General features: G+C 35.3%; 42 protein-coding genes and 1 tRNA gene (2 of these 43 only partly in view). 30 read left to right on the forward strand and 13 right to left on the reverse strand.

Features of this window, described 5'->3' with window-relative positions; genetic code table 11:
* The 13 genes from EYD45_RS03950 to EYD45_RS04010 form a co-directional block, all read left to right on the forward strand.
* On the forward strand, window positions 1-233 hold the final stretch of the coding sequence (locus EYD45_RS03950; RefSeq protein WP_130963286.1) for a penicillin-binding protein. It extends 1,726 nt beyond the left edge of the window; only the last 233 of its 1,959 coding nucleotides appear in the window; its start codon lies beyond the left edge, outside the window; its stop codon occupies window positions 231-233.
* Complete coding sequence (locus tag EYD45_RS03955) at window positions 230-1,693, forward strand: UDP-N-acetylmuramoyl-L-alanyl-D-glutamate--2,6-diaminopimelate ligase (protein ID WP_130963057.1); 1,464 nt, start codon at window positions 230-232, stop codon at window positions 1,691-1,693. Before EYD45_RS03950 ends, EYD45_RS03955 begins: the two co-directional genes overlap by 4 nt.
* Window positions 1,694-1,737: 44 nt before the next feature.
* Entirely contained in the window at window positions 1,738-2,979 is a 1,242-nt protein-coding gene (mraY, locus tag EYD45_RS03960; RefSeq protein ID WP_130963058.1) for a phospho-N-acetylmuramoyl-pentapeptide-transferase, read from the forward strand.
* Window positions 2,980-4,311 (forward strand): UDP-N-acetylmuramoyl-L-alanine--D-glutamate ligase, encoded by a 1,332-nt coding sequence (gene murD / locus EYD45_RS03965; RefSeq protein WP_130963059.1) that lies wholly within the window; start codon window positions 2,980-2,982, stop codon window positions 4,309-4,311.
* 7 nt (window positions 4,312-4,318) lie between these two features.
* Window positions 4,319-5,506, forward strand: coding sequence for an FtsW/RodA/SpoVE family cell cycle protein (locus EYD45_RS03970; RefSeq protein WP_130963060.1), 1,188 nt, complete (start codon window positions 4,319-4,321; stop codon window positions 5,504-5,506).
* A 34-nt stretch (window positions 5,507-5,540) separates the two neighbouring features.
* Window positions 5,541-5,894, forward strand: coding sequence for a four helix bundle protein (locus EYD45_RS03975; protein ID WP_130963061.1), 354 nt, complete (start codon window positions 5,541-5,543; stop codon window positions 5,892-5,894).
* A 3-nt stretch (window positions 5,895-5,897) separates the two neighbouring features.
* Window positions 5,898-7,004 (forward strand): undecaprenyldiphospho-muramoylpentapeptide beta-N-acetylglucosaminyltransferase, encoded by a 1,107-nt coding sequence (gene murG / locus EYD45_RS03980; RefSeq protein WP_130963062.1) that lies wholly within the window; start codon window positions 5,898-5,900, stop codon window positions 7,002-7,004.
* The gene (murC, locus tag EYD45_RS03985) at window positions 7,001-8,353 is read left to right on the forward strand and encodes a UDP-N-acetylmuramate--L-alanine ligase (protein WP_130963063.1); all 1,353 of its coding nucleotides are present in this window, start codon (window positions 7,001-7,003) and stop codon (window positions 8,351-8,353) included. The genes murG and murC overlap by 4 nt, the downstream gene beginning before the upstream one ends.
* A gap of 16 nt (window positions 8,354-8,369) precedes the next feature.
* Window positions 8,370-9,062 carry a cell division protein FtsQ/DivIB gene (locus tag EYD45_RS03990; RefSeq protein WP_233702516.1) on the forward strand — a complete coding sequence of 231 codons (693 nt, stop codon included), beginning with the start codon at window positions 8,370-8,372 and terminating at the stop codon, window positions 9,060-9,062.
* A gap of 3 nt (window positions 9,063-9,065) precedes the next feature.
* Window positions 9,066-10,385, forward strand: coding sequence for a cell division protein FtsA (gene ftsA / locus EYD45_RS03995; RefSeq protein ID WP_130963065.1), 1,320 nt, complete (start codon window positions 9,066-9,068; stop codon window positions 10,383-10,385).
* Window positions 10,386-10,442: 57 nt separating this feature from the next.
* Window positions 10,443-12,413, forward strand: coding sequence for a cell division protein FtsZ (ftsZ, locus tag EYD45_RS04000; RefSeq protein WP_130963066.1), 1,971 nt, complete (start codon window positions 10,443-10,445; stop codon window positions 12,411-12,413).
* Between the two features lie 120 nt (window positions 12,414-12,533).
* A complete protein-coding gene (locus EYD45_RS04005; RefSeq protein ID WP_130963067.1) occupies window positions 12,534-12,983 on the forward strand; it encodes a GatB/YqeY domain-containing protein in 450 nt (149 codons plus the stop codon).
* A 9-nt stretch (window positions 12,984-12,992) separates the two neighbouring features.
* A tRNA-Arg gene (locus EYD45_RS04010) sits at window positions 12,993-13,066 on the forward strand.
* Between the two features lie 81 nt (window positions 13,067-13,147).
* Here the strand turns inward: EYD45_RS04010 and EYD45_RS04015 are convergent.
* Both EYD45_RS04015 and EYD45_RS04020 read right to left on the reverse strand, forming a co-directional pair.
* Window positions 13,148-15,802: a glycoside hydrolase family 3 C-terminal domain-containing protein gene (locus EYD45_RS04015; RefSeq protein ID WP_130963068.1), complete on the reverse strand. Its 2,655-nt coding sequence runs from the start codon at window positions 15,800-15,802 to the stop codon at window positions 13,148-13,150.
* Window positions 15,803-15,837: 35 nt separating this feature from the next.
* Complete coding sequence (locus EYD45_RS04020; protein WP_130963069.1) at window positions 15,838-16,734, reverse strand: hypothetical protein; 897 nt, start codon at window positions 16,732-16,734, stop codon at window positions 15,838-15,840.
* Between the two features lie 195 nt (window positions 16,735-16,929).
* Between EYD45_RS04020 and EYD45_RS04025 the strand changes: the two genes are divergently transcribed.
* The 4 genes from EYD45_RS04025 (at window position 16,930) to EYD45_RS04040 (ending at window position 29,325) form a co-directional block, all read left to right on the forward strand.
* Window positions 16,930-21,027 carry a hybrid sensor histidine kinase/response regulator transcription factor gene (locus EYD45_RS04025; protein ID WP_165453884.1) on the forward strand — a complete coding sequence of 1,366 codons (4,098 nt, stop codon included), beginning with the start codon at window positions 16,930-16,932 and terminating at the stop codon, window positions 21,025-21,027.
* A gap of 244 nt (window positions 21,028-21,271) precedes the next feature.
* A complete protein-coding gene (locus tag EYD45_RS04030) occupies window positions 21,272-24,331 on the forward strand; it encodes a SusC/RagA family TonB-linked outer membrane protein (protein WP_130963071.1) in 3,060 nt (1,019 codons plus the stop codon).
* 18 nt (window positions 24,332-24,349) lie between these two features.
* On the forward strand, window positions 24,350-25,894 hold the full coding sequence (locus EYD45_RS04035) for a RagB/SusD family nutrient uptake outer membrane protein (protein WP_130963072.1): 1,545 nt from the start codon (window positions 24,350-24,352) through the stop codon (window positions 25,892-25,894).
* Window positions 25,895-25,998: 104 nt separating this feature from the next.
* Window positions 25,999-29,325, forward strand: coding sequence for an FG-GAP-like repeat-containing protein (locus tag EYD45_RS04040; protein ID WP_130963073.1), 3,327 nt, complete (start codon window positions 25,999-26,001; stop codon window positions 29,323-29,325).
* 218 nt (window positions 29,326-29,543) lie between these two features.
* Here the strand turns inward: EYD45_RS04040 and EYD45_RS04045 are convergent, their stop codons facing one another.
* A complete protein-coding gene (locus tag EYD45_RS04045) occupies window positions 29,544-30,632 on the reverse strand; it encodes a glycoside hydrolase family 5 protein (protein ID WP_165453885.1) in 1,089 nt (362 codons plus the stop codon).
* A 440-nt stretch (window positions 30,633-31,072) separates the two neighbouring features.
* On the opposite strand from EYD45_RS04045, the gene EYD45_RS04050 reads away from it, so the two are divergent.
* The 6 genes from EYD45_RS04050 to EYD45_RS04075 all read left to right on the forward strand — a co-directional run bounded on the left by EYD45_RS04050 (window position 31,073) and on the right by EYD45_RS04075 (window position 37,582).
* The gene (locus EYD45_RS04050; protein WP_130963075.1) at window positions 31,073-31,723 is read left to right on the forward strand and encodes a T9SS type A sorting domain-containing protein; all 651 of its coding nucleotides are present in this window, start codon (window positions 31,073-31,075) and stop codon (window positions 31,721-31,723) included.
* 165 nt (window positions 31,724-31,888) lie between these two features.
* Window positions 31,889-34,189, forward strand: a complete 2,301-nt coding sequence (bglX, locus tag EYD45_RS04055; RefSeq protein ID WP_394343478.1) for a beta-glucosidase BglX — start codon at window positions 31,889-31,891, stop codon at window positions 34,187-34,189.
* 18 nt (window positions 34,190-34,207) lie between these two features.
* Complete coding sequence (locus EYD45_RS04060) at window positions 34,208-35,536, forward strand: endo-1,4-beta-xylanase (RefSeq protein WP_130963077.1); 1,329 nt, start codon at window positions 34,208-34,210, stop codon at window positions 35,534-35,536.
* Between the two features lie 168 nt (window positions 35,537-35,704).
* Window positions 35,705-36,574 (forward strand): zinc-dependent peptidase, encoded by an 870-nt coding sequence (locus EYD45_RS04065; RefSeq protein ID WP_130963078.1) that lies wholly within the window; start codon window positions 35,705-35,707, stop codon window positions 36,572-36,574.
* 81 nt (window positions 36,575-36,655) lie between these two features.
* On the forward strand, window positions 36,656-37,075 hold the full coding sequence (locus tag EYD45_RS04070; protein WP_130963079.1) for a CBS domain-containing protein: 420 nt from the start codon (window positions 36,656-36,658) through the stop codon (window positions 37,073-37,075).
* A gap of 87 nt (window positions 37,076-37,162) precedes the next feature.
* Window positions 37,163-37,582: a CBS domain-containing protein gene (locus EYD45_RS04075; RefSeq protein WP_130963080.1), complete on the forward strand. Its 420-nt coding sequence runs from the start codon at window positions 37,163-37,165 to the stop codon at window positions 37,580-37,582.
* On the opposite strand, the gene rpe is transcribed toward EYD45_RS04075, so the two are convergent.
* A complete protein-coding gene (gene rpe, locus EYD45_RS04080) occupies window positions 37,579-38,241 on the reverse strand; it encodes a ribulose-phosphate 3-epimerase (protein WP_130963081.1) in 663 nt (220 codons plus the stop codon). The two genes, EYD45_RS04075 and rpe, sit on opposite strands and share 4 nt — an antisense overlap.
* Before the next feature lie 142 nt (window positions 38,242-38,383).
* Window positions 38,384-39,247: a sigma-70 family RNA polymerase sigma factor gene (locus tag EYD45_RS04085; protein ID WP_019387909.1), complete on the reverse strand. Its 864-nt coding sequence runs from the start codon at window positions 39,245-39,247 to the stop codon at window positions 38,384-38,386.
* 348 nt (window positions 39,248-39,595) lie between these two features.
* On the opposite strand from EYD45_RS04085, the gene EYD45_RS04090 reads away from it, so the two are divergent.
* The gene (locus EYD45_RS04090) at window positions 39,596-40,738 is read left to right on the forward strand and encodes a glycoside hydrolase family 26 protein (protein WP_130963082.1); all 1,143 of its coding nucleotides are present in this window, start codon (window positions 39,596-39,598) and stop codon (window positions 40,736-40,738) included.
* Window positions 40,739-40,818: 80 nt separating this feature from the next.
* Here the strand turns inward: EYD45_RS04090 and EYD45_RS04095 are convergent, their stop codons facing one another.
* Window positions 40,819-43,077, reverse strand: a complete 2,259-nt coding sequence (locus tag EYD45_RS04095; RefSeq protein ID WP_130963083.1) for a polyribonucleotide nucleotidyltransferase — start codon at window positions 43,075-43,077, stop codon at window positions 40,819-40,821.
* Between the two features lie 297 nt (window positions 43,078-43,374).
* A complete protein-coding gene (rpsO, locus tag EYD45_RS04100) occupies window positions 43,375-43,644 on the reverse strand; it encodes a 30S ribosomal protein S15 (protein WP_130963084.1) in 270 nt (89 codons plus the stop codon).
* A gap of 181 nt (window positions 43,645-43,825) precedes the next feature.
* On the opposite strand from rpsO, the gene EYD45_RS04105 reads away from it, so the two are divergent.
* Entirely contained in the window at window positions 43,826-44,986 is a 1,161-nt protein-coding gene (locus tag EYD45_RS04105) for a sensor histidine kinase (protein WP_130963085.1), read from the forward strand.
* 14 nt (window positions 44,987-45,000) lie between these two features.
* On the opposite strand, the gene accD is transcribed toward EYD45_RS04105, so the two are convergent.
* The 3 genes from accD to tamL form a co-directional block, all read right to left on the reverse strand.
* Window positions 45,001-45,858 (reverse strand): acetyl-CoA carboxylase, carboxyltransferase subunit beta, encoded by an 858-nt coding sequence (gene accD / locus EYD45_RS04110; protein ID WP_130963086.1) that lies wholly within the window; start codon window positions 45,856-45,858, stop codon window positions 45,001-45,003.
* Window positions 45,859-46,119: 261 nt separating this feature from the next.
* A complete protein-coding gene (fbaA, locus tag EYD45_RS04115; protein WP_130963087.1) occupies window positions 46,120-47,187 on the reverse strand; it encodes a class II fructose-bisphosphate aldolase in 1,068 nt (355 codons plus the stop codon).
* A gap of 133 nt (window positions 47,188-47,320) precedes the next feature.
* Complete coding sequence (gene tamL, locus EYD45_RS04120) at window positions 47,321-49,837, reverse strand: translocation and assembly module lipoprotein TamL (RefSeq protein ID WP_449404363.1); 2,517 nt, start codon at window positions 49,835-49,837, stop codon at window positions 47,321-47,323.
* Between the two features lie 168 nt (window positions 49,838-50,005).
* On the opposite strand from tamL, the gene EYD45_RS04125 reads away from it, so the two are divergent.
* Together EYD45_RS04125 and EYD45_RS04130 are read left to right on the forward strand one after the other, a co-directional pair.
* Window positions 50,006-50,728: a TrmH family RNA methyltransferase gene (locus EYD45_RS04125; protein ID WP_130963088.1), complete on the forward strand. Its 723-nt coding sequence runs from the start codon at window positions 50,006-50,008 to the stop codon at window positions 50,726-50,728.
* A gap of 108 nt (window positions 50,729-50,836) precedes the next feature.
* Complete coding sequence (locus EYD45_RS04130) at window positions 50,837-51,382, forward strand: hypothetical protein (protein WP_130963089.1); 546 nt, start codon at window positions 50,837-50,839, stop codon at window positions 51,380-51,382.
* Between the two features lie 9 nt (window positions 51,383-51,391).
* Here the strand turns inward: EYD45_RS04130 and porT are convergent, their stop codons facing one another.
* Together porT and ubiE are read right to left on the reverse strand one after the other, a co-directional pair.
* Window positions 51,392-52,120 carry a type IX secretion/gliding motility protein PorT/SprT gene (porT, locus tag EYD45_RS04135; protein ID WP_130963090.1) on the reverse strand — a complete coding sequence of 243 codons (729 nt, stop codon included), beginning with the start codon at window positions 52,118-52,120 and terminating at the stop codon, window positions 51,392-51,394.
* A gap of 2 nt (window positions 52,121-52,122) precedes the next feature.
* Complete coding sequence (ubiE, locus tag EYD45_RS04140) at window positions 52,123-52,848, reverse strand: bifunctional demethylmenaquinone methyltransferase/2-methoxy-6-polyprenyl-1,4-benzoquinol methylase UbiE (protein ID WP_130963091.1); 726 nt, start codon at window positions 52,846-52,848, stop codon at window positions 52,123-52,125.
* Between the two features lie 148 nt (window positions 52,849-52,996).
* Between ubiE and trkA the strand changes: the two genes are divergently transcribed.
* The 3 genes from trkA (at window position 52,997) to EYD45_RS04155 (ending at window position 56,456) form a co-directional block, all read left to right on the forward strand.
* Complete coding sequence (gene trkA, locus EYD45_RS04145; protein WP_130963092.1) at window positions 52,997-54,346, forward strand: Trk system potassium transporter TrkA; 1,350 nt, start codon at window positions 52,997-52,999, stop codon at window positions 54,344-54,346.
* Window positions 54,347-54,361: 15 nt separating this feature from the next.
* Entirely contained in the window at window positions 54,362-55,855 is a 1,494-nt protein-coding gene (locus tag EYD45_RS04150; RefSeq protein ID WP_130963093.1) for a TrkH family potassium uptake protein, read from the forward strand.
* Window positions 55,856-56,204: 349 nt separating this feature from the next.
* A complete protein-coding gene (locus EYD45_RS04155; protein ID WP_130963094.1) occupies window positions 56,205-56,456 on the forward strand; it encodes a hypothetical protein in 252 nt (83 codons plus the stop codon).
* A 13-nt stretch (window positions 56,457-56,469) separates the two neighbouring features.
* Here EYD45_RS04155 and EYD45_RS04160 read toward each other — a convergent pair whose 3' ends face one another.
* A protein-coding gene (locus tag EYD45_RS04160; protein WP_165453886.1) for a T9SS type B sorting domain-containing protein crosses the window boundary here: on the reverse strand, window positions 56,470-57,671 show its end. Its footprint extends 1,474 nt past the window's final position; the window shows 1,202 of its 2,676 coding nt (coding positions 1,475-2,676); its start codon lies off the right edge, out of view — the gene reads right to left on this strand; the stop codon is at window positions 56,470-56,472.

A 57,671-nucleotide genomic window follows, 5' to 3' on the forward strand; every position in this document is an offset into this window, starting at 1 on the left:
ATGTAAAACGTGCTTCGGTAGAGCAACAGTTTGAAGCGTATTACGCCACCGCCCAAAAGTATAAAACCATTATGCCAAATGTAGTTGGGCTTCCTGCAATGGATGCTGTAGCGCTTTTGGAAAACATGGGTTTACAAGTGAATTTCAAGGGTTCGGGTGTGGTAAAACGACAATCAGTGGCTAAAGGTCAAAAAGTAAAGAAGAATCAAAGAATCGATTTAGAAATATCTTGAAAATATTAAAGGACATACTATACAAGGTTAACATCGATGCCGTTGTTGGAAGTACGAATATAGCCGTAAATGCGATCAATTTCGACTCCAGAGCGGTTGGTGCCAAAGACGTGTTTGTCGCTATTCGAGGAACGGTAGCCGATGGACACAACTATATAGATGTCGCGATAAAACAAGGCGCATTAGCGATTATATGCGAAGCTTTGCCTACTAATTTGGTTGATGGTATCACTTATGTAGAAACACTAAACTCAAACAAAGCACTGGCAATCATGGCTTCAAATTATTACGATTCCCCATCGGATAATTTGAAGCTTGTTGGTGTGACAGGTACCAACGGAAAAACTACGGTTACAACATTGTTATATCAGTTATTTAAAAATGCTGGTTATAAAGTGGGCTTGCTTTCTACAGTGAAAATCTTAGTAGATGATGTGGAGTATAAAGCGACACACACAACACCCGATTCTTTGACAATAAATAAGTATTTGATGATGATGAATGATGCTGGGGTGGAATTTTGCTTTATGGAGGTAAGTTCTCACGGGATTCATCAAAGTAGGGCTGAAGGGTTACGTTTTGAAGGGGGTGTATTTACCAATCTGTCTCATGATCATTTGGATTACCATAAAACATTTGCTGAATATCGCGATGTTAAAAAGTCATTTTTTGATGGTTTGGGAAAACACGCATTTACCTTATCGAATACCGATGATAAAAACGGTTTAGTCATGCTCCAAAATACCATGGCAAAAAAATATACTTATGCGCTTAAAGGTTATGCCGATTACAAAGCGCAAATTCTGGAAAATGAGTTTAGTGGATTGCTGTTATCTATTGACGGGAGTGAGGTTTGGACGCGATTGATTGGAAATTTCAATGCTTATAACGTACTGGCAATTTACGCTACTGCGGAATTATTAGGGTTGGAAAAAGTTGAGGTTCTACGGCTGATAAGTGAGTTGCAAAGTGTGAGCGGAAGGTTTCAGTACTTGGTGTCGGACGAAAAAATTACAGCCATTGTGGATTATGCGCATACGCCTGATGCATTAAAAAATGTATTGCAAACAATAAATAGCATTCGCACAAAAAATGAATCATTGATTACAGTTGTGGGTTGTGGCGGAGATAGAGATAAAACGAAGCGCCCCAAGATGGCAAACATAGCTTCTGAGTTAAGCACTAAAGTCATTTTTACTAGTGATAACCCTAGGAGTGAAGTTCCTGAGTCTATTATAGAAGACATGGAAAAGGGTGTTGCTCCTCAGAATTTCAAAAAGACATTATCCATAATTGATAGAAAACAAGCTATTAAAACAGCTTGTCAACTCGCTGAAGCGAAAGACATCATTTTAATCGCAGGAAAAGGGCATGAAACCTACCAAGAGATAAATGGCGAGCGATTCGATTTTGATGATTATAAAGTGGTTCAAGAATTTTTAAAACAGTTACAGAAATAACAAATGTCATTCAGAGCGTAAGCTATGAATCCTAAGCAGAATATATGTTATATTATTTGTTTGATTATTTAGAGAAAGAATTTCAGTTGCCTGGTGCATCTCTCTTTGGCTTTTTAACCTTTCGGGCGGCTTTGGCTATGATTCTGTCGCTATTGATTTCAACGATTTATGGAAAACGCATCATCCGTTTTCTTCAAAGAAAACAAATGGGCGAGACCATTAGAGATCTTGGTTTAGACGGGCAAGCAGAAAAAGCAGGTACACCAACTATGGGTGGTATCATCATTATTCTAGCTACGCTAATACCTGTTTTTTTACTGGCAAAATTAGAGAACGTTTATATTATTCTCCTAGTTGTTACAACGATTTGGATGGGTGTTATTGGGTTTATTGATGACTACATTAAAAAATTCAAAAATGATAAAGATGGCCTAAAGGGGCGATTTAAAGTGTTAGGGCAAATCGGTCTTGGTCTTATTGTGGGGTTAACCTTGTTTTTTAACCCTAATGTCACCATAAAGGAAAAATTACCAGAGGCACAACAACAAGTGTTATTGGCTGAAAATCCTGATTTACCGGTTACTCAACTTTTTGAAAAAGAGGAGAGATCCACTAAAACGACAATTCCATTTGTTAAGAATAATGAATTTGATTATGCCAATTTAATTACATGGATTAGTCCAGAATTAAAGAATTACGCTTGGATAATATTTGTACTGGCAGCAATTTTTATAATAACAGCCGTTTCCAATGGAGCTAATCTTACAGATGGCATTGATGGACTGGCGGCAGGTTCTTCGGCAATAATAGTATTAACACTGGGCATTTTTGCATGGGTATCAGGTAACATTATTTTTTCAGATTACTTGAACATCATGTACATACCAAGGGTAGAAGAAATTACCATATACATTGCAGCTTTTGTAGGCGCCTTAATAGGGTTCTTATGGTACAACACCTTTCCAGCTCAAGTATTTATGGGCGATACGGGAAGTTTAACAATTGGAGGGATTATAGCGGTCATCGCTATTGCAGTTCGAAAAGAGTGGTTAATTCCTCTGTTATGTGGCATTTTTCTAGCTGAAAACTTATCGGTGGTGATGCAAGTAAGTTGGTTTAAGTATACCAAGAAAAAATATGGTGAAGGGCGTCGAATTTTTAAGATGTCGCCGCTTCATCACCATTATCAAAAATTAGGATACCATGAGAGTAAAATTGTGACACGATTTTGGATTGTGGGTATTCTACTGGCTATCATTTCAATAGTAACATTGAAAATTAGATAGATGAAAAGGCTTGTGATTTTGGGTGGAGGAGAAAGTGGTGTTGGTACAGCACTTTTAGGGAAGGCCAAAGCGTACGAGGTATTTGTTTCAGATAGAGGAAAGATAAAACCAGAGTACAAAAAAGTTCTTATACATAATGAGATTGAATGGGAAGAGGAGCAGCATACGGAATCAAAAATTCTTAATGCTGATTTGGTGATGAAAAGCCCTGGAATTCCAGATAAGGTATCCCTAGTTCAAAAATTGAAAAAAAATGGGATTACTATAGTTTCTGAAATTGAGTTTGCTTCAAAATTCACAACGGCAACAATTGTTGGAATAACAGGTAGTAATGGAAAAACAACAACGGCAACATTAACGCATCATTTGTTGAAGGACGAGTTGAACGTTGGTTTAGCAGGAAACATAGGAGATAGTTTTGCGCAACAATTGTTAGTAAAAAACTATGAAAACTATGTATTGGAAATCAGCAGTTTTCAGTTGGACGATGTAATTGATTTCAAGCCTAAAATTGCAGTCATTACTAATATCACACCCGATCATTTAGACAGATATGATTATCAATTTGAGAAGTATGTGAAAGCAAAATTCAGAATTGCAATGAATCAAACTTCAGATGATTATTTGATTTATGATGCTGACGACGAGGTTATAACGAATCATTTAAAAACTAATCCAGTTCAATCCATATTATTGCCTTTTTCACTTAAAGAAGAAATTGAAAACGGTGCATATTTTAAAGATAACAAACTAATAATAACGATAGATAACAACCAAATAATTATGCCAACAACTAGCTTAACTCTCGAAGGTAAACACAACATTAAAAATGCAATGGCTGCCTCAACTGTAGCGCATTTATTGAGAATTAGAAAACAAACCATCAGGGAGAGTTTAGAAAATTTTCAAGGAGTAGAACATAGATTAGAGCAGGTTCTAAAAATCAATAAAGTGCAATACATTAATGATTCAAAAGCTACAAATGTAAATGCCACATATTTTGCTTTAGAAAGTATGGATGCGCCTATAGTTTGGATTGTTGGAGGAGTGGATAAAGGTAATGACTACAGGGAGCTATTTCCATTTGTGAATGAAAAGGTGAAAGCTATTATTTGTTTAGGTGTTGATAATGAAAAATTGATGGATACGTTTGGGAATATGGTAGACATCATTATTGAAACTCAATTTATGAGTGAAGCAGTTAAGATTGCCTATAAGGTGGCAGAATCAGGCGATAATGTCTTATTGTCACCAGCTTGTGCGAGTTTTGATTTGTTTGAAAATTATGAAGATAGAGGGCGTCAGTTTAAGGATGCAGTAAGAAATTTATAAAAATAACGTGCAGCAAATTTTTAAAAATATAAAAGGAGATCGGTTAATTTGGGCAATAGTAGCGCTATTGGCTATTCTATCATTTTTGCCGGTTTATAGTGCTGCGAGTAATTTAGCTTACAGGGGCGGTGGTACTAATACCTTTATTTTTTTCGTAAAGCATTTTGTGTATTTGTTTTCGGGTTTCTTAATTATTTATGGCGCCCATAAAATCCCGTATCGTTATTTCAAGGGTTTATCACTAGTTATGATTCCAATTGTATTGGTGCTTTTAACTATCACTATTTTACAGGGCACAACAGTTGAAGGTGCTACGGCTAGTAGATGGATAAAAATTGGGGGTATGTCGTTCCAAACATCAGCTTTTGCTGCTGTAGTATTGATGGTATATGTAGCTAGGTACTTGTCAAAAATGAAGGATAAAGTAATAACCTTTAAAGCGTCTATTTTACCTTTATGGATGCCTGTGTTTTTGATTTTGGCATTAATTCTGCCTTCAAATTTTTCAACTGCAGCCATAATTTTCACCATGGTATTGGTATTGGTTTTTATGGGAGGGTATCCTGTAAAATACTTAGCGTTTATTTTGGGTTGTGGATTGGTCGCTTTAACACTTTTTGTGTTGGTAGCTAGAATGACCGAGGGTCCTTTAAAGGTTAAGGTGAACACTTGGGAAAATAGAATTAAGAACTATTGGAATGGTGAAGATACAGAAGCGGATTATCAAATTAATAAGGCTAAAATAGCAATTGCATCAGGAGAAATATATGGTGTAGGTCCAGGTAAGAGCATTCAAAAAAACTTTTTGCCCCAATCGTCATCCGATTTCATTTTCGCAATAATAATTGAGGAATATGGATTAATAGGTGGCTTTTTAATTATGCTTTTGTATTTATGGTTGCTATTCCGGGTTGTTATTGTGGCGCAAAAAGCAGATAGTATTTTTGGAAAATTATTGGTCTTGGGCGTTGGTTTGCCTATTATATTTCAGGCATTGATAAATATGGCCGTAGCAGTGGAGTTGTTTCCAGTAACGGGTCAGACTTTGCCATTAATTAGTAGTGGAGGAACATCAATTTGGATGACATGTCTTGCTATAGGTATCATCTTGAGTGTAAGCGCAAGAAGAGAGGAGATTAAGCAGCAAGAAATAAAGGAAGACAATCCGTTGGAAATTTTATCGGAAACTATTTAATAATTACGATATACGATTTTTTGAATTACGATTAATGAAAGAAATACTTAAAAATAGAACAAGAAAATATGCTTCAGATTGTTGGAGGTTATGTTCAAAATTCCCTGTTTCTAGAGAGTATAATGCGTATTGTAATCAATTAATTAGGTGCTCTAGTTCTGTAGGTGCTAATTACAGAGCTGCTTTTAGAGCTAAATCGGACGCAGACTTCATAAATAAATTGAAAATTGTTGAAGAAGAAGCTGATGAAAGCATGTATTTTTTAGAATTACTTTCAGAAGTTAGTAATAAAGAACATCAAGAAATAGAAAGACTTCACAAAGAAGGGAATGAATTATTAGCAATAGTTGTAGCATCAATAAAAACCATGAGAAAGCGTAAATCGTAAATCATGAATCGTAAATCTAAAATCTATAGAATCATTTTATCAGGAGGTGGCACAGGAGGGCACATTTATCCTGCTATTGCTATTGCCAACGAATTAAAATTAAGATATCCAGACTCTAAGTTTTTATTTGTAGGTGCTAAAGATAGAATGGAAATGGAAAAAGTGCCTCAGGCTGGATATGACATAAAAGGGCTTTGGGTTTCTGGTATACAAAGAAGATTTACATTAAAAAATTTGATGTTTCCGTTTAAGTTAATCAGTGGTTTATGGAAAGCCAGAAAAATTATCAAATCTTTTAGGCCTGATGTCGCCATTGGAACTGGCGGTTTTGCAAGTGGTCCATTATTGCACGTTGCAGTATCAAATAAAATTCCGGCACTAATTCAAGAGCAGAATTCATATCCTGGGATAACCAATAAAATTCTATCAAAAAAGGCACAAAAAATTTGTGTTGCGTATGAAGGTTTAGAGCGGTTTTTTCCAAAAGAAAAAATTAAGATTACAGGAAACCCTGTAAGACAAGGTTTGCTAAATATTGAAGGTAAAACTGTTGAAGCAAAAAACCACTTTAACTTAAAACATGGTAAATATACCTTATTGATTTTAGGCGGAAGTTTAGGGTCCAGACGTATTAATGAATTAATTGAACAAGAACTTGATTTTCTTGACACACAAAATGTTGAGATTATCTGGCAATGTGGAAAGTTATATTATCAGCAGTATAAGCTGTATGGTAACGCAAAGGATGTACAGGTTTATGAGTTTTTAAACGAAATGGATATGGCTTATGCAGCTGCAGATATTATCATTTCAAGAGCAGGAGCAAGTTCCGTTTCTGAATTATGTATCGTTGGAAAGCCTGTAATTTTCATACCCTCTCCAAATGTAGCTGAGGATCATCAAACCAAAAATGCCATGGCAATTGTAAATCAAAAAGCGGCATTAATGATAAAGGAGAGTGATCTAGAGGTAGACTTTGAAAATAAGTTTTCGCAGTTAATTGCTTCACAGGATAAGCAAAAGGAATTGGGAGCGAATATTAAAAAATTGGCACTGGTTAATGCCACTAAAGATATAGTTGACGAAGTTGAGATATTGTTAAAAAAGTGAATTTAAATAGCGCACATAACATTTATTTTATAGGTATCGGTGGAATCGGTATGAGTGCATTAGCGCGCTATTTTAAATCTATAGGGAAGCATGTTTCTGGCTATGATAAAACACCTTCTGAAATTACAAAAGATCTTGAAGCCCTAGGGATTTCAATTCATTTTGAAGATCACGTTAGTCACATTGAAAAGCCATTTCAGAATAAAGAAAAAACACTTGTTGTCTATACGCCTGCTGTTCCTCGATTTCATTCCGAGTTAAACTATTTTATAGATAATGGATTTACAGTGCTGAAACGCTCACAAGTTTTAGGGCTGATAACGGAAAACACCTTTTGTTTGGCGGTAGCTGGAACCCATGGAAAAACTACCACTACAAGTATTTTGGGGCATTTATTGTATCAAAGTGGTGTAAAATTAACAGCGTTTTTAGGAGGCATTAGTGAGAATTACAATTCTAATTTAATTCTCAACGGGAATGAGGTTTCGGTTGTGGAAGCCGATGAGTTTGATAGGTCGTTTTTAACGCTATCCCCAAATTTGGCCTGCATTACATCAATGGATGCAGATCATTTGGATATTTACGGTGATGCTTCAGAATTAAAGAAATCTTTTGGAGATTTTTCAAAACGTATTAAGCCTAATGGAAAATTGTTTGTTAGAAATGGGCTGCCTATTGAGGGGATTACATATGGTATTGAAGACGACGCCGATTATTCAATTCAAAATATAAAAATTGAAGATGGCACTTATGTTTTCGATATAAAAACCCCTGAAACAGATATAAATAGTTTGAGATTTAATCTTCCAGGAAGACATAATTTATTAAATGCACTGATAGCAATGGCAATGGCTGCCGAATACGGCGTCTCTCACCGGCGGCTTGCCAATGCGTTGGAATCTTATAAAGGTGTAAAGCGTAGGTTTACCTATCATATCAAAACAGATAATTTGGTGTTTATTGATGATTATGCACATCATCCGGAGGAAATTAACGCGGTTCATCAAGCTGTTAGGGAGATGTATCCCAATCAAGAGGTATTGGCTATTTTTCAACCGCATTTATATACCAGGACCAGAGATTTTATAAATGAATTTGCTGAGAGTTTATCTCAATTTGATGAGTTATTGCTATTGGACATCTATCCAGCAAGAGAATTGCCTATAGAAGGGGTAAACTCCAAATGGCTACTTGATAAAATAGACACCTCTAGTAAAAAATTGGTAAACAAGTCAGATTTAATTTCAGAAATCTTGAAAAGTTCCGCCCGCGTTATTTTAACCATTGGTGCTGGAGACATTGGAGAAGAAGTGAAACACATTAAAAGAGAATTAAGCGTTGCGAGTTAATTGGAATTACATAAAAATGTTGGTGCTATTTATTTCGGTAGGGCTTCTGTACGCTTTTGCTTCAGTAAAAAATAATGTTAGGAAAATATCCAAAACCAACATATCATTTTTAGGAGAAAACAGTCTTTTTATTACGCATGAGGCTGTTAGTAAATTGTTAATACAAAATCAAGGAGGCCTTAAAAATAAGCCTAAAGAAACTTTAGATTTGAATACGTTAGAAAAGACCCTGAATTCTAATCCTATGATTAAATCAGCTGAAGTGTATGTTGCTGTAAATGGTACACTTAACGCTGAAATTGAACAAAAACGACCTGTTGCGAGAGTAAGCACAAATGCATCATATTATATAGATGATGAGGGTAAATACATGCCTTTGTCATCTAATTATACAGCAAGGGTGCCGCTAGTTACAGGTTATGTTGAAAAAAATAATTTGAAGAATGTTTTTGAAATAGCCAAAAAAGTAGAAGCAGACGCCTTTTTAAAACAACATGTAGTAGAGATTCATCAAAGTGTAAATGGTGCTATTGCCCTTAAATTAAGACAATGCAAGTTTACTGTGAATCTAGGAAGTTTAAAGCTTTTAGATAAGAAGATCAACAACTTAAAAGCGTTTTATAAAAAAAGTTTAAAAGAAAAAACGCTGGATAAGTACAGTAAAGTGAATTTGCAATTTGATAATCAAGTGGTGTGTACCAAAACGTAAGATATGGAGCATAATTTATCAGTAGGTTTAGATATAGGGACCACAAAAATTGTGGCGATGATTGGCCGTAAGAACGAGTACGGCAAACTTGAAATTTTAGGTATTGGTAAATCTAAAAGTTTAGGCGTGCACCGTGGTGTGGTAAACAATATTACCCAAACTATTCAGTCGATACAGCAAGCAGTTCAGGAAGCAGAAGCCACAGCCGAGTTAAAGATTGAAGAAGTTACGGTTGGTATTGCGGGGCAACATATACGCAGTTTGCAGCATAGTGACTATATTACAAGGCCAAATTCTGAAACTGTAATTGATGAAGATGATATTGATAGATTGATTAACCAAGTTCACAAATTGGTAATGCTTCCAGGTGAAGAAATTATCCATGTGTTGCCACAAGAATACAAGGTGGATGGACAAGCCGAAATTAAAGAACCCATTGGGATGTATGGCGGAAGATTAGAGGCCAATTTTCACGTGGTTGTTGGGCAGGTGTCCTCCATAAGAAATATTGGACGATGTGTGCAAAGTTCAGGGCTAAACCTTGAAGGTATTACGCTTGAACCATTAGCTTCTGCAAATGCAGTGTTAAGTCAAGAAGAAAAAGAGGCGGGAGTTGCATTGATTGATATAGGAGGAGGAACAACAGATTTAGCCATTTTTAGGGATGGTATCATTCGGCATACCGCGGTAATTCCTTTTGGAGGTAATGTGATTACCGAAGATATCAAGGAAGGTTGTTCAATTATCGAAAAGCAGGCTGAGCTTCTTAAAATAAAGTTTGGTTCAGCATGGCCTGGTGAAAATAAAGATAACGAGATTGTTTCCATTCCTGGATTACGGGGGAGAGAACCCAAAGAGATTACCCTCAAGAATCTTTCCAGAATTATCCATGCACGCGTAGTTGAGATTGTAGAGCAAGTTTTTGCAGAAATTAAAAACTACGGTCATGAAGAGCAAAAGAAAAAACTAATCGCAGGTATTGTGCTTACTGGTGGTGGTAGCCAATTAAAACATCTAAAACAACTTGTAGAATATATCACAGGGATGGATACGAGAATCGGGTACCCTAATGAGCATTTGGCAGGCGATAGTGATGCAGATGTTACAAGCCCGTTGTATGCTACAGCTGTTGGTTTAGTTTTGGATGGACTAAAGCGCAAAGAGCGCATAAAGGTAGAAGAGCAAGAGCAGGAGGAATATGAAGAACAAATTAAAGACGAAACCATCAACGAAGAGGAAATTGAAAAACCAGTGAAAGAGCGCAAATCTTTCTTGGATAAATTAACCGAACGCGTTAAGGATTTTTTAGATAACGCAGAGTAGAACACTAATTAACCATTGAATTAAAATAATATTTAGAACCCCAGAAAAAAAGAATTTATGAGCAGCAAGAACGAATTCGAAAGCATTTCATTTGATCTACCTAAAAATCAATCAAATGTGATAAAAGTTATTGGTGTTGGCGGTGGCGGTAGCAATGCTATCAACCACATGTTCCAGCAAGGTATAAAAGGTGTAGACTTTTATATCTGTAATACCGATGCGCAAGCACTACAAAGCAGTGGTGTTCCCAATAAAATTCAATTGGGTGTAAACTTAACCGAAGGATTAGGTGCTGGTGCAAACCCCGATATAGGTGAGCAATCAGCAGTTGAGAGTTTTGATGAAATTTCCCAGATGTTAGATACCAATACCAAAATGGTGTTTATTACTGCAGGAATGGGTGGTGGTACAGGTACTGGTGCTGCACCAATCATTGCAAAAATGGCAAAGGATAAAGATATTCTTACCGTTGGAATTGTTACAATGCCATTTCAGTTTGAGGGGAAAATGCGTTTGGAACAATCCCAAAAAGGTATTGAAAAATTAAGAAGTGTAGTAGATTCTTTAATCGTAATTAACAATAACAAACTTCGTGAAGTTTACGGAAATCTAGGCTTTAAAGCAGGATTTTCAAAAGCTGATGAAGTGCTGTCTACCGCTGCTCGTGGAATAGCAGAAGTAATTACACACCATTACACACAAAATATCGATTTACGTGATGCTAAAACTGTTTTAAGCAATAGCGGAACCGCAATTATGGGATCTTCAATAGCATCAGGTCAAAACAGGGCTCAGGATGCTATTCGTAAAGCATTAGATTCCCCATTATTAAACGACAACAAAATTACAGGAGCTAAAAATGTACTGTTACTTATAGTTTCTGGTTCACAAGAAATTACTATTGATGAGATTGGAGAGATCAATGATCATATCCAGAACGAAGCGGGGCATGGTGCCAATATCATTATGGGTGTTGGTGAAGATGAATCTCTAGAGGAATCTATCTCTGTAACTATTATAGCAACAGGATTCAATATCGATCAACAGAACGAGATTTCAAATACTGAAACCCAAAAAGTGGTTCATGCTTTAGAAGATGATTCAGATACAAAAGATAAGGAACCCGTTATTATTGCTCCAATTGTAGAGCTAGAGAAGAAAGAGCCTAACCCGATAGTTAGGCATACTTTAGATTTAGATGAGGTTGAAGAGGAAATTAATTCATCTGAAAAAGTTGTTGTAGATAAACCCAGAGTAGCTGATGAACCTAAGGATATTACTTTGATTCCGACATCCGAATTGATAAAAAACATGGATGTGGTTTATGAAGAAGTGAACGCCAATATGGAAGATGACGACTTTATTATCAAGCCAGTTACTACCATGGAAGTGAATGAAGAAGAAGTTGTTATGCCTGAAGATGACGAAGAACAACAAATTACTTTGACTTTTGATTTGCCTTTACCAACTGAAAAAAAGGAGGAGCCAGAAGCTGAAGAAAAAGTAATGTTTAGTCTGGATGAGGAAGAAGTAAAAGATATTCCTGTAAATGATTATGTTGAGCTTATAACAGTTACTGAAACTAACGAAGAAGGCAGTGATGTGCGTTATGCTTTAGACGATTATGTTGAAGCTGAATCGTCTATGAATGTACCGCAACCTGTAGTGGATAAAGTGGCTGAAGACCTTCAAGAAGATGAAGTGTTTGAAAGAAGAGTGATGGAAGAAGAAGCTGTTGAACCGGAAATTGAAGATGATGTGGAAGCAACAGAATTGCCTATATCTGAAATACTAAAACAACGCACTGCTGAGCGTAGACGTAAGATGAAGGACTTTAATTATAAGTTCAATAATGCAAAAATTGATGATATAGAAAAAGTACCAGCTTATAAAAGGCAAGGTGTAAGTTTAGAAGAGAACAAGCATTCTTCAGAATCTGATATTTCCAGAACCAGTGTTGGTTTGGATGATAATGATGAAATACAAATAAGAACAAATAATTCTTTTTTGCACGATAATGTAGATTAGGAATGATACTTCTGTGTTTAACCTCACTTTAGTTATGACCTCGAAAAGTATCCCTCAATCTTTTCGGGGTTTTTTGTATCCTTTTTTCTATCTTCGCAACACTTTTCAATTTTACCTATTATGAGTTTACAACAAGATATAATGTCTGCTTTAAAAGATGCTATGAAAGCCAAAGATCAAACTGCATTGACGGCTTTAAGAGCAGTTAAATCGGCAATTTTACTAGCTAAAACAGAAAGTGGAGCGGGAGATGACTTAAGTGAGGAGCAAGAACTGAAAATACTTCAAAAGCAAGTAAAGCAGAGAAAAGATAGTGCTGCAGTTTATATTGAACAAGGGAGAGAAGATTTGGCTGCACCTGAATTAGCTGAAGCTGAAATTATAAGTCAGTTTTTACCAGAAGCATTAAGTGAAGCTGAAATTGAAAAAGTAGTTGTTGCAACTATTGATCAGGTTGGTGCAGAGGGTATGAAAGATATGGGGAAAGTTATGGGTATTGTAAGCAAGGAACTAGCTGGACAAGCCGATGGCAAAACCATATCTACTATTGTAAAGGCAAAACTAGCTTAAAATAATAAAGGCTGCGTAGTTCAACTGGATAGAATATCAGATTTCGGCTCTGAGGGTTGGGGGTTCGAATCCCTCCGCGGTCACTAATAAATCACAATCCCCCTTTAAAGTATTTAAAGGGGTTTTATGTTATCAATTAGGAAGATTGTCCTAATATTACGGATTTAATTATTGGACAATCTAAATGTCTTTCCAGTAATATTTAGCCTCTTAGAAAGTACAGCCCCATTTTTTACTCTTGCTTTAGAAGGTTGAGCCCCACCAATAGATAATTGATATACTCCTGGTTCAATAATTTTTTCCCCATTATTATTTACAATAGATAGTTGCTCCTTTTTAACTTGGAATTTAATGGTTTTCTTTTCGTTAGGCTCAAATACAACTCTATCAAAAGCTACAAGCGTTTTATGCGGGTTAAATTCATCAGCATTAGGATTTTCAAAATACAATTGTATAACTTCCTCGCCTTTTAAAGATCCAACATTTTCAACTTCAACTTCAACAGTAAAATCATTGCCAGCTTCAAGATTTTTAGGAGCTTTAAAATTATCATATTTAAATTTGGTATAGCTCAGCCCATAACCGAACTCATATAACGGATCACCTTTAAAATAACGATACGTTTTACCTTTCATATCATAATCACTAAATGCTGGTATGTCATTGATACTTTTATAAAACGTTACGGGCAATCTTCCAGCAGGGTTGTAATCTCCAAAAATAACATCAGCTATCGCAGTACCACCGGCTTGTCCAGGATACCATGCTTCTATTATTGCTGGAACATTTTCATTTTCCCAGTTTATTGAGAGTGCACTGCCATTTAGTAAGACTAGTATTGTTGGTTTTCCGAGTGATTGAATCTTTTTGATTAGGTCTGTTTGCGTCTTAGGAAGTTTTGTGTTGACACGATCGCCTCCTGAAAACCCATCAACTTTTACTTTCATTTCTTCGCCCTCCAGCAACGGACTAATACCCATACATAAAACAATAGCATCTGCATCTTTCGCTATATTTAGTGCCTCTTGTTCTAAATTGTCTTTAGGCGACTCCCAAAGCAAACGCATTATGGAATGTTCTGTATTGTCTTGAATACATTCAAAACGAATGTTATACTGTTTTCCAGCTTGAAGTTTTACGTATTCATATATCTTTTTTGGATGATGTACATCTTTTCTTTGCATTAAAAGTTTATCATCTAAAAATAGTTGCATTGATGAGAATGCTTCACCTCCTAATGCATAATTACCTGTTTTATCGACGGAAAGTATGCCAGACCATCTCACAGAATAGGCATCATAAGCTATGTCTGGAAATGGAGACGTATTTCTCCAAGTAAAATCTACAGTTTTATCAACTCTAGTATGCTTTGGCGTCCCTGAAAAAGTAATATTATCATAATATTCGGCTTTTAGGCCTGTTGTACTTTTGGTTTGATCTGTAAATAGTACTGTGTTTGGAATAGCTTCAAAAACAGGTAATCCTTCGGCTAATTTGCACCCAGTAGCATAAACTACCTCTGCATTTGGTAATTTATTTTGTAAGCCCTTTAGAGGTGTTATTGGTTCCTCTGGATACCCATTGTAATTACCTAGTAATACCTCTAAGTCGTCTGCATTAGATCCAATTACGGCAACTTTTTTAACCTTATTTTTGTCAAGCGGAAGTACGTTGTTATCGTTTTTTAATAACACCATAGATTTACGAGCAGTTTCAAGAGCTGCAAGCCTATGTTTTTCAGAATCTACAACATCGTAAGGGATAGTTTCATATTTAACAGCGCCTTTAGGTGCAAACAAGCCAAGTTTTAGACGTGCTACCATTAACCTTTCTAGAGAAACATCAAGTTCAGATTCTGTAATTAACCCATCTTTTACGGCTTGCACTAAAGCAGGGTATGAATTTCCGCAGTTTAAATCTGTCCCAGCTTTTACTGCCATAGCAGAAGCTTCTTTTGCATTGGCACTTATTTCGTGTGCTCCTTTATCATAAAAATCTCTAATGGCCCAACAATCGGAAACAATGTAACCATCAAAGCCCCAGTCATCACGTAATAAGCTACTTAATTTTTTGCTTCCGCAGCAAGGTTCTCCAAAGTAGCTATTGTAAGCACACATTATTGAGTATACTTTGGCTTCTTTAACCACTTTTTCAAAATGAGGACTATACGTATTTAAAAAATCCTGAGCACTAGGTTCCGCATTGAATCTATGACGATCAATTTCAGGGCCACTGTGTACCGCAAAGTGTTTTGCAGTTGCCACAAGTTTTAAATAATTAGGGTCGTCTCCTTGGAGTCCTTTTATAAATCTTACTGCCAATTCTCCGGCGAGATAGGGATCTTCTCCATAGGTTTCCATACCTCGACCCCATCGCGGATCTCTAAAAATGTTGATATTGGGTGTCCAGTATGTAAGGCCTTGATAGATTCCTCTTTTGCCTCGTGAAGCAAATTCATGGTGTTTTGCACGAGCTTCATCCGATATTATTTCAGATATTTTGCTCATTTGATTTTTATCAAACATGGCTGAAAGTCCTATTGCTTGCGGAAACACAGTAGCTTTTCCCGCACGACCAACACCATGTAAACATTCGTTCCACCAATTGTATTCAGGGATCCCAAGTCTCTCTATGGCAGGAGATTCGTAGTTCATTTGCCCTACTTTTTCTTCTAGCGTCATTTGAGCTACAAGTTCTTTTGCCTTTTTTTCAAAGTTTGGAGCTTCTTTATTTTCTTTTGTATTGTGAGGCTTGTCGCTAGAGCATGCTGCTACAATGCTCAAAACAAAAAGGAGCATAATGCGTATGTGAAAATTCATTAATTAATTCCTATTTTAGTTAGAGATGTACTTAATTATGGGCAAACACCTACGTCGTCTAAGTAGAATGTACCAGATACATCGTCTCCTGGACTAATAAACATTTGAAATCTTATGTACTGTCCTGTAGGCTCAAAAGGTGTAAAGTCAGGAATTCCTAAAGCGCCAGATCCTGTAAATCCAGCAGTGGCTGTTGTAAAATCAAACCTTAGTTCCTCCCAGCCTGTTCCAGTATGTATAAGATTAACTTCAGCTTCACGTTCTGTGTCGTTGTTAGGGTCTTGTTGCACAGTTAATCTTACAGGTATTTGTGTGTCTGACCAAAACTTGAGTCTTACAATCTTATCATCATTTTCACCATTACTACTAAAATCTATTGGGCTATTCATTTGAACACCAAAACCATCAAAGTTTCCTCCACCATCTTGTGTAATTTGCAAAACATTTGAAACCTCAGGATTCGCTCCTGATGGATCTGGGTTTTCAACTGTTGCAAGATCTACCCCATTAAATCCAAAAGAAAATGCTATGTTGCCATCATCCCAAGTAGCTGGTGCACTGAAAATCTGTGTACAAGGATCAGCAGGAGGTATTACTTCAAAAAGTTGTTCTGTTACTTTACCATTTGGTGCAATGGCCTTGATTGTAACGAAAAAGGTCTCATCAGATTCTGGGTATATATACATAACTTCTTGTTGAATACCAATAAGAGTAGGGGTGTCACCTGGAAGTCCCGATAATACTTCAAAAGCTGTTGCTCCAATTGCAGTAGGACTTACTGTTACCTCGAATGGAGGTTCTGAATTATTAAAAGCTATGTTAGCTTGAACACTTTCAGGAGCAGGTCCTTCTATAAGTATGGCGTCAAACCCAGCTTCTCTGTTACAGGAAACAAATAAAAGAATTACGATTAACGATAAAAAAGGTCGCATAGTTTTAAGTTATTTTAAATTTATTGAACAATATAGCCTTTTACTGGTTTTTAAAAGCACGTGAGCATTTGTGAATTTTGTATTTGCAACATTTGAGGTCTAAAATGCTACATATTTTATTGTTATTAGTTTCAAATTGCATTTATTTGGTGTCTAAATGCAACATAATTTATGATAATTATAAAACGCTATGTTTTGAAATTTTACAGATATTTATTGTTAGCTATGTTTTTCCTAAGCATGGTGAACGGTTATTCTCAAATTGATTTTACTGCTTTAAAGTTCAACACGGTTGAAAATAATATATTTCAACGCCCCATCACATCTATAGTTCGTGATAGAAATGGTTTTTTGTGGATAGGCACCGATGGTGCTGGCTTGTATAAATACAATGGCTTTTCTTATAATTACTATGGGCATAATATAGAAGATGTTAAAAGTGTTAACAGTAATTCAATAACTGCTCTTTTTTTAGATGGTTCTGGGCAATTATGGATTGGAACAGATGCAGGATTATGTGCATATAACGAAAAGCAAAATTCATTTAATCGTTATAATCACTCATACTTTAGCGGCTTGGAAAACGGCTATATTAGTATCTTAAGCTTTGCTGAATACGAAGAAAGGTTGCTGGTGGGAACTTATGATGGAATTATGGTATTAGATGTGGAGAGTGGCATGTTAAAAGATTATGGACTAGAAGGTCAGGGGATTTTAGATATGAAGTTTTCTGCGAAAGGGAATTTATACGCAGCTACAAATTATGGATTGAATGTAGAACGATATCATCAGTTAGGAGAGTTTGAAGAGATAAGTTTGGGAGCCGATGTTTTAGGGGAGCATATAACAAGTTTACATATTGATAAACAAGAAATTCTATGGATAGGCACGCTTAAAAACGGAACCTATAAGGGTGATTTAAAAAAGTCGCTAGTTACTTTCGATAAGTTAGATATCGTTGATAGTGCTACAATGGCTATCACCAGCGGTTTAGATCATACTTTTATATCCGTTGAAAACGAAGGTCTTTTTGTTTTAGATCAGACGGGAGAAATAGTAAAGCACTATTTGTATAGTGTGACTAATCTCAACGGAGTGGGTTCAGATTCTGTTTGGTCTATGTATTTAGATGATGAAAAAAGGTTGTGGTTGGGGTATTATGAAAATGGGTTAGGCTTTTTTGATGAGCACTATAGTAAGTTTGAATCTATTGATAGAAAAGAGGATGGAAATAGCATTCATACCAATGAGATAAAAGCTTTTGCGAAAACAGGAGATGGTAATATATGGATAGCTCAAATAAATGGAATAGACGTTTTAAATACAAATAATGGTTTTTTAACCAATATTTATGGGAAACAAAGCTCGGAATATAAAGGCTTGAAAAGGGGACTATACATTGAAGATGTTTTTATCGATAGTAAAGGTAATGCTTGGGTTGCTACATGGGGAGAGGGACTTTTCTTTCTAAAAAAAGGGAGTAAAACCTTTGTCAATTTCAATAAGGTTAATACCTACGGAGCTCTAAAAACTAATAAAGTTAAATGTTTCGCCGAAGATAGTACTGGGAAGGTATGGATAGGTTCTTTTTTAGAAGGTATTTTTTATTTTGATTATAGTACAGGAAAAATTCACTCGCCGAGTGGGGAGTTTTATGCCAGTTCAGAGCTTGTAGATAAGGATGTTAAGGTGATACACAACGATAGTTCTGGTCATATTTGGATAGGAACGTCGTCTGGTTTGTATCAAATCGAGAATAGAGATAATGAGTATGTGGTTACAGCACATAATGACTCTATTTCGTCTAAATTTGCTGGTCACCCCAGTTCTAATAGGATTTTAGACATCTATGAGACGCAGGACGGAACAGTATGGTGTGGGACGAATGGCGGTGGGTTGTTTGAATACAAAAGGGATAAGAAGTCCTTTGAGTCTTTTGAGTTAGAAGGTTTTGATCTATCATTTGTAAACACCATTTATGAGCCTGTAAAAAATGAGCTTTGGGTTAGTAGTAAACAGGGAATTCTTAAAATTAATAGAGAAACCAAGGATGTTGTCCAATTTACTATTTATGATGGTTTGCTTGAAAACTTTTTGGCCGATGGCGCAGCAATATTAGATAATAATAACAATTTATATTTAGGCACTAAAAGTGGTGTTAATATTATAAATCCACAAAATATATCCTATAACCCTTATTTAGCAAAACCCTATCTTAAAGATGTAAAATTATTTAATAAAAAAGTAAATAAACGTGATAAGGATAGTCCTTTGGCTATTAAAAGCGATACTAACGTAATATCGCTAAGGCATGATCAACGCGTTATTACTATAGATTATGGTGCTGTTAGTTTTACAAGACCAGAAAAAAATCAGTATGCCTATCTTTTGGAGGGTTTTGAGCATGAATGGAACTATGTGGGGTCAAAAATGAATGCAACTTATACCAATCTTGAGCCAGGAGATTACACGTTTAAATTGAAGGCTTCAAATAATGATAATATATGGAATGATGCATCTGCTATTCTCAAGATACAGGTGCAATCTCCGTGGTGGAAAACTATTTGGGCGTACATTGCTTACATTATTTGTTTTGGTGTATTAGTAATAGTTGGAATGCATTCTTATCGCAAGTATGTGAATGAACGAAATACCTTTAGACTTGAAAGAGAACGAAGAAAGCAAAAAGTGGAGCTACAACAGCAAAAACTTCAATTTTTCACTAATATTTCACATGAGTTTAGAACACCACTTACCTTAATAATAAACCCAATAAAAGAGCTTATAGAGAAGCATAATTCAGAAGCATCAAAATCTGTACAACAAAAATATCATATCATTTATAAAAATGCTGAACGTCTATCTAGATTGATAAACGAACTTATGGATTTTAGAAAGCTACAATCCAATAAGCTTCAATTAAGAGTGAGTGAGTTTAATATTGTTAAAAGTACAAAGAGCATTCTTAGTTTTTTTAATGAAGAGTCTAAAAGAAGGTCAATACAACTGGATTTAAAATATGAAAGCATAGATTTTGCTATATGGGCAGATAAAGGAATACTTGATAAGGTATTGTTTAATTTGTTGTCCAACGCTTTTAAGGTAACCCCAAACAAAGGAAAAATACGAGTAAAGATTTCTTCTAAAAACAAAAAGATATTGCCCTTGATAGATAAAGACACTCCTATTCCTGTTATAGAAATTAGTGTTAAGGACAATGGACCAGGTATAGACCAAAAAGATTATAACAGAATTTTTGAACGATTTTATCAAGTAGGGCAGTTAAACAAATCTTACTACGGTAGTACTGGAGTGGGTTTAGATATGGTTAAAAACTTTATTAAACTCCATAAAGGGCTGATAGAGGTGGAGAGTGAATTAGGCAAGGGTTCAAGCTTTAAGGTGTTTTTGCCTTACGAAAGAGAGTATTTTAAAGACGAGGAATTTTCATCGAAATTGTCTGATAAAATTGAGCAGCTACCTGTAGCCTCTAAATCTAAAGTTTATGACATTGAAGATATTCTCTCGAAAAAAGAATTAAAGAAAAAGTTACTTATTGTAGAGGATAACGTAGATCTTCAAGATTATCTGGTATCCGTCTTAAAAGAAGAATACGATTTGGTTTTGGCGTCCGACGGGCAAGAAGGATGGTTGAAAACTATGGAGCATAGTCCGGATATAATTATTTCAGACTTAATAATGCCAATTATGGATGGTATAGAGTTTTGCAAAAAAGTTAAAAATGATCCTAATCTAAGCAGAATACCTTTAGTAATGCTTACAGCAAAAAACCTAAGCGAAGATAGAATAAAGGCGATAAAGGGAGGTGCTGACGCATATATCGTGAAGCCTTTTGATAATGATGAATTAATGGTTGTTCTGGAGGAACTTCTTGCAAAAAGTGAAAAGTTATCTGAGAAATACGCTAATACAGCAGCATCTTTGATTGAAGAGAAAAGGGAAACGGATTTGGACAATGATTTTATTCAAAAAGTACTAGGGTTTATTTATGAAAATATTGAAAACCCTGATTTGAATGTAGAAAAGCTGTCTTCTCATCTTTGTCTAAGTAGAAGTCAGGTTTATAGAAAGATAAAAACGTTAACAGGGTTGTCTCCTATACAGTTTATAAGAAGAGTAAGATTAGAAAGGTCTAAGGTGATTTTTCAAAATGATAAAAATTTAAATGTAAGTGAAGTAGCCCATAAAGTTGGTTTCCTGTCTGCATCATATTTTACAGTATGTTATAAGAAACAGTTTGGAGAATTGCCTAAAAGCAGAAAAAGTGATTAAATAATAGTTCTTATGGATGTTTTGTTTTTAGACTGTAACGGCGTTTAAAAAACCATATAAAACAAAGGTATTTGTGGATAATGTCCAAATGCAACATATGAAATATTTATTGCATCAAATAAATTGCTCCCGTTGCAATTACTAGATATAAATTGCAATCAGTAAAGCAGTTGTTAGTCTCACTTATAACAATTTGTGACACAAACAAGAAACTAAAACTATTTAATCAAAACTAAATTCTAACATGAAATTAAAGAACTTATGTATTGTTTTCTTTTTGACCATTGTAGGTCAAATCATAGGACAAACAGTCACTGGTACAGTTACTTCTAACTCAGGACCACTACCAGGAGCTAACGTTACTGTAAAAAACCAAACTAAAGGCGTGGTTACAAATTTTGATGGAAAGTACACCTTGGACAATCTCAGTAATGGCGACGTTATAGTATATTCTTTTGTAGGTTTTATAACTAAAGAAGTTACATACTCAGGGCAAAAAGAGATAAACGTTTTTCTAGACGAGGACTTAGTCGGTCTGGATGAAGTGGTTATTGTAACTTACGGAACGCAAAGAAATACGCCAATTTCTGTTGTGAAATCTGAGGATCTTAGTGAGTTTCCAACAGCGGATTTAGGTCAAGCGCTTCAAGGAAGAGCCGCTGGTGTAACTATTACTAATGGTGGTTCTCCGGGGTCTCAAACTCTGGTGCAAATACGAGGTGTCAATACATTTGGAGATGGTACGCCACTTTACGTGGTTGATGGTGTTTTTACTAACAGTATTAATAGTCTCGACTTATCAAGTGTAGAAAAAGTTGACATATTAAAAGATGCCGCTTCACTTGCAGTATATGGTTCAAGAGGAACCAATGGTGTGGTTTTAATAACAACTAAAAAAGGAAAGGCTGGAAAAGCTTCCTTTACAGTTCAAGCTTCTGCAGGGATTCAGGAGTTTAACAGAAGGTATGACATTATGAATACTACACAGTATATTCAATTCTTGAGAGAAATAAATGCACTGGTAGGGCAAAATGGAGGGCCAGATGATCCAATAGGAAGAATAAATGATGATCCCTTATTTGATGGTAATGGTGTAGATACTGACTGGCAAGATGCTTATTTTAGACAAGCGCCCTTATACAATGTTAACGGTAATATAAACGGAGGTAGTGAAAAAGCTAGGTTTAATATTGGTTTTTCTAGGCTTAGTCAAGATGGTGTATATATAGACACTGGTTTTAACCGATCAACGTTGAATATAAATGCAGATGCGAGTATAGCTGATTGGGTAGATATAGGACAAACTCTCGCTTTAGCGCATAGCGAAACCGTTCTTCCAGAACGATTTGAGGGTAGAGACCCTTTGTGGAATATTATTGGGCAAGCACCCTATGTACCAATTGTCGACCAAAATGGTCTTTTTGGTGGAACTGCCTCAGGCGATCTTAATGACGCAAGAAATCAAATAAGAATACAAGATACCAACGATAACTTATCAAGATTTTCATCTGTTATAGGTAGTTTGTATGCTACTTTTAAATTGGCTAAAGGACTTACTTTTAGAACACAATTTGGTTTAAATGCCAATTTGAATTTATTTGATGCGCAAAATAGAGCTTTCGAAGAGGGTGGTGGTAGATTTGAAAACCCTATAAATTTTGTAACCAAAAATAGGCAGACAGTTTCTCAAACCATATTTACAAATACATTGGGTTTTGATAGGGATTATGGCAAACATTCTGTTAATGCCTCCGCCGTTTTAGAACAAACGAAAATTAAATTAGAGTCATCTTCCATATCTGATAATAACACGGTTTCTTCAAGTATTCCTGAGGTATTTTCGCCAAATGCCAGAGCCACATCTTTTTCTGTTCCAGAAAACTTAAATTCTATTTTGTTTCTTGGAGGGTATGAATTTGATAAAAGATATTCGGTGAGTGCTTCTGGGCGTAGAGACACGTCCTCAAGATTTGCTCCTGAAAATGCTTCAGAATGGTTTTTCTCTGGGGCATTAGGTTGGAACGTAACTAACGAATCTTTCTTTGATGTTGATTGGATTAATAACCTGAAACTAAGAGCAAGTTATGGAGAGACCGGAAATAATAGAACTGGTAATACCGTTAACCAATTCCTGCCAACATTAGGTTTAAATTTACCTTCTTCCATTAATAATGAAACAGCAACTGGTATTAGTCCTAATAATGCAGCTAATCCTGACATAAGATGGGAAACGCAAATTAAGCAAAACTATGGTTTTAATTTAGGAATTTTGAACGATCAGATACAGGTTACTGTTGATTATTTCAAAAACAGAAGTGAGGATTTATTAATACCGGTAGAATTGGCGGCATCCGCTGGTATTCCTGGGAATGCGCAAACAGGACCGTCAGTTATAAGAAATGTAGGTATTGTAGATGTAGAAGGTTTTGAGTTCACCTTAGGATACAATGATTACACAGGAGATTTTAAATGGAATTTTTGGGCCAATTTAACAACTGCTCAAAATGTTGTTGAGAGTTTAGGTGTTAGCGGTGAACCTATAGAACGTGCCAGACTGAATCCACCATTTGCTGCTCCTTTAAATAGGTTAGCTGTAGGTGAAGCACCATTTCATTTTTTTGGTTTAGTAGCTGATGGCGTTTATTCTACTCAAGAGCAAATAGATGCGGAGTTACCGAATAATGGTAATGCTGCTGTACCAGTGCAACCTGGTGACGTAAGGTATCTCGATATCGACGGTGATGGATTAGTCACTTTAGGTGATAGGGCGGTTATAGGTGATCCTAATCCAGACTTTACATATTCTGTAAACTTGAGAGCTGAATATAAAGGCTGGGATTTTAATGTTCTATTCAATGGCGTACAAGGTGTTGATGCTTTTAATAGTAACATTTACTATTTAGAAGGTTTAGATAACGGGTTGAATTACGGCACTCGCGTAATACGTAGATGGCAAAATCCAGGCGATATTACAGATATACCAAGATTTAGGTTTGGATCAAACATTAATAATGAAATTTCTTCTCGTTACGTTGAAGATGCCTCTTATCTTAGGTTAAGAAACGTTACTGTTGGTTATAATCTTCCAAGTAATTGGATTAATAAATCAGGCAATGGATTAATTAAAAAGCTTAGGATTTATGTTCAGGGTCAAAATTTGTTAACTTTAACTAATTACACAGGGCTCGATCCAGAAATAGCACCATTTTACAATGCGCTAGGACTTGTAGATGGACTAGGAATTGATAGAAGTGCCCAACCAAGACCAGTTACCGTATTGAGCGGAATTCAAATAGAGTTTTAAAATAATAGAATTGTTAAAATGAAAAAAATTAGTAATTATTTAATTGGGTTTGCAGCGTTATTTGCGTTATTCATTGTAGCTGCTTGTGACGAAGATGTACCTGTTGAAAATACAAACGCATTAAACCCTGAGATTTTCTTTGAATCTCGAAGTCAAGTAGAGGCGGCTGTTAATTCGGCTTATAATCAATTTCAAACATTATATCAGCGTGTAGGTTATGTTTTTCCGGATGCAATATCAGATGAAGTGGTCGCTAGTGGAGACCCAAACTTTGCACCCTATAATAGGTTTGAGTTTAACGCCACTCTTGATAATATTGCATTGTATTGGACTGCTTGTTTTAACGGTGTAGGAGCATGTAACTTTGTTATAGGGAACGAAGATAGGATGAGGACTAATGCCGAAGGATCTGATTTCTCTGATGAGGATATTGATAATGCATTAGGACAAGCCTATTACTTAAGAGCACTTTACTATTATCACTTAGTAAAACGTTTTGGTGGTGTACCCCTAAAAATAGATGTTTTGACGGCTACTGAAGATCAACCAAGGGCAACTGCAGATCAAGTCTACAATCAAATAATAGCAGACTTACAATTATCAACCAGATTAACTTTACCAAAAGGAGCAACAGAAAAAGGACGCGTTACAAAAGAGGCTGCCTATGCAATGCTTGGTAAGGTGTATTTACACAGGGAGTTATATCCAGAAGCCAAAGAAGCCTTTAACAATGTTACAAATCATAGGTTGCTTCCGATAGAAGAATATCGTGATAACTTTAGTGAAACAGGAGAACATAATGATGAGTCTATGTTTGAGATAGGTTATAATGGTGAAGTTGGTACTGAAGCAGAGCGATGGGCACAAACAGGTATAGGAACATCTGAGGTAACATTTCGCTCTCAAGACTACACCGGATGGGCTAATGCAAGACCATCTACTAAAGTTATAGAAGAGTTTGAGGAGGACGACCCAAGGTTAGATATTGCTATTCTACAAGATGAGGATAATACGTATGGCCCTGGAGATTCCTTTCAATTTCCTTGCCCTGGATGTGTTGGGGGACCAGTTTGGTATAAGTTTTCACAATTGTATGATGAGCAAAATGTATCACAAAATAGTGGGGTTAATGTTAGAGTAATGCGATATGCCGATGTGGTACTAATGCAAGCAGAAGTAGAAATGAACCTTAATAATTTAGCACCAGCAGTTGATTTCCTAAACGAGATAAGAGATAGGGCTGGTATGCCAAGATACGGTACAGCAACTATGGATGCTCGAGGTTTCCCTGTAAACACAAAAGAACAAATATTTGATGCTATTGTTCATGAAAGATTTGTAGAGCTTTGTGGAGAGCAAGTAAGATTTGACGATTTGGTAAGATGGAATTTAGACGATCAGGAACTATCAATTTTTCCAGATGCTAATTTTAACAATCCAGATCCATCATTGAGAGTCACCAGGAATTATGATCCATCTGTTCATCGTGTAATGCCAATACCGCAGAATGAAATAGATGCGAACACGCAAATAAACGGTGGGGATCAGAACCCCGGATACTAATTGAGTTATTTGTTTAGTTTAGTTGATAAATGGGCGAAAGTTTTTCTTTTCGCTCATTTGTTTTTAATTTAAGTTTGTAAAATAAAGTTATTAAAGTGAAGATTATGTTGCGAGTAATATTGATACTACTTTTTGTATCAACGGCACTAAGTTGTAGAGAAAATGATAATAAAGAGCACAACTTTGATAATGCTGTTAAAGAAAAAGTTTTTGCTAAAGTTTTGCCTGAGGATACAGGTATAGCTTTTAAAAATATGTTAGTTGAAAATGATACGTTAAACTACTTCACTTATCCATACATATACATGGGCGGCGGTATTGCAGCTGGCGATGTAAATAATGATGGTCTTACCGATTTATTCTTTTCGGGTAATATGGTAGACAATAAACTCTACATTAATCAGGGCGACCTAAAGTTTAAGGATATTACAGAGGAATCTGGACTTTCTGGAGATAGACGATGGTATACAGGTACAACCATGGCAGATATAAATGGAGATGGTTTTATCGATATTTATTGCTTAGTTGCTGGACAGTCTGGAAATAAAAAAAATCAGCTTTTCATCAATCAAGGTGATAATACGTTCAAAGAGCAGGCATCTAATTTTGGTTTAGATGATGCCGGTAATAGTGTTGATGCTACATTTTTTGATTTCGATAATGATGGTGATCTTGATGTGTATGTTGCTAACTACCCCATTACCCCATTTGAATACAATAGCTATCATTATAAGATGCGTATGGATAGGGTGACAGATATAGAAACCGATAATTTGTATAGAAATGATGGTGGAAAATTTACTAAAATAACAAACAATGCGGGTGTTAGATTATATAGTCTTTCTTTAAGTGTAACAGCATCTGATATAAATAATGATGGCTGGATTGATCTTTATGTTTCTAACGATTTTGGGACACCAGATTGTTTATATATCAACCAAAAGGATGGTACGTTTAGGGATGAGGTTAAAAGCGCAACTGCTCACACTTCGTTCTATGGAATGGGTGTAGATATTGCAGATTTTAATAACGATGGTCATCTGGACATTATCCAAATGGATATGGATGCTTCGTCAAACAGACGCTCAAAAGCTAATATGGCAAGCATGAACCCTGAGCTTTTTGCAAATATAGAGCGTGTAGGGTTTCAATACCAATATATGCAGAATACGCTTCAGCTCAATACAGGGTTTAATCATCAAGGTATTCCAAAATTTAAGGATATTTCGCGTTTAGCTGGGGTGTCTTCTACAGATTGGAGTTGGGCACCGCTCTTAGCTGATTTTGACAACGACGGATACAAAGACCTGTTTGTTTCTAACGGTACACGAAGAGAGATAAACAATAAAGACTATTTTGAGAGCCTTCGTGGTGAAAAAAAACATGAGGATAGTTTGTTGATTAAAAGCCTAAACATCCCAACGGAACCTATCGATAATTATGTTTTTAAGAATAATGGAGACCTTACCTTTTCAAAAAATAACAAAGTATGGGGTATTGAAGATAAGGGCTTTTCTAATGGTGCTGTTTATGTAGATTTGGATAACGATGGCGATTTAGAATTGGTTACAAATAATATAGATAATTATGCGTCTTTGTTTGAAAATCATAGTGCAGAGATTAATAACCATTTAACGGTAGCCTTTAAAGGAAGCCCTAAAAATATTCATGGCCTAGGAGCAAAAATATACTTGTATCATAACAATAGATATCAAGTTCAAGAGCTGTCTTTAAGTCGTGGATTTCAATCATCAGTAGCACCTAAGCTCCATTTCGGGCTTGGTGACGATGAAAAAATTGATAGTTTGGTAGTTGTTTGGCCAAATCAAAAGAGTCAAAAATTAACAGATGTAGCCATCAATACAAATGTGCTATTGGATATAAATCAAGCTGAAGGAAACTTTGGAAAAAAACATGAAAATAATGTCGCAGGTAAATTATTTAAGAGTTTTACAGATACCTTAGCGTTATACAAGCACAAGGAAAATAGGTATGATGATTTTAAAAAAGAAGTTCTTTTGCCACATAAAACCTCTCAATTTGGTCCCGGTTTATCTGTGGGTGATTTAAATGGTGATGGTTTAGATGATTTTTACGTTGGTGCAGCAACTAAATATCCAGGTGGCTTATTTTTTCAGAAAAGCGACGGTACGTTTGAGCAACAAAAATTTAAAATACTACTTGAGGATAGAAAGCATGAAGACATTGGTTCTTTAATTTTTGATGCTGATAACGATGGCGATAATGACCTTTATATTGTTAGCGGTGGAAATGAATTTAAGAGTGGATCACAGATGTTACAGGATAGACTTTATGTGAATCAAGGTAATGGGGAATTTATTAAAAGTTATAATGCATTACCACCGATAAGTGAAAGTGGTAGTAGAGTATACGCTTATGATTTTGATAAGGATGGAGATAAAGACTTATTTGTGGGTGGTAGGCTTGTGCCGTCAAATTACCCATACCCAGCTTCTAGTTATATATTAGAAAATATAAGTGAAACAGGTAAGCCTAAATTTAGAAACATAACTAAGAAAGTTGCGCCACATTTAAGTAAAATAGGTTTGGTAACGGCTGCACAATGGTTTGATTATGATAATGACGGTTGGGTAGATCTCGCTGTTACTGGAGAATGGATGAACGTTAGGGTTTTTAAAAATGATAAAGGAAAGCGTTTTACTGAAACTACTGATGACATTGGCTTAAAAGAAACCAGAGGTTGGTGGTTTAGTTTAGTGGCTGACGATATTGATAATGATGGCGATATTGATTTAATAGGAGGAAATCTTGGAGATAATTACAAGTACAAAGCTACGGATGACGCTACTTTTGATATTTATTTAAATGATTTTGATGGTAACAGAACTAATGACATTGTGTTGAGTTATTATAACGAAGGTAAACAGTATCCAGTGAGAGGTAGAGAGTGTTCTTCTCAACAAATACCATCAATTAAGAAGAAATTTAAAAATTACAACGAGTTCTCAACAGCAACATTGAATGATGTTTATAATGAGAAAAAACTTGAGAGTGCCATACACTATCAAGTGTCTTCATTTAAAAGTGCCGTATTTGTAAATGAAAACGGAAAGTTTGTTAGGCGCAACTTGCCCATAAGGGCTCAAATTGCACCTACTAATCAAATTTTGGTTAAAGACTTTGATTCAGATGGGATTAAGGATATGGTTCTTGGTGGTAATTTATATGCGTCGGAAGTTGAGACACCCAGAGCAGATGCTGGTTATGGAACTTTTTTAAAAGGCGAAAAGGAAGATGAAGGTGTTGGTTTTAATCCGTTAAGTACTGTGAAAACCGGATTATTTATTGACGGCGATGTTAAAGATTTTGCTATGATTCAGGTTCAAGGAAAGTCTTATATTTTGGTGGCAAAAAATAATGATTTTTTAAAGTTTGTTGTAATACTATAACTTTTTATAGGCTACTGACGATTACAAGAAATGCTTTTTACAAAAGTGCTTGGTGCTGCAACTAAGAAGTATGCTGGCAGATTTGCCCGCGTTAGGGATAGAAGTGGAAAGCCCACAGCGAAGCTCCAATAGGGCGAAGCGAGGACTTGCAACGGATAGCCCGACCCGCAGGGTAACGCCCAAATTTTGTTATTAAGGTTTACCTAAAAAAAGTTGTTTTATTGGTAGGCTTTTATGATAACATCGGCTATATCATCAAAAGCCCAGGTAATATTTCGTCTGTTAAAGATGCCTAAATCGTCGTTAGATACGCCAATTTTGCCATTATCCCACCAAACGGAAGGCATACCTCTTTGCGCAGCTGCGTTGGCATAATAACTGGCGTGCGTGACGCGGTCTGATAAATTATTCAAGTTTCCAGAGCTCCATTCACCTAAAACTACTGGTATACCATTATCTATAAATTTAGCCTTTATCTTGTCCATTTCGTTATCTAGGGCTTGTTTGTCACTATCGGTACCCCACGTTGTATCTGTGCCTGCTAGTGTAAAAGGAAAAGGGAAATAGGAATGGAGAGACACAATGGCTCTATCATCATTATTAGGTATTTTTAAAGCATTTATGGCGGCAGGAAGGGTGCTTGCAGCATAAGTAGAGATCATGATGTGTCTTAAACTATTATTGCCTCCAGTAGCTCTTATGGCGTCTAGACTTACTTGATGGTATTGGTTTACTACATCTCTGCCTTCTGCAGTTCCTCCCGTCCATTCTTGGGGTGTGTTTTCATAACGGGGTTCGTTAAGTGTTTCGAAAATTAGGTAATCGCTATAGTTTTGAAACCTAGTTGCGATTTGAGTCCATAATTTTGATAGTCTGTTTTTTACTTCATCAGCTTTCGCATAAGTAGGTATTATCCAAGTATCTTCATGGTGCGTATTAAGGATAACATACATATTATTGGCTCTGGCGTAATTAACGACTTCTTCCACGCGATCAAACCAAGCTTTGCTAACAGTATAATCTGGACTTGCTCCTTGGTGAAAGCGCCAAGTTACAGGTATTCTTATGGTTTTAAACCCCCTATTTGCTACTGCGTCAATCATAGCTTTAGTGGTAACGGGGTTGCCCCAATGGGTTTCGGTAGGGCCTTCGGCGTCAAGACTATTGCCTAAATTCCACCCTATCTTCATTTCTGAAACAATATCAAAAGACGATATATTTCTCATTTTTCCATCATCAAATTCGCTGGGAACACCATCGTTGTTATCCATTGGTATTTCTTGTTCTGGTAAGATGGTTGTGTTCATTGTTGGTTTATCGCATGAAGCAGCAAATATGAACACAGCAAAAAAAATAGTGTGGCATCTCATAGCATTCTTTTTTTTCAAATTTAATTAAAACTAAGAATGAGATTCATCTGTAATGATGTAAATAGTACCAGAAATGACGCATATTATTTAGGTGCTAACTAAAAAGACTCTACTATTTAGCGTTCATGAAGTGTATATTATGATTTCTTAATCATTTTACAGCTAGTAAATCTTGGTTTTAGAAAAATAAATTCTACATAACTTAAATATGTGATTTAGAACCAGTTTTTGTTTAAGCAACAATTGCTAGGGTGTTTTGGGGTAACTTTTTTACTAGAAACATGATGCGCATCATTTGTTATATAAGTTGCGTTATATGGAAGGTTAGATTCTTTCGAAGGGTACTAATTTAGCAATGAACAAAAAAACATATAATTATGATGAAAAAACTACCATTTTTTATAACACTCGTATTGAGTGTTCACGTAACGTACGCACAAGAATTTTCGAATCTTGTATTTGATGCTACAGTTCCTCCAACGGCAACAACCGTAGATATAACTTTTGATTACACAGGTGTCTCAACAGGAGATGTTTTTGAATGGCAGTTGTTTTTAGCTAATCCTGACGGCAGTCCAAATTGGGGTTCAGGAAGGAATATAGCTTATGAAGGGAATATTGTGCCTACATCAACGGGTTCTGGAACACAAACTGTTACAATTAATGTGTTTAACACACCAGTAGATGGAGAGGTTTTTACTTGGGCAGGTAAGATAACGTTAGGGGCAGATGGCTCGGATACAGGTTTTAATAATACCGGTAATTTAGTTACCATATCATCTACGGCTAGCACGGAGGATTTTTTGAATAAGAAATCAGTTGTAATCTTCCCTAATCCTGTTGAGAATATTTTGAATGTAGTTTTTAGAGTAGAGCCACTAGAAATGGCATCAATAATTGATATTACAGGTAAAGTAGTGATGAAAAATATAAATCTTACAAATAAAATCGATGTTTCGAACTTAACTCAGGGGTTTTACTTTCTAAGAACAATCGATAATAGATCATTCAAGTTTGTAAAGAAGTAAAATTTACATAAGAAAAATACAAAAGACTGGTTGTATGTAAACTAGTCTTTTGTGTTTTCTTTATTATTAAGTTCAATATTAAAACTTTATTAAATGGGTGTGTTATTTTTGATAAATAAATTATTATATATTAAGGAAATACAAACCAGTTTAAAAAAATTATAAATGGTGAAAATGAAAAAGAATCCAGCTGTTAAGCACACTTTAAAATTTTTATTAATGCTTGTTGTAACCGGAAGTTATGCGCAATCAAAATCGCATCTAGATCAAAGTAAACCTATAGAGGAGCGTATCACGCTGTTGATGAGCCAGATGACCTTAGATGAGAAAGTAGGGCAAATGAACCAATATAACGGTTCTTGGGATTTTACAGGGCCTTTGCCAGAATCGGGCTCTGAAGAAGAGAAGTATGAGCATCTTAAAAAAGGTTGGGTAGGTTCTATGCTTAATGTAAGAGGAGCAAAAGAGGTTAGGGCTGTACAAAGAATTGCTGTAGAAGAGAGTAGGTTGGGCATACCAATAATTTTTGGCTTCGATGTTATTCACGGTTATAAAACCCTTAGTCCTATCCCTTTAGCTGAGGCAGCAAGTTGGGATTTAGAAGCCATAAAAAACTCGGCAAGTGTTGCTGCTCTAGAAGCGGCTGCATCAGGTTTAAACTGGACTTTTGGTCCTAATGTTGACGTTGGAAACGATGCAAGATGGGGACGTGTTATGGAAGGGGCTGGAGAAGATCCTTATTTGGGCAGTAAAATTGCAAAGGCTAGAGTTACTGGATTTCAAGGTGAAAATTTAAACGATCCTACTACCATAGCGTCATGTGCTAAACATTTTGCGGCTTACGGTTATGCAGAAGCGGGAAGAGAATATAATACTGTAGATATGAGCATATCAAAATTATATAATAGTGTTTTGCCTCCTTTTAAAGCTGCAGCTGATGCCGGTGTAAGAACATTTATGAACTCATTCAACACATTAAACGGTGTACCGGCAACAGGAGATGTTTTTTTACAGCGCGATATTTTAAAAGGTGATTGGGGTTTTAACGGATTTGTAGTGTCAGATTGGGCTTCTATCTCTGAAATGATAACCCATGGTTTTGCTAAAGATGGTGCTGATGCTTCAGCTAAGGCAGTGACAGCAGGGTCAGATTTGGATATGGAATCGCACCTATACGTTAAAGAATTAGTTAAGTTAGTTGAAAATGGTACAATAAAAGAGGCGCTTATAGATGATGCCGCTAGAAGAATTTTACGTGTAAAATTTGAATTGGGTTTATTTGATGACCCTTACAAATATTGTGACGAAGCCAGAGAAAAAGCTACAATCGGTAATAAATCGAATAATGAGGCTGTTTTGGATATGGCCAAGAAATCAATTGTGCTATTAAAAAATGATGATAATTTATTGCCACTAAAAAAATCTGGACAAAAAATTGCGTTAATAGGCGCACTAGCTTCTGATAAAAATAGTCCTCTTGGAAGTTGGAGAATTGCTGCCGATGACAACACTGCGGTATCTGTTTTAGAAGGTATGCAGCAATATCAAGATAATGAGCTTGTCTATGAAAAGGGAACTGATGTATCTATTGGCGAGCAATTATTCGTTCAAGAAGTAAAAATAAATACTGATGATTTCTCAGGATTTGATGCTGCAAGAAACGTAGCAAAAGATGCTGATGTTGTAGTGATGGTATTGGGAGAAGTAGGGTTTCAAAGTGGTGAGGGACGAAGTAGAACAGAATTAGGTTTACCAGGAAACCAACAACAATTACTTGAGACTATTTTTGAGGTTAATAAAAACATTGTTCTGGTATTGAATAATGGCCGTCCATTGGCTTTACCTTGGGCGGCAGAACACATACCTGCTATAGTTGAAACGTGGCAATTAGGCACTCAGGCAGGAAATGCTGTAGCACAGGTATTATATGGAGATTATAACCCTAGCGGTAAATTACCTATGTCTTTTCCAAGAAATGTGGGGCAATGTCCAATTTATTACAATCATTTAAGTACTGGCAGACCCGTTAACTCACAAGACAATGTTTTTTGGTCTCATTATATAGATGTTGAAAACACGCCTTTGTTTCCATTCGGTTATGGTTTAAGTTATACAGATTTTAAGTATAGCAACCTAAAATTGGGTAAATCTGAATATAATATTGGTGAAACCGTAGAGTTAAGTGTAGAAGTCACAAATGTTGGTGATTTGGATGGTAAGGAAGTAGTGCAACTTTATATTAATGACCCAGTGGCCAGTATAGTAAGACCGGTTAAAGAATTGAAAGGGTTTGAGCTAGTAGCCTTAAAAAAAGGAAAAACAAAAACAATAACATTCAACTTAACAAATGCTGAACTCGGTTTTTATGATAATGATGGTAATTACCTAGTAGAACCGGGGATGTTTAATATTATGGTGGGAGGAAGTTCTGACAGCGGTTTAAAAGATAAATTTGAGTTGAAATAATTACTATAAATAAAAGCTATGAAAAATATAATAACAACCTATAAGGTTATTTTGCTCTTTGTAATGATATCTGCAATTTTTGCATGCTCTAAAGATGATGATACTGCACCACCAGATAACACTACACCTATTGTTTTGTCTTTTGATGTATTAATATCAGAGCAAAACCCGTTTAGAGTAGCAGTAAATAATACATCAACAGGTACAAGCGGATTAAAAAGTTACTGGCAATTTTTCACCAATGGTCCCAGAGTTGAAGATGCTGCAGGTCCAGAAGTGCATGTATATGATACAACAGGCGACTATACAATAACACTTACAGTTGAAGCTCCCAACGGTGATGTTAGCACTAGTCAAATAGTATCGATTACTGGGCAAGCTTCTAGTGATCCCGCGCTAAAAGATGCAGCTGATAAATTTTCAATTGGTATGGCGGTTAAATCAAATAGACTAGATGGAAGTCATGGCGAAATTCTAGCTCGAGAATTTAATAATCTTACGGCAGAATTTGAAATGAAAATGAACATCATGTATCCTTCTCAAGGTAACTATGATTTTACAGCAGCTGATGCTATTGTGGACTATGGGATAGCCAACAACATGGATATTCATGGGCATACTTTAATTTGGCATACAGCAACACCACAATGGGTAGAAAACTTTTCTGGTACTGATGAGGAGTTTGAAGCGATCATTAAAGATTACATTACAACAGTACTAACACGTTATGCTGGTAAGGTAAGATCTTGGGACGTGGTAAATGAAGCAGTTGAAGATGGCACTAATCAATTAAGAAATACTGTTTTTAGAACACGTATGGGGGATGATTATATTGAAAAATGTTATCAATTTGCAAGGGATGCAGATCCAAACGTACTCCTTTTTTACAATGACTACAACATAACATTTGACGCAGGTAAGCAAAGTGCAATGTTTGCTATTGTAGATAATTTGGCTTCAAAAAACCTTATAGACGGTGTTGGTGCCCAAATGCACATAGCTTATAACTTTCCATCTGCTGCTCAGATACAGGGTGTAGTTAATGGAACCGTATCAAGAGGGTTGAAAATGCATTTTTCTGAACTCGATATAAGGGCAAACCCAAATAATGATATTACATCTTTAACAGATGCTAGAGCAACTGCGCAAGAAAACAAGTTTAAAGAGGTGGTTGAAATTTATAATACTATACCCGATGCTAATAAATTTGCACTAACCGTTTGGGGTATGCGCGATAACGAAACGTGGTTGATTGACTTTTGGGGACAACCCGATTGGCCATTGTTGTATGATTCCAATTTCAACGCTAAAAAAGCTTACAGGGGATTTTTAGAGGAACTCAACTAAAAATCAAGCGCTAGTTTTGGGGGTTAATTATTTATAAAAATTAGATTACATATATACTTATTTCGTAAAATTCGCGTTTCATTCTGTTATAGAGTTTAAAAAGCTAACATATAGTAGATTAATACTATTTACTTCTTTACTTTCGTTCTAGCCACTTATAACCAGTTTATGTTATTGTTAGAACAAACCAACTATGATTTTATTGGAAATATAATTCTTGCCATTCTTTTAATGGGTGTTTTGTTTCTTATCCTGCTATTCATAAGAAAAATAATTACTTCAGTATTGGATGGACTAGAGATGGTTTATGCCTTATTTACAAAACGTCCATTTTTTGTTCATTTTCACCCTTTTAAGAGAAAGCTAAGTAAAGAACAGACTAGAATTTTAGAAAAAGAGTTTGCTTTTTACAGAAGATTAGATAAAAAACGGAAAAGTTATTTCAAGCATAGAGTGGCAACTTTTATTAAAAAGAAAACTTTTGAGGGTAAGGAAGGGTTTATTATTACAGACAAAGTCAAAATTTTGGTTTCAGCAACCGCAGCAATGTTGACTTTTGGTTTTCGCAATTATAAAATTCCATACGTCAAAAACGTTGTTGTTTATCCTACGGAATATTTTTCAAGATTCAGTAAGACCACTAATAAAGGAGAGTTTAATGCGCGTCTTAAAACTTTGGTGCTTTCATGGGATAACTTTTTGGAAGGTCATAGGATAGAGGATGATAAGTTGAATTTAGGCATTCATGAATTTGCGCATGCAATTCACTTCAGTTGTATTAAAAGTGAAGATATCAATTCAATTTTATTTGTTGATACTTTTAATGAGCTAAGGAATATGCTTTCTGACAATGAAACATTGAAAACCAAGCTAACCAATTCTGAATTTATAAGAAGTTATGCTTTTACAAACGATTCAGAGTTATTAGCTGTTATTATTGAAACATTTATTGAGTCTCCTAAGGTTTTTAAAAGCCTATTTCCTAATATTTATATTAAGGTTAAACAAATGCTGAATTTTAATTTTGCTGATTATTAACCTCTTACATGATTTTTGTCATGCTTTTTTCACTTTTCTATTTTTAAATTTAGACATAACTAAATTAAATATTTTAATGGCATGATACGAAAAGCACCAATTTCGATGATAATGACGCAGGATGTCATTACATTAAACAGAAACGACCAATTGGAGAAAGCAGAAAAGTTATTTAAGCAACATAACATTAGGCATATTCCCGTAGTTCAAGATAATGTGATTGTTGGCATGTTGAGTTACTCAGATTTACTTAGACTTAGTTTTGCAGATGTAACAGATAATAATGATAGTGCTGCCGATGTCATGGTTTACAATATGTTTACTATAGATCAAGTAATGAAGAAGAAAATAGTTTGCGTATCGCCTTCCAACTCTATCAAGGAGGTGGCCGAAATACTTGCCAGTAAAGAATTTCATGCGCTTCCTGTAGTGAATAATAATCAATTAGTAGGTATTATAACCACTACAGACTTGATAAATTATTTACTAAAGCAGTTTTAAAATGCAGTTTCGCAATAGCGCGTATTTTTATAATTGATTGGGATATGAATGTATTTATATATCTGACAACATAAAAAAACTTTAAAGATGAGACAACGAACTCCAGTGTCGACGATAATGACCAAAAACCTAGTAGCGCTAACACGTTCAGATAATTTAGAACGTGCAGAAATGCTGTTTAAAAGAAATAAAATTAAGCATATGCCAGTAGTTTCTGGGGAAACCATCATAGGAATGCTTAGCTATACTGATTTAATGCGTATAAGTTTTGCAGAAGCTTCCTCTATCGAAAGTGAAACTTTAGAAACTGTAGTTTATAATAATTTCACTATTGAGGAAGTCATGGTAAAAGACGTAGTTACTATTTCTTCAGATACTACTATTAAGGAAGCTGCTAAAATATTGGCAGAACGAGAGTTCCACGCTTTACCAGTTGAAGAAAATGGAGCATTAGTGGGAATTGTAACTACTACTGATTTACTAAATTATTTTATAAAGCAATTTTAAGAATTGGCAATCAACTTTAAATTCTTGATAGTTTCAGGCTGATTACTGCTTTTAAAGACATGACTGCCAGCTACAAAAACATCTGCACCAGCATCAACTAATTGTTTGATGTTTTTATCGGTTACACCACCGTCTATTTCTATTCTTGTATCTAAATTTTGCTCAGTAATCATTCTTCGGAGCTTTTTAACCCGGTTATAAGTAATATCCTCAAATTTTTGACCCCCAAACCCAGGGTTAATAGACATTAATAACACCATAAAACACTCTGGTAAAATATCTTCCAATACAGATACTGGAGTAGTTAAATTAAGTACAACACCTGCCTTACATCCAGCATCTTTTATTTGCCTTAGAGTTCTATGTAAATGCACTGTAGATTCATAATGAACCGTAATAATATCTGCGCCAACTTTTGCAAATTCTTCAATGTAGCGTTCTGGTTTTTCAATCATTAAATGTACATCCAAAGGTTTGGTTGCGTGTTTTTTAATGGCTTGAATTACTGGCATGCCATAAGAGATATTCGGTACAAAATGTCCGTCCATAACGTCAATGTGAAACCAATCAGCATCACTATTATTAATCATTTCTGTATCTCGTTGAAGGTTGCCAAAATCTGAAGCTAGCATTGATGGCGCAATTAATTTAGAACTCATTATTAATAGTTAAAATATTTTTACAAAAGTATGTAAAAAAATAAACCCGCGGTAATCAGCCGCGGGTTCTTTCATCAATCAAAAAACGAACAGTTATGTGTAACTGTTGTTACCGTAATTTAGTCGTTACGCCTTAGCGAAACTATCCTAAATATGTTTTTAATATTTTACTTCTAGACGTATGTTTCAATCTACGAATAGCTTTTTCTTTAATTTGTCTTACACGCTCTCTTGTTAAATCGAAAGTCTCACCAATTTCCTCTAAAGTCATTGGGTGTTGGTTTCCTAAACCAAAGTATAAACGTATAACATCTGCTTCACGAGGTGTTAAGGTTTCTAATGCACGCTCAATCTCGGTACGTAAAGATTCGTGTAATAATTCTTTATCAGGATTTGGCGACTCACCGGAATTTAATACATCGTATAAGTTAGAATCTTCACCTTCAACTAAAGGCGCATCCATACTTACATGACGTCCTGAGTTTTTCATTGACTCCTTAACATCGTTAATGGTCATATCCAACTCTTTTGCAATTTCTTCAGCAGAAGGTGGACGCTCATGACTTTGCTCTAAAAAAGCAAATGTTTTATTAATTTTGTTTATAGAACCAATTTTATTTAGTGGTAAACGTACAATACGTGATTGTTCAGCTAATGCCTGTAAAATCGACTGGCGAATCCACCAAACGGCATACGATATAAATTTAAAACCACGAGTTTCATCAAAACGTTGTGCAGCTTTAATCAAACCTAAATTACCTTCATTAATTAAATCTGGTAATGTTAAACCTTGGTTTTGGTACTGTTTTGCTACAGAAACCACGAAACGTAAATTAGCTTTAGTTAACTTCTCCAAAGCTATTTGATCACCAGCCTTGATACGTTGTGCTAATTCAACCTCTTCATCGGCTGTAATTAAATCAACCTTACCAATTTCCTGTAGATATTTATCTAACGAAGCAGTTTCCCTGTTGGTAACCTGCTTTGTAATTTTAAGTTGTCTCATCTAATGTTTTCCTGAATTTAATTATGAATAAATAGGCTGTTCAATAGTTATACGTATAAATGTTACATTTTGTTACAAAAAGATAAAAATATTTTAATCTCTTAATTTTAGATACTTAAATTATAGAAAAGTCACAAATACTTCAATTATTTGGGTATTACTCACAGGGGGTAGGGCTTTCCTCTGCAATCCCTAATGCGCTCACTGTTTTGGAAACATAGTATCAAAAAAAGATATAATGTATTAGAAATAAGGTAGTTGTGGTTATATTATACATGTGGTATGAAATTTTCAATAAAGTTTAATGTTTATATGTAAAGAGGTATCAATATATACGACAAAAATCATATGAAGAAATCAACCTTACTAGTAATAATATCTATAGTTTCAATAACTATTAGTTGCGAGCAAGAAGACGATTTATTTGATATAAATGCTGTAAGAATACCTCAAACTATTACTGAGCCAAGTCAATTTGCAGACCCCAATATAAATCAACAAGCCAGAGATTTATACAATAGGCTAATTGATATCACCCAAAAAGGTATCGCTTTTGGTCAACAGCAACCTTTTGGTACAGGAAATGATTTTCCGGTACCAAACGAATTGCAACCAGATTTTTTTGAAGTTACAGGAGATTATCCGGCTATTGCAGGTTTCGATTTAGAGTTAATTAGTCTTCAGCCAAGTGCAAATTCTGACTTCGTTAGCTTTTTAGATGAATTTATCAATAGATTTACAACCGCAGTTATAGAGGCGCACGAAAATGGTAGCATCATAACAATGAGTTGGCACCATGTGCATCCTGAAGGTTTTGGTTCCAGTTTTGATGGTGTAGTAGCTAAGTTTTTGGAAGGTGGAGAATTTCGTACAGAATATATAGAACGACTAGCACGAGCTGCAAGATTATTAAACAATTTAGTAGATTCTCAAGGAAATTCCATACCTGTTTTGTTTAGGCCTTGGCACGAAATGAATGGCGATTTCTTTTTTTGGGGAGAAGGTTTTAGAACTACAGAGGATTATAAACAACTGTGGAAAGATACAATCAAAATCCTATCAGAAGACTTCAATGTGCACAATCTTATTTACGTCTACTCGCCTAATCTAGTTTCAAATAAATCAGAATATTTAAGAAATTATCCAGGAGACGAATTTGTAGATATATTAGGTGTTGACGTATACGATTTTAGAAACGGAAACTTTTTAAACAGTGCCATAAGAAATTTGCAAATAGTAGAGGATATTGCTTTGGAAAAAAATATGCTTTTTGCACTTACAGAAACAGGTTTAAAAAATGTTGTTGATAATACATGGTGGACGCGGAGTTTGTACAAAGCCATTAGAAGTAGCAGTATTACGTACACAATGATTTGGAGAAATGATATGACCACTTTTTTTCATGCACCCTTTCTTGGTCATCCTGCTGAGGGGGATTTTAATGACTTTCTTAATAAGGAAATAATATTGCTAAGTAGAGATATTCAGTAAAAGACTTATTATTAAAAAAAATGTAATTGAAAAAGCCGTTTCAATTTATTGAAACGGCTTTATATATTTAAAAGAGAACCTTAGTCTTCTTTCTTGTCATTTCTAGGTCTTCTATCATCACGTCGGTTATCACGTCCACGATTGTCCCTACCTCTGTTATCACGTCCGCGTCCACCACGATCGTTATTATCTCTTGGTGGTCTCGCCACATAACCTTCAGGTTTTGGTAAAATAGCTTTACGAGATACTTTTTCTTTGCGTGTTCTTGGATCTACACCAAAGTATTTCACATCAAATACATCTCCCATGTTTACAACATCAGAAACATTTTCTGTACGTTCCCAAGCTAATTCACTTACGTGTAATAATACTTCATTTCCTGGGGCATCTACATACTCTACTACAGCACCAAAATCTAACATTTTAATCACTTTCACTTCGTAAACGCTACCAACTTCAGGCTTAAATAATAGTGAATCTATCTTTGCCATAACAGCATCAATACCTTTACTACCAACACCTAAAACTTCAACAATACCTTCTTCAGTAACAGGATCTTCGTTAATAACAATAGTAGTCTCAGTTTCTTTCTGTAATTCTTGAATTACTTTTCCACCAGGACCAATTAACGCGCCTATAAATTCATTAGGGATACGTCTGGTCACCATTGTAGGTGCGTGGTCTTTAACTTCAGCATTTGGTGTTGCGATAGTTTCAGTAATCTTGCCTAAAATATGTAAACGTCCTTCTCTTGCTTGTTTCAAAGCATTTACAAGAATTTCATATGATAATCCTTTTACTTTAATATCCATTTGGCAAGCTGTAATACCATCTTCAGTACCTGTTACTTTAAAGTCCATATCGCCTAAATGATCCTCATCACCTAAAATATCAGATAATACCGCGTATTTTCCAGTATCAGCATCAGAAATTAATCCCATAGCAATACCAGAAACCGGCTTTTTAAGTTGTACACCAGCATCCATCATAGCCATTGTTCCAGCACAAACAGTTGCCATTGAAGAAGAACCATTAGATTCTAAAATCTCAGAAACAACTCTTACTGTATAAGGACAATCCTCAGGAACCATACCTTTTAAAGCACGTTGCGCTAAATTACCATGCCCAACTTCACGACGAGAAGTACCACGAATTGGTCTAGCTTCACCCGTTGAAAAAGGAGGGAAGTTATAATGTAAATAAAAACGCTCTTCACCTTCGTAAGATGGCATATCTATTTGGTTAGCTTCTCTACTTGTTCCTAAAGTTACAGTAGCTAATGCTTGAGTTTCACCACGTGTAAATATCGAAGAACCATGTGTAGAAGGTAAGTAATCTACCTCACACCATATTGGTCTAATCTCATCTGTTTTTCTACCATCTAAACGTAGGCCTTCATCTAAGGTTAAGTTTCTAATGGCCGATTTTTGAGCTTTCGCTACATATTTATGAATCAGTTTTCCTAATTCATCTTGTTCTTCTTCAGAAAACGATTCAAAAACCTCTTCTTTTATTTTGCTAAATGCTTCACCGCGTTCATGCTTTGCAGAACCTGCTTTAGCAATGGCATACGTTTTGTCGTAAACCATATCGTGAATTTTCTTTGCTAAATCTTCATCTTCAACCGCTGGTTCATATTCACGTACTTCTTTTTTACCAAAAGCTTCAGCTAATTTTACTTGAGCAGCACATTGTACTTTAATCGCTTCATGTGCAAACTTAATAGCATCAGCCATTTCTTCTTCAGAAATCTCATCCATTTCACCTTCAACCATCATTACAGAATCAGCAGAAGCACCAATCATCATATCGATATCAGACTCTTCTAATTGAGCTCTAGTTGGATTGATTACAAATTCACCATTAACACGACCAACTCTAGCTTCAGAGATTGGGCATTCAAACGGAAAATCTGATAATTGAATAGCTGCCGAAGCTGCTAAACCTGCCATAGCATCTGGCATAACTTCATCATCATGGGACATCAACTGAATCATTACCTGAGTTTCAGAATGATAATCTTTTGGGAATAACGGACGTAAAACACGGTCTACTAAACGCATTGTTAATACCTCACCATCACTTGGTCTAGCTTCTCTTTTAAAGAAACCACCAGGGTATCTTCCTGCTGCTGCAAATTTTTCTCTGTAGTCTACCGTTAAAGGCAAAAAGTCTACATCGGCAGCGTGATAGTTGGAAACAACTGTACACAAAAGCATACATTTTCCAGATTGTACAACAACAGAACCATGCGCCTGTTTTGCTAATTTTCCGGTTTCGATAGAAATTTCTCTACCGTCACCAAGGTCTATAACCTCTTTAAATGTTTGTGGAATCATAAATTTTTTCTTGTAATTTAAGCGTAAAACTGCCTAAATCATATTAAACAATGGTCGTTGTGTTGTGTGTAGTTGTTGTGTGTGCGACTCTAAAGTCTCGACCAATGAAAAACTATAATTAGCTTCTTCTAATGCGCTGTTTAAACTCCCACGCTCGAGTTATATTTGGGCGTTACCGACAAGGGGTCGGGCTTTACGCTATATCTTTTTTGAAGAAAAATCAAAAAAGGATGCCGCTGCAATCCCTAACGCAAAAGAAAAAAGAGGCTTGCTCAATGCAAACCTCTCTTATCTTGTTTATTTTCTTAATCCTAATTCTTTTACTATGGCACGATATCTTAAGATATCCTTCTTAGTTAAGTAATCTAGTAAAGAGCGACGCTTACCTACTAGTTTTACTAATGAACGCTCAGTATTATAATCTTTACGATTCTTTTTTAAGTGTTCTGTTAAGTGATTAATTCTGTGCGTAAACAACGCAATTTGAGCTTCTGCAGTACCAGTATCGTTCTTTCCTTTACCGTGTTTTGCGAAGATTTTCTCTTTAGCTTCTTTTGTTAAATACATGCTAATATTGTTGTAAATGATTGTTATGTACTATGAAAGTCTTTCTTTCAAGCGGCAAATATACTACTTTTTTGGTGTTATACGATTTTTTGTGTAACTTTTACATTGATTTTTAAAAGTTGCTTCCCTAGGTAACTATTTGTTGGCTCTCAATAAAATAAACTGAAGTATATACGCATATATGAAATCACTTTTCCCGCGAGAAAGTTTCCCAGATTCTTACGACTCCCTTGAAAAAATTTTCAATAATACATACAACGGCATCGCCATTTTAACCCTTGATGGCGATTGGATTAAAGTAAATGATAGCATTTGCGAAATGTTAGGATACTCAAAAAACGAGTTATATAACATGAAAATAGAGAATATCGTTTTTCGGGATGATTTGGGTGTGCATGCCACCAAATACGATCGTCTTATGCAAGGAAAGATAAACAGATATCGCGTGATGCAACGTTATTTTCACAAAGATGGCTCTATTATTTGGTTTTTAATTTCAGTTTCATTGATTACTGCGCTAAACGGAAAACCTACACAAATGATTTGGCAGTTCTCAGATATTACCAGCAGAAAATTAAATCAGGATAAATTAAAGTTAATGCTTAGGGTAGTAAGAGAACAAAACGATAGGTTATCTTCTTTTGCCAGTATAGTTACCCATAATTTACGTTCGCATTCTGGAAACCTATCTACTATTAAGGGCTTCTTGGAAGAAGAGTTTTCTTGGTTAAAGGAAAATGAGAATTTTTCAATGCTCACCAAAGCAGTTGATAACCTTGAAGAAACGGTTTCTCATTTAACTGAAGTTGCAAAAATTAAACCAGTAGACGCAAATGAACTTGAAACGCTAAACCTTTACGATTATGTGGAAAAGGCAATTTATAACGTGACAGCCTTTGCTAGAAATACTAAAACAACCATAATTAATGATATAGAAGATAATCTCTACATCAAAGGTATACCTGCATATGTAGATAGTATTATTCTTAATTTTTTAACAAATGCTATTAAATATAGGTCAGATGATAGGGAACCTCAAGTCGAATTGACATCAAGTATAGAAGATGAATATGTGATTTTTAGGATAGCAGATAATGGTATGGGTATAGATTTAGAGAAATATGGCGATAAGTTATTTCAACTCTACAAAACATTTCATACAAATAGAGATTCGATAGGTTTAGGGTTATTCATCACAAAAAACCATATTGAATCTATGGGAGGGAAAGTAGAGGTTGCAAGTGAAGTTGATGTTGGGACAGAGTTTTCTATATATTTTAAAAGAGCAAAAAAAGACTCAGCAACTACCGAGAGCTCTGAGTCTGAATCCTTTTCTAAATAAATACAACCTTTTAATTAGACTCTTAAAGGGTCGTTTAAAATTAAGTCAATGTACTTATTTATGTTGTCTTTTAAATCTTTTCTATGTGTGATAAAATCTAGGAAACCATGTTCTAAAAGGAACTCTGATGTTTGAAACCCTTCTGGTAGTTCTTTTCCAGTAGTATCCCTAACTATTCTAGGGCCAGCAAAACCTATTAAAGCCCCTGGTTCGCTAATATTAATGTCGCCTAACATGGCAAATGAAGCGGTAGTACCACCTGTAGTGGGATCGGTACATAAGGATATATAGGGTATTTTGGCTTCGGCCAATTGTGCTAATTTAACTGAGGTTTTTGCCAACTGCATTAAAGATAAAGCAGCTTCCATCATTCTAGCACCACCTGATTTTGAAATCACTACTAATGGAACATTATGTTTTAGGGAATAATCAGCTGCACGTGCTATTTTTTCGCCTACAACGCTTCCCATTGAGCCACCAATAAACGCAAAGTCCATACAGGCAACAACTAAGTCCTTACCTTTAGATTTTCCAACAGCCGTCCTTACTGCATCTTTTAATTTGGTTTTTTCTTGGGCAGCTTTTAATCTATCAGGATATTTTTTAGTATCAACAAATTTTAATGGGTCTTTAGATTCAAGCTTAGCATCTAGCTCTTTAAATTTATTATCGTCAAAAAGAATCTCAAAGTACTCATTACTGCCAATTCTTACGTGGTAACCATCTTCTGGACTTACATAAAAGTTTTGCTCAAGCTCTTTTGTGTCAACAATTTTTCCCGTTGGAGATTTATACCACAATCCTTTTGGAGTATCTTTTTTCTCTTCGGTTTTTGTTTGTATTCCTTTATCTTTTCTTTTGAACCAAGACATATTGATTTCAGATTTTATAGTAACGATTTAATATTTAAGGAATTGGCGTTACCGTTATTTTAGTTAGTTATTTTGATTTTTCAATTTATGGAAGATAAATTTCAAATCAATCCACAAAATTAATTTTTTTTTTAATTTTTCGATGATTAAAGCATAGTTTTATTAATTATGTGGACATAAACAACTGTTTTACAGCGTATAAACAAAAAGGTTTTGCCTTAAGCAAAACCTTTTTGTTTTTAAATTTATGTAGTGTAAACTTTACAAACTATTTACGTTGTTTAAATCCTCAAACGCTTTTTTAAGTCTGGCTACAAAGGTTTTTTCGCCTTCTCTTAACCAAACTCTTGGATCGTAGAACTTTTTGTTAGGTACATCATCACCATCTGGATTGCCAATTTGAGATTTTAGATAATCAGACTTCTCACCCATGTAGTCTCTAATTCCAGTCATGTATGCGTACTGCAAATCAGTGTCAATATTCATTTTAATTACACCGTAACCAATGGCTTCTCTTATTTCTTCTACTGTAGAACCAGAACCACCATGAAAAACAAAATCAATATGATTATGTTCTACACCATATTTTTTGGTGATATACTCTTGTGAGTTTTTTAAGATTTTAGGAGTTAATTTTACGTTTCCTGGTTTGTAAACACCATGTACATTTCCAAATGCAGCAGCAATAGTAAATCTATGGCTTACTTTACTTAACTCTTCGTATGCATAGGCTACTTCCTCAGGTTGTGTGTATAATTTAGAAGCATCAACATCTGTATTATCAACACCATCTTCTTCTCCACCTGTAATACCTAATTCTATTTCCAAGGTCATGCCAATTTTAGACATGCGCTCTAAATACTGCTTACAGATTTCTATGTTTTCTTCAATAGGCTCTTCGGAAAGATCAATCATATGAGAACTGAATAATGATTTTCCAGTTTCTTTATAATGTAATTCATTGGCATCTAGTAACCCATCAATCCAAGGCAATAACTTTTTTGCACAATGATCAGTGTGTAAAATAACAGTTACTCCATAAGCTTCGGCCAACGTATGTACATGTTTTGCTCCTGCAACAGCACCAGCAATTGCAGCTTTTTGTCCATCATTACTTAAGCCTTTTCCTGCATTAAACTGCGCGCCACTATTTGAAAATTGAATAATTACTGGAGCGTTTAAATCTCTCGCAGCTTCCATAACGCCATTTATACTATTGGAGCCAATTACATTTACGGCTGGTAATGCATAACCATTTGCTTTTGCATGATTAAAAATAGCTTGAACTTCATCTCCTGTAGCAACGCCAGGTTTTATATTATGTGCCATTATTTGAGTGGTTTTTTGTTTGATTGACAAAAATAGTCATTTTTATAATTTCTATATCAATGATTAATAATGAAAATAAGAATTATAGCCTAAAACGTTATAGTTGTTTACTGAAAAAATAAAACCTAGTTGATTAGAAAGGATAGTTAATACCAATGTTGTATACGGCATTTTTGAAATTGTAATCGTTAAACCAGCGGTTTTCATCACGATAGGAGGGATCATAGGTTTTAAATCCAACATCAAAACGGAACAAAAAGAAGCTAAAATCGTAACGCAAACCAAACCCGGAACCAACAGCAATATCCTCTAAAGAGTTTAAGCCAGAGAATGTAGCTCTAGGATCGTCAACATCATCTAAAACATTCCAAATATTTCCAGCATCTACAAACAGAGCCCCGTTTAAATCGCCAAATAAATTAAAACGTTGTTCAGCGCTTAAGGCAATTTTTAAGTTGGCTTCATTAAATTCATCTGTACTTTCAGAACTTCCTGGTCCTAAGGCATATGCGGTCCAAGCTCTATTATCATTGGCACCACCACCAAAGAAACTTTTCGCAAAAGGAATATTGTCTGAATTGCCATAGGGAATAGCGATACCGAAAAAACTTCTAATAGCGAAAATATTTTGTTTACCTAAATCCCAACGTTTTACATAATCAAACTCAGTCTTTATATATTGGGAAAACGCTACATCAAGAAGTTCGTATCTATCGTCAGCATCTTTTTGTAAACCCAATAATCTTGAGGCATTTGCTAAAAGTGTCCCTGCAGATTCAATTCTAAATCTAAAAATGGAAAAATCTTCATCGAGCAAACTAGTTCTGTTATCCTTTAAAAAACTAAAACTGGTTGATAGGATAAGGTTGTCTTCTGTTAGCCTATTCTTCCGTTCTTCAATTGCGGAAACTCTTCTAAAATCCTCTTCACCTGGAGATAAAGATGTGTTATTACTCAAAACGTCGGCAATAAAATTATCTGTTTGTGTTGGTATTTGTAAATCATTTCCACTATTGTAGTTTATACTTTGGGCAATATCGTTCAACCTTCGGTATGAAGAGGTGTAGACATTAAAATAATCCTGAATATCTAAATTTCTAACATATTGTATGTTAAATAAATCCAGTTGATTGGTAACCTTAGTACTAGGTCTCCAACTGTAACCAAGAATTCCACTTAAAGCTTGTTTATCCAAACCAATGTTTGTTTGCCCAGAACCTGACAGTGTAATCCTTGTGGATGGCGACATGTATTTTGGAATAATGTTATCGGTATTAAATGGTGAGAATATTCTGGGAATGGTCAATCTCAAATCAAGCGCTAATTCATTAATGTCAAAAAACGGATCACTATCATTTCTATTAGGCTCAACAGAAGAACCAATAGCTGCCGTTCCAGAAATTTCAAAAGTCTCTGCTCCTTTAAAAATGTTTCTAATCGTTAAACTGGGGTTTAGTGCTAAACCTATTCTTTGAATATTACTTGTAGAAGCTTCAGTACTAAAACCAAGACTAAACTTTTTTAATGGCGTTAGGTAAATATTTGCGGTAAGAGTGGTATCATTTTCTTCCACATAATCGATATCGGGATATTTAAAAGTACGTAGCTCATTTAAATGTCTGTACGTATACGTCCTATCAATGTCTTTAAATAAAGAATTTGGTGCAATAAAAATAGCATCGGTTATAGCCTTGGGTTTAAATCGCATATCCCCATAGCTATAAAGGTTAAAACCATTGTAAGTAATGGAATCTTTTATTGGTGTTCTATCATTAAGATAGGTGTGATCGGTATAGATGTTTACATTTTTTACCTTGAAAATTTTGAATGGTTTACGAACGATAGAGTCTGGGGTTCTGACGGCTCTGTTCTGTATGTTGAAATTTACATTTACTTTGTTATTGGTGCCAATGGTGTCAATCTCAACAGAGATATAGTCCTGTTTAAAATGAAATAATCCATGATTTCTTAGCAATCCAGAAATTCGCTCGCGTTCCAATTCAAAATTTATGGTTTTATATTGCTCTCCTTGTTTTACCAAAGCATTTTTTTTGAACCTGGGGTATAACGTCTCCACTGCGGGTGACGCTATATTTTCAGAAATGGAGTCGATGATAAAAGCTGGCCCTTTTTCTATGTTGTAGGTGACTTCCGCACGCTTGTTGTCCTTTCTTTCAATATCATACGCTCCTGAAATATTAAACCATCCATTATTTATGTAATAGTCTTGAATACGCTTTACAGATTTTTTGGTTTTATCTTCACTTAAAATTACAGGAGCCTCACCAGTTTTTTTCAGCCATTGGTTAAAATGTAGTTTAGACTCTTGCATTTTATAAAACTGCTTTTTCGATAAAAAGCGCTTTAAGCCTTTTTTGCTGGTATCTGCAAGTTTTATGGCTAGTATGGAATCTATATTTGGACGCGCTAGGTTATATATGTGAAGGCGCAGCGGTACTTTACTATTAGGTTTTTGATGGAGTAAGTTGTTAAGTGTTTCAGATTTGTCTTTTTTACCGTCAACTATAATGGTGTTGTTGGTTAACAGATGCTCATCTTCTGCAACTCTCTTAACCAAGCTGCACGATGTAAAACAGCTAAAAAGCACAAAAAATAATAGTATTTTAATAAGATGCTGTTTCAAATACACTTGCAATAAAACCTTATAGATTTCTGTTAAAATTAAGTTGAATTTCAATTGGCTTAGCTTACCGCTATTGCTTTCAAAAATACATTATTTCAAATTAAATTAGCCCAGTAAAACCCAAGTAAAAATAGTTTAGCTTTTTCTTTATGTTTGCATAACGATTTTAACCACATGCTTTCAAAAAACCAAATAAAATTTATAAAACGATTAGGTCAAAAAAAATATAGACTTGCAGAAGGCTATTTTGTGGTTGAAGGCGTTAAAACGATAAACGAGCTTCTACAGTCTCATTTTGAACTTCATCAATTATATACGACGGAATCCTTCAATATTGATGCCAAAACTGAAAATTTAATTTCAGAAGCAGATTTAAAACGTATTAGTTTTTTAAAAACACCAAATAAGGCATTAGCCGTATTTAACATCCCTAAACCCAATCAAGTTGATTGTGAGGGTTTAATTGTGGCATTAGACGATGTGCGCGACCCTGGGAATTTAGGCACTATCATCAGATTATGTGACTGGTTTGGGATTAAGGATTTGGTATGTAGTAAACAAACGGTAGATTGTTATAATCCAAAGGTTCTACAGGCTACAATGGGCTCGATTTCAAGAGTTAATGTGAGTTATTTGGATTTGAGTTCATTTTTAAATAAAGCGCAACTTTCAATTTTTGGTGCCTTTATGGATGGAGACAACGTATACCAGGCAGCGCTTCCTGATAAAGGTATTTTGGTAATGGGTAATGAGGCAAATGGGATTTCTAAGACTATTGAAGCTGAAATAAACAAACGCATAGCTATACCAAGATTTGGAAATATACAAGTCACTGAAAGCCTAAATGTAGCAACCGCTACAGCTATTTTATTGAGTGAATTTAGAAGGACACAATAAAGTGTTCAGCCTTAAAATCGCAATTTATCACATTATTAAGCGTTTTTTTGAAATGAATGTGACAGTTTTTCGACCTTAGATCTTGAATATTAACCTAAAAAATTGAATATGAAAAAGATACTTTTATTAACTATGTCTTTATTTGCACTAGTTGCTTGCAATAATGACGATGATGAAAATACAACAGAACCACCATTGGAAAGTTTTGATTATAACGAAACGCTTGGTGGAGACCTTTCAAATGTATTTGACGCCCCTACAAATCTTGCCTTTGTAGTTGGTAATAATACTGTAAATGCTAGTCAGTCTTCATCTGATGTTGATTATTTTACATTTACTGTGCCTTCGGAAAGTGAGCTTATTGAAATTACTTTGGATGATTATCAATCTACCGATGACGCTGCGTTTATTGGTATTGTGGCAGGTAGCGCTTTTTCAAATGATGCTTCAAGTACTGGCGCAAGTGATTTATTGGGCGGTACGCTTTATGGTGTCTCAAACAGAGGCAACGATATTTTAGCAAGTATGGGGACTTTGGGCGGAGCGCAAGGATTTACAGGAGCTTTAGGTTCAGGTAATTATACTATTTGGTTAAACCAAACTGGAGCTTCTTCTGAAGCCTTTTTTAATTTTAAAATCAGAAAAGCAAACTAATATTCTGAATTACTGAAACGTAAAATTGATAAAAACACCTCTGGTTTGCATTCTGGTAATGTTGCTTGTCCATGGGCTATTTGGGTCATCATCCCTTACCAATTCGTCTCCCATCCCAAAAAGTCCGCGAATGGAAGGTGTAAATTTAAAATTATAGAGATAAAAATCAATACCAAACCCAAGTTCATAAAACAAGGGTCTACTTGTGGTTCTAAACTGTCCCTTACTATTATCGTCGGGGTTGTTTTCATTACTGGATAAATTTATCGCTGTAGAAAAGCCACCTATGATAAAAGGTTTGAAATTATTGATACGTTTTGCTGATATTTTTAAAAGTAGAGGGACATGAATGTATGTTGACTTTACCTCACGAGATAAATCAGATTCTTTAAAATCAACACCTTGAAAATATTGTTCGCTATAAAACAATTCCCTTGTAGTAATGAAAAGTCCTGGTTCTAGTCTTAAATCCAAAAAACTATTTATTCTCATATTACCTATCAGTCCTACACTAAAGCCTGGACTGGTATCAACATAGATATCGCGCAGATCTTCATTATAATCAAAATTAAAATCGTAATTATTTATACCTAAAAAGTAGCCCCAGCGCAAAAATTTAAAATCGGTAGTGCCACGACCCTGATTTGCATCGTATGTAATTTTCTCCTTTTTAAATAACTGTGCTTGAGTTGTTTGAAAGGTTAATAGAAATACAAAACCAATTAAAATTTGCTTCATGATTACTTTGACGATTTATAAATTGTAGCTACCCCAAAAGTCTGAGGAAAATCTTCAACATTAATAAACCCAGTTTTACGTAAAATATTGTTTAAAGCCTCGCCATAAGGAAAAACTGAAGCCGACTCGCTTAAATACCTATAGGCACTGCGGTCTTTAGAAAACAAACGACCAATCAGGGGCAAAATATTTTTGGTGTAGAAATTATAACCTTGTTTAAAAGGTGTTTTCGTTGGTACAGAAGTTTCGAGAATTACAAAAATTCCTCCTGGTTTCAACACTCTAAGAATGTCTTTAAGTCCGTTTTGTAAATTCTCAAAATTTCTTACTCCAAAGGCTACGGTAATGGCATCAAAGGTATTGTCTTCAAAAGGCATATTTTCCGAATCGCCTAAAACCATTTCAATTTTATCAGATAACCCTTTGTTATTTATTTTTTGTTTACCAATATCCAGCATTCCAGAGCTAATATCCAAGCCAACAATTTTTTCGGCATTGGTATCTGCCATGGCTATGGCCAAATCTCCAGTTCCTGTGGCTATGTCCAAAACGGTTTTAGCGTCTTGATCTTTAACGAGATTCACAACTTTTTTGCGCCACTTCACATCAATTCCAAATGAGATTACACGGTTTAAACCGTCATAATCTCCAGAAATTGTGTCAAACATTTTAGTTACCTGCTCTTTTTTGCTCAGGTCGCTATCTTTATAAGGCTTAATTTTAGACAAACTGCTATTTTTTTGGCAAACTTACATATTTATATCATTTCTACCTAAGAAGCTATGGAGTAACTAGAGGGGTATGAATATCTTATAGATTTAATCTCGCCATATTTATTTTGTACTATCTTTGTGCTGCTTTTTATAGATAAGAAAGATGAAAATAATAATTGCTGGAGCTGGTGAAGTTGGATTTCATTTAGCAAAATTATTGTCCTACGAATCTCAGGAAATTAATTTAATAGATACTGATAAAGAGAGTTTAGCTTACGCCGACACGCATTTAGATATAAAAGTAATTCGTGGCGATGCTACATCTATAGCTATATTGCGAGAGGCTAAAGTAGACATATGCGACTTACTTATCGCAGTTACGGCATCAGAAACCACAAATATCACCATTTGTGTTCTGGCAAAACAACTAGGTGCAAAACGAACTATTGCTAGAATATCTAATACAGAATTTATTAATTATAAAGATGAAGTTGGGTTTACCAGATTTGGTATTGATGAGTTGATTTCTCCTGAGGCTTTGGCGGCTTCGGAAATCGAACTTTCCTTAAGGCAGACCTCGTTTAGCGATACCTATGAGTTTGAAGAAGGTGCACTAACTATGGCTGGCTTAACACTGTCTAAAGAAGCATCTTTTGTTGGGAAAAATGTTAAGGAAGCAGCAAAAATATTCCCTGAAATTCACTTTATTCCTATTGCAATTCAGCGAAAAGGCACACAATATACTTTAATCCCAAGAGGTGATACCATTTTTAAAGAAGGGGATAATGTAGTTTTTATTACTTCGGAAGGTGGAGCTGAAGAATTATGTAGACTTACAGGAAAAGCCAATACCGAGATAAAAAGTGTAATGATTTTAGGCGGCACTGAAATTGGTTTTAAAGCAGCAAGGGATCTGAGTGAAAAGGGTTTTAATATCAAACTTTTAGAAGGTGACAAGGAACGTGCTTTTGATATTGCAGACCAGTTACCAAATGTGTTGGTAATTAAGAGCGATGGTAGAAAAGTTGATGTTTTGGATGAAGAAAGTATTAGCGATATGGATGCTTTTATTGCTGTTGGAGATAACTCTGAAACAAATATCATGTCATGCTTGGTGGCAAAATCAAAAGGTGTAAAAAAGTCCGTTGCTCTAGTTGAAAATATGGATTATTTTGAGTTATCGCACTCCATCGGTATTGATACGTTAATCAACAAAAAATTATTGGCTGCGAACAGTATTTTTAGATACATAAGAAAAGGAGAGGTTGTGGCGATGACGAAGTTGAGTAATATGAATGCAGAATTACTGGAGTTTGAAGTGAAATCAACATCTGCCATTTGCAATAAGCTTATTAAAAATGTTGATTTTCCGCGTTCTGCAATTATTGGTGGAGTTATTCGAGAAAATGTTGGATACATTGCCTTGGGAAGTTTTAAAATTCAAGAAGGAGATAAAGTGGTAGTATGCAGTTTATTACGATCTATAAAAGGCGTTGAGAAACTGTTTCTCTAAAATTTATCTTATACCATGAAGCTCAATTATAAAATCATTTTTCATTTTTTAGGATTGCTTATGCTGTTTAACGGTGGCTTTATGCTATTGTCTTCCTTGGTAAGTTTTCTTTATAAAGATGGTGTAACAGGTTCGCTATCATTAGCGGCTATATTAGCATTGGTTTTAGGTGGTGTTGTGATGCTTTTTACCAGAAAGCATAATAAGGAAATGAACAAGCGCGAAGGTTATATTGTTGTTGCCTTTGGCTGGATTATCATGGCACTTACAGGCACGTTGCCTTATGTAATTACTGGAAGTATCCCTAGTTTTACTAATGCTTTTTTTGAGACCATGTCTGGTTACACCACTACCGGAGCATCAATTTTAAATGATATTGAAGCGATGCCAAAGGGTATTTTGTTTTGGCGTAGTCTAACCCATTGGATTGGTGGTATGGGTATCATTGTTTTGGCAATTGCAATTTTACCATTGTTAGGTATCGGTGGTATGCAAATGTTTGCTGCCGAGGCACCAGGACCAAGTGCCGATAAATTACACCCTAGAATTACCGATACAGCAAAACGTCTATGGTTAATTTATTTTGGTTACACTGCAGCTGAAACTTTATTGTTAAGCGTTGCGGGAATGTCGTTTTTTGATGCTATAAACCATGCATTGTGTACAGTCTCAACTGGAGGTTTTTCAACAAAAAACGCTAGTGTGGCACATTGGAATGGGCAACCTGTTATCCAATACATAATAATCATTTTTATGTTTTTGGCAGGGACCAATTTTGTTTTGAGTTACTTTGCTTTTAAAGGTAAAGTACAGAAGGTATTGCATGATGAAGAATTTAAATTGTACTTTAAGTTTATTGCTATTTTTACAATTATTGCAGCGCTACTCATTTATTTCAGGGCAGATGTTTCGGTATCTTCAATTGAGCATCCCATGGTTTGGGGAGAAGGGGAGAGTGCTGTTAGGCATGCTTTATTTCAAGTACTGGCAATAGTTACTACTACTGGTTTTGTTACGGCAGATTACACCATGTGGACGCCATTTCTGGTAGTCTTCTTTTTTGGTTTGATGTTCTTAGGCGGTTCAGCGGGTAGTACTTCTGGAGGTGTAAAGGTGGTGCGCCATATGCTGTTGATTAAAAACGGATTTTTAGAGTTTAAGCGAGCCCTACATCCAAGTGCTATTTTGCCTGTACGGTATAATAAAAAAGCTATTTCAGGCGATATTGTTTTCAATATATTAGGGTTCTTCATTTTGTATATGCTATCCTTTATTATTGGCGCCTTGGTGTTTTCAACGTTTCAGTTAGATTTTTCATCTTCAATAGGTTTAGCAGCATCCAGCTTAGGTAATGTTGGTCCAGCGTTGGGAGATTTTGGACCTGTTAACAATTATGCTGCCTTACCGTCTTTAGCGCAGTGGTGGGCTTCATTTTTAATGCTTATTGGGCGTTTAGAGCTGTTTACCGTTCTCGTTCTATTTACACCGTTTTTTTGGCGGAATAGATAAATTATTAATTAGGGCATTACCTACCCTTCGACAAGCTCAGGGCAAGCTGGTCGGGCCTGCCTGCCGGCAGACAGGCTATCACTACTCGCTCCCTCCTGTGTCGGGGAGCTTAAACATTTAGTTTATGCTGAGCTTGTCGAAGTATTCTATCCCTAATGCGGCTCAGGACAGTAGTTATAATTATAAATTTTTAATTAAATATCCCTTTTTTCAAAATCCCTAAAGCACCTATAAAATCTAATAATTGTGTTGTTTCTTGTTGGTTTTTAAAGGCTTATCAATTTATGCCTTTGTAACAAATTTTAAAGTTATGCGTCAATATTGTATAACCAATTAAAAATCATCAATCATGGAATTAGTAATTAACTCAAGTAAATTAAACACAGTACATAAACAGGAAGAAAGCGTTACAAAGCCTTTAGGGTTTTTAAATTCTCGCTATAAAGCCATTGCGAAAGAAAGTTTGAGGAATGCTTCTCAAAGGTCAATTTTTGGTATAAGAAGCCGTATAAAAAACTCAAGATATCATTTTGTTTCAGGAATGGAAGTCGCTTTAAAACTATCAGTGTTTTTAGTAGCAATTCTTGCTATATTCAATTAATCTAATCATTAGATTAACGTTTAAGAGTAAAATGTCCCGTTTTAACAATAGTGTTGTTCTCATTATCTGTTAAAACGGCTCTAAACCAATAATCATTTGCAACCAGGAGCTGTCCATTAAAAGTGCCGTCCCAACCTTCTAAATTTGTTTTTAAATCCATGAAAAACAGGCTCTTGCCATATCGGTCATATATGTGTATCTCCCCAAAGTTATATAACTCTGGCGATACACCCTTAATTTTCCAGTAGTCGTTAATGCCGTCTCCATTAGGTGTAAAAAATTTGGGATATCCAATAAACCCTACCACGGTTTCAATAGGAATTTCACAATCGTTAATATCCCTTACAGTTACGGTATAAACACCAGCTTCAACATTACTAAATGTATATTCATCACCACTGCCAAAATAGGTTTCGCCATCAATGGAAAATTCATAATCACTAAAACCTTGTATAGAAATAGAGATTTGGTTGTTCTCTGTTGTAACTTCCCTAAACGACATAACGTTAGGCAATCGAATTTCAAAATTTTTGGTAAGTGAACATGTTAAGCCATTTTCGGTTTTATAAATTGTTAAGGAATAATTTCCTGCTTCACTTAATCTTACGTTCCTATCGTTTGAAATAATAGCGCCAGAACCATCTCTCCACTCCCAAACATCATTAACAGCATTGCCGTCCAAAAAAATAGCCCCATCGTAGGTAGAGTAGCAAATAGTGTAAAGATCTTCTATTTCGGCAGAAATATTAGTATTAACAATTGCAGGGAAAGACCCTATTCCTGCACAATTATTATTCTCTGTTTCAATTCTGAACCAAAGGGTTGTGGATGATGTATTGTGAAAGTTAGATAGTGTATTAAGCTTAGTCTGGGCATCTTCAAATGATGTATGAAACGTTATTTTAGAAGTATTTGGAAGACCAAATTCAGCCTTTATATCTGTTGCCTTGATTAGCAAATCAAAACGTCCAATCTCGTTGTTGGTCAGGTTATCAGAATCTTCACAAGTATAGATACTTTCGGCAGAAAATAAGTTGCTATTGGATGTTTCAATAAAGAAGTTACGGATAATGCTGCACCCTTTAGGTGTAACTATTTTAACAAACAATTCCTCTAGAGGTAATGTGTTTTCATAGTTTTCTGCATTGGAAATGATATTGGTTTCGGTTAACGCATCGTTGGAGGTTCTGTAGAAAGAATACTCAAAATCCCTGT

This window comes from Hyunsoonleella flava (assembly GCF_004310325.1).
GTDB classification, from domain to species: Bacteria; Bacteroidota; Bacteroidia; order Flavobacteriales; family Flavobacteriaceae; genus Jejuia; species Jejuia flava.

What these genes read in the sequence shown, in the direction of transcription:
- EYD45_RS04150 (WP_130963093.1), top strand. Translation starts at nt 54,362, where the DNA reads ATGAAGCTCAATTATAAAATCATTTTTCATTTTTTAGGATTGCTTATG.
- rpe (WP_130963081.1), bottom strand. Translation starts at nt 38,241, where the DNA reads ATGAGTTCTAAATTAATTGCGCCATCAATGCTAGCTTCAGATTTTGGC.
- fbaA (WP_130963087.1), bottom strand. Translation starts at nt 47,187, where the DNA reads ATGGCACATAATATAAAACCTGGCGTTGCTACAGGAGATGAAGTTCAA.
- rpsO (WP_130963084.1), bottom strand. Translation starts at nt 43,644, where the DNA reads ATGTATTTAACAAAAGAAGCTAAAGAGAAAATCTTCGCAAAACACGGT.
- EYD45_RS04130 (WP_130963089.1), top strand. Translation starts at nt 50,837, where the DNA reads ATGAAAAAGATACTTTTATTAACTATGTCTTTATTTGCACTAGTTGCT.
- EYD45_RS04095 (WP_130963083.1), bottom strand. Translation starts at nt 43,077, where the DNA reads ATGATTCCACAAACATTTAAAGAGGTTATAGACCTTGGTGACGGTAGA.
- EYD45_RS04050 (WP_130963075.1), top strand. Translation starts at nt 31,073, where the DNA reads ATGATGAAAAAACTACCATTTTTTATAACACTCGTATTGAGTGTTCAC.
- EYD45_RS04070 (WP_130963079.1), top strand. Translation starts at nt 36,656, where the DNA reads ATGATACGAAAAGCACCAATTTCGATGATAATGACGCAGGATGTCATT.
- ftsZ (WP_130963066.1), top strand. Translation starts at nt 10,443, where the DNA reads ATGAGCAGCAAGAACGAATTCGAAAGCATTTCATTTGATCTACCTAAA.
- EYD45_RS04105 (WP_130963085.1), top strand. Translation starts at nt 43,826, where the DNA reads ATGAAATCACTTTTCCCGCGAGAAAGTTTCCCAGATTCTTACGACTCC.
- EYD45_RS04060 (WP_130963077.1), top strand. Translation starts at nt 34,208, where the DNA reads ATGAAAAATATAATAACAACCTATAAGGTTATTTTGCTCTTTGTAATG.
- EYD45_RS04125 (WP_130963088.1), top strand. Translation starts at nt 50,006, where the DNA reads ATGCTTTCAAAAAACCAAATAAAATTTATAAAACGATTAGGTCAAAAA.
- accD (WP_130963086.1), bottom strand. Translation starts at nt 45,858, where the DNA reads ATGTCTTGGTTCAAAAGAAAAGATAAAGGAATACAAACAAAAACCGAA.
- EYD45_RS04155 (WP_130963094.1), top strand. Translation starts at nt 56,205, where the DNA reads ATGGAATTAGTAATTAACTCAAGTAAATTAAACACAGTACATAAACAG.
- EYD45_RS04065 (WP_130963078.1), top strand. Translation starts at nt 35,705, where the DNA reads ATGTTATTGTTAGAACAAACCAACTATGATTTTATTGGAAATATAATT.
- murD (WP_130963059.1), top strand. Translation starts at nt 2,980, where the DNA reads ATGAAAAGGCTTGTGATTTTGGGTGGAGGAGAAAGTGGTGTTGGTACA.
- EYD45_RS04040 (WP_130963073.1), top strand. Translation starts at nt 25,999, where the DNA reads ATGTTGCGAGTAATATTGATACTACTTTTTGTATCAACGGCACTAAGT.
- bglX (WP_394343478.1), top strand. Translation starts at nt 31,889, where the DNA reads ATGGTGAAAATGAAAAAGAATCCAGCTGTTAAGCACACTTTAAAATTT.
- murG (WP_130963062.1), top strand. Translation starts at nt 5,898, where the DNA reads ATGAATCGTAAATCTAAAATCTATAGAATCATTTTATCAGGAGGTGGC.
- EYD45_RS04075 (WP_130963080.1), top strand. Translation starts at nt 37,163, where the DNA reads ATGAGACAACGAACTCCAGTGTCGACGATAATGACCAAAAACCTAGTA.
- EYD45_RS04015 (WP_130963068.1), bottom strand. Translation starts at nt 15,802, where the DNA reads ATGAATTTTCACATACGCATTATGCTCCTTTTTGTTTTGAGCATTGTA.
- EYD45_RS04085 (WP_019387909.1), bottom strand. Translation starts at nt 39,247, where the DNA reads ATGAGACAACTTAAAATTACAAAGCAGGTTACCAACAGGGAAACTGCT.
- trkA (WP_130963092.1), top strand. Translation starts at nt 52,997, where the DNA reads ATGAAAATAATAATTGCTGGAGCTGGTGAAGTTGGATTTCATTTAGCA.
- porT (WP_130963090.1), bottom strand. Translation starts at nt 52,120, where the DNA reads ATGAAGCAAATTTTAATTGGTTTTGTATTTCTATTAACCTTTCAAACA.
- EYD45_RS04045 (WP_165453885.1), bottom strand. Translation starts at nt 30,632, where the DNA reads ATGAACACAACCATCTTACCAGAACAAGAAATACCAATGGATAACAAC.
- EYD45_RS04005 (WP_130963067.1), top strand. Translation starts at nt 12,534, where the DNA reads ATGAGTTTACAACAAGATATAATGTCTGCTTTAAAAGATGCTATGAAA.
- EYD45_RS03975 (WP_130963061.1), top strand. Translation starts at nt 5,541, where the DNA reads ATGAAAGAAATACTTAAAAATAGAACAAGAAAATATGCTTCAGATTGT.
- EYD45_RS03990 (WP_233702516.1), top strand. Translation starts at nt 8,370, where the DNA reads ATGTTGGTGCTATTTATTTCGGTAGGGCTTCTGTACGCTTTTGCTTCA.
- EYD45_RS04090 (WP_130963082.1), top strand. Translation starts at nt 39,596, where the DNA reads ATGAAGAAATCAACCTTACTAGTAATAATATCTATAGTTTCAATAACT.
- EYD45_RS04030 (WP_130963071.1), top strand. Translation starts at nt 21,272, where the DNA reads ATGAAATTAAAGAACTTATGTATTGTTTTCTTTTTGACCATTGTAGGT.
- EYD45_RS04020 (WP_130963069.1), bottom strand. Translation starts at nt 16,734, where the DNA reads ATGCGACCTTTTTTATCGTTAATCGTAATTCTTTTATTTGTTTCCTGT.
- EYD45_RS04035 (WP_130963072.1), top strand. Translation starts at nt 24,350, where the DNA reads ATGAAAAAAATTAGTAATTATTTAATTGGGTTTGCAGCGTTATTTGCG.
- mraY (WP_130963058.1), top strand. Translation starts at nt 1,738, where the DNA reads ATGTTATATTATTTGTTTGATTATTTAGAGAAAGAATTTCAGTTGCCT.
- ftsA (WP_130963065.1), top strand. Translation starts at nt 9,066, where the DNA reads ATGGAGCATAATTTATCAGTAGGTTTAGATATAGGGACCACAAAAATT.